The sequence below is a fragment of the Pedobacter sp. GQ55 genome, assembly GCF_059758925.1.
On the sequence record NZ_JCAXEI010000003.1, the window covers coordinates 807,401 to 865,071 of the forward strand.

Annotated in this window: 49 protein-coding genes and 1 pseudogene (2 of these 50 running past the window's edge); 20 read left to right on the top strand and 30 right to left on the bottom strand. The window is 39.4% G+C overall.

Features of this window, described 5'->3' with window-relative positions:
• Positions 1–183 carry the 5' end (the start) of a L,D-transpeptidase family protein gene (locus tag AC6CH7_RS12530; RefSeq protein ID WP_498263043.1) on the bottom strand. Its footprint begins 594 nt before the window's first position, so the window shows 183 of its 777 coding nt (coding positions 1–183); it begins with the start codon at positions 181–183; its stop codon lies beyond the left edge, outside the window.
• 150 nt (positions 184–333) lie between these two features.
• Positions 334–513: a PLDc N-terminal domain-containing protein gene (locus AC6CH7_RS12535; protein ID WP_498263044.1), complete on the bottom strand. Its 180-nt coding sequence runs from the start codon at positions 511–513 to the stop codon at positions 334–336.
• Positions 514–644: 131 nt separating this feature from the next.
• Here AC6CH7_RS12535 and AC6CH7_RS12540 point away from each other — a divergent pair, with 131 nt between their 5' ends.
• The gene (locus AC6CH7_RS12540) at positions 645–1,004 is read left to right on the top strand and encodes a hypothetical protein (RefSeq protein ID WP_498263045.1); all 360 of its coding nucleotides are present in this window, start codon (positions 645–647) and stop codon (positions 1,002–1,004) included.
• A gap of 26 nt (positions 1,005–1,030) precedes the next feature.
• Here the strand turns inward: AC6CH7_RS12540 and AC6CH7_RS12545 are convergent, their stop codons facing one another.
• From AC6CH7_RS12545 to AC6CH7_RS12575, 7 genes are all read right to left on the bottom strand, one after another.
• Complete coding sequence (locus AC6CH7_RS12545; RefSeq protein WP_498263046.1) at positions 1,031–1,633, bottom strand: dihydrofolate reductase family protein; 603 nt, start codon at positions 1,631–1,633, stop codon at positions 1,031–1,033.
• Positions 1,634–1,724: 91 nt separating this feature from the next.
• The gene (locus AC6CH7_RS12550) at positions 1,725–4,997 is read right to left on the bottom strand and encodes a glycosyl hydrolase (RefSeq protein ID WP_498263047.1); all 3,273 of its coding nucleotides are present in this window, start codon (positions 4,995–4,997) and stop codon (positions 1,725–1,727) included.
• 147 nt (positions 4,998–5,144) lie between these two features.
• Positions 5,145–7,148, bottom strand: coding sequence for an FAD-dependent oxidoreductase (locus AC6CH7_RS12555; RefSeq protein WP_498263048.1), 2,004 nt, complete (start codon positions 7,146–7,148; stop codon positions 5,145–5,147).
• Between the two features lie 2 nt (positions 7,149–7,150).
• Entirely contained in the window at positions 7,151–8,833 is a 1,683-nt protein-coding gene (locus AC6CH7_RS12560; RefSeq protein ID WP_498263049.1) for a RagB/SusD family nutrient uptake outer membrane protein, read from the bottom strand.
• Positions 8,834–8,844: 11 nt separating this feature from the next.
• Positions 8,845–12,192 (bottom strand): TonB-dependent receptor, encoded by a 3,348-nt coding sequence (locus tag AC6CH7_RS12565; protein WP_498263050.1) that lies wholly within the window; start codon positions 12,190–12,192, stop codon positions 8,845–8,847.
• A gap of 74 nt (positions 12,193–12,266) precedes the next feature.
• Complete coding sequence (locus tag AC6CH7_RS12570; RefSeq protein ID WP_498263051.1) at positions 12,267–13,391, bottom strand: FecR family protein; 1,125 nt, start codon at positions 13,389–13,391, stop codon at positions 12,267–12,269.
• A 43-nt stretch (positions 13,392–13,434) separates the two neighbouring features.
• The gene (locus tag AC6CH7_RS12575; RefSeq protein WP_498263052.1) at positions 13,435–13,977 is read right to left on the bottom strand and encodes an RNA polymerase sigma factor; all 543 of its coding nucleotides are present in this window, start codon (positions 13,975–13,977) and stop codon (positions 13,435–13,437) included.
• A gap of 305 nt (positions 13,978–14,282) precedes the next feature.
• Here AC6CH7_RS12575 and AC6CH7_RS12580 point away from each other — a divergent pair, with 305 nt between their 5' ends.
• Positions 14,283–15,890 carry a discoidin domain-containing protein gene (locus AC6CH7_RS12580; RefSeq protein ID WP_498263053.1) on the top strand — a complete coding sequence of 536 codons (1,608 nt, stop codon included), beginning with the start codon at positions 14,283–14,285 and terminating at the stop codon, positions 15,888–15,890.
• Between the two features lie 73 nt (positions 15,891–15,963).
• Here the strand turns inward: AC6CH7_RS12580 and AC6CH7_RS12585 are convergent, their stop codons facing one another.
• Positions 15,964–18,090 carry an outer membrane beta-barrel protein gene (locus AC6CH7_RS12585; protein ID WP_498263054.1) on the bottom strand — a complete coding sequence of 709 codons (2,127 nt, stop codon included), beginning with the start codon at positions 18,088–18,090 and terminating at the stop codon, positions 15,964–15,966.
• A 179-nt stretch (positions 18,091–18,269) separates the two neighbouring features.
• On the opposite strand from AC6CH7_RS12585, the gene AC6CH7_RS12590 reads away from it, so the two are divergent.
• Both AC6CH7_RS12590 and AC6CH7_RS12595 read left to right on the top strand, forming a co-directional pair.
• Positions 18,270–19,301, top strand: coding sequence for a sensor histidine kinase (locus AC6CH7_RS12590; protein ID WP_498263055.1), 1,032 nt, complete (start codon positions 18,270–18,272; stop codon positions 19,299–19,301).
• Positions 19,288–19,998 carry a LytR/AlgR family response regulator transcription factor gene (locus tag AC6CH7_RS12595; RefSeq protein ID WP_498263056.1) on the top strand — a complete coding sequence of 237 codons (711 nt, stop codon included), beginning with the start codon at positions 19,288–19,290 and terminating at the stop codon, positions 19,996–19,998. The genes AC6CH7_RS12590 and AC6CH7_RS12595 overlap by 14 nt, the downstream gene beginning before the upstream one ends.
• 7 nt (positions 19,999–20,005) lie before the next feature.
• Here the strand turns inward: AC6CH7_RS12595 and AC6CH7_RS12600 are convergent, their stop codons facing one another.
• Positions 20,006–24,493, bottom strand: coding sequence for a beta-L-arabinofuranosidase domain-containing protein (locus AC6CH7_RS12600; protein WP_498263057.1), 4,488 nt, complete (start codon positions 24,491–24,493; stop codon positions 20,006–20,008).
• A 126-nt stretch (positions 24,494–24,619) separates the two neighbouring features.
• On the opposite strand from AC6CH7_RS12600, the gene AC6CH7_RS12605 reads away from it, so the two are divergent.
• The 6 genes from AC6CH7_RS12605 to AC6CH7_RS12630 are packed head-to-tail and all read left to right on the top strand — an operon-like array spanning position 24,620 to position 28,781.
• Entirely contained in the window at positions 24,620–25,597 is a 978-nt protein-coding gene (locus tag AC6CH7_RS12605; RefSeq protein ID WP_498263058.1) for a GntR family transcriptional regulator, read from the top strand.
• Between the two features lie 59 nt (positions 25,598–25,656).
• Positions 25,657–26,010 carry a DUF6152 family protein gene (locus AC6CH7_RS12610; RefSeq protein WP_498263059.1) on the top strand — a complete coding sequence of 118 codons (354 nt, stop codon included), beginning with the start codon at positions 25,657–25,659 and terminating at the stop codon, positions 26,008–26,010.
• A 2-nt stretch (positions 26,011–26,012) separates the two neighbouring features.
• Positions 26,013–26,498 carry a DUF6644 family protein gene (locus AC6CH7_RS12615; protein WP_498263060.1) on the top strand — a complete coding sequence of 162 codons (486 nt, stop codon included), beginning with the start codon at positions 26,013–26,015 and terminating at the stop codon, positions 26,496–26,498.
• 30 nt (positions 26,499–26,528) lie between these two features.
• Entirely contained in the window at positions 26,529–27,209 is a 681-nt protein-coding gene (locus tag AC6CH7_RS12620; RefSeq protein ID WP_498263061.1) for a hypothetical protein, read from the top strand.
• Positions 27,210–27,245: 36 nt separating this feature from the next.
• Positions 27,246–28,220 (top strand): GlxA family transcriptional regulator, encoded by a 975-nt coding sequence (locus AC6CH7_RS12625; RefSeq protein WP_498263062.1) that lies wholly within the window; start codon positions 27,246–27,248, stop codon positions 28,218–28,220.
• A 33-nt stretch (positions 28,221–28,253) separates the two neighbouring features.
• Positions 28,254–28,781, top strand: a complete 528-nt coding sequence (locus AC6CH7_RS12630) for a hypothetical protein (protein ID WP_498263063.1) — start codon at positions 28,254–28,256, stop codon at positions 28,779–28,781.
• Here AC6CH7_RS12630 and AC6CH7_RS12635 read toward each other — a convergent pair.
• From AC6CH7_RS12635 to AC6CH7_RS12655, 5 genes and pseudogenes are all read right to left on the bottom strand, one after another.
• Positions 28,778–29,839, bottom strand: a pseudogene (locus AC6CH7_RS12635) (glycoside hydrolase family 5 protein). The gene AC6CH7_RS12630 and the pseudogene AC6CH7_RS12635 overlap by 4 nt on opposite strands.
• A gap of 69 nt (positions 29,840–29,908) precedes the next feature.
• Positions 29,909–30,664, bottom strand: a complete 756-nt coding sequence (locus AC6CH7_RS12640; protein ID WP_498263064.1) for a hypothetical protein — start codon at positions 30,662–30,664, stop codon at positions 29,909–29,911.
• A 106-nt stretch (positions 30,665–30,770) separates the two neighbouring features.
• Positions 30,771–31,112: a hypothetical protein gene (locus AC6CH7_RS12645; RefSeq protein ID WP_498263065.1), complete on the bottom strand. Its 342-nt coding sequence runs from the start codon at positions 31,110–31,112 to the stop codon at positions 30,771–30,773.
• A gap of 50 nt (positions 31,113–31,162) precedes the next feature.
• Positions 31,163–33,583 (bottom strand): DUF5916 domain-containing protein, encoded by a 2,421-nt coding sequence (locus tag AC6CH7_RS12650; RefSeq protein ID WP_498263066.1) that lies wholly within the window; start codon positions 33,581–33,583, stop codon positions 31,163–31,165.
• Between the two features lie 58 nt (positions 33,584–33,641).
• Positions 33,642–34,355 (bottom strand): hypothetical protein, encoded by a 714-nt coding sequence (locus AC6CH7_RS12655; protein ID WP_498263067.1) that lies wholly within the window; start codon positions 34,353–34,355, stop codon positions 33,642–33,644.
• A 135-nt stretch (positions 34,356–34,490) separates the two neighbouring features.
• Here AC6CH7_RS12655 and AC6CH7_RS12660 point away from each other — a divergent pair, with 135 nt between their 5' ends.
• Together AC6CH7_RS12660 and AC6CH7_RS12665 are read left to right on the top strand one after the other, a co-directional pair.
• Complete coding sequence (locus tag AC6CH7_RS12660; protein ID WP_498263068.1) at positions 34,491–35,252, top strand: alpha/beta hydrolase; 762 nt, start codon at positions 34,491–34,493, stop codon at positions 35,250–35,252.
• A gap of 253 nt (positions 35,253–35,505) precedes the next feature.
• Positions 35,506–36,279: a MerR family transcriptional regulator gene (locus AC6CH7_RS12665; RefSeq protein WP_498263069.1), complete on the top strand. Its 774-nt coding sequence runs from the start codon at positions 35,506–35,508 to the stop codon at positions 36,277–36,279.
• 7 nt (positions 36,280–36,286) lie between these two features.
• Here the strand turns inward: AC6CH7_RS12665 and AC6CH7_RS12670 are convergent, their stop codons facing one another.
• The 3 genes from AC6CH7_RS12670 to AC6CH7_RS12680 are packed head-to-tail and all read right to left on the bottom strand — an operon-like array spanning position 36,287 to position 40,369.
• Positions 36,287–37,315, bottom strand: coding sequence for a glycoside hydrolase family 18 protein (locus AC6CH7_RS12670; RefSeq protein ID WP_498263070.1), 1,029 nt, complete (start codon positions 37,313–37,315; stop codon positions 36,287–36,289).
• Between the two features lie 46 nt (positions 37,316–37,361).
• The gene (locus AC6CH7_RS12675; RefSeq protein ID WP_498263071.1) at positions 37,362–38,087 is read right to left on the bottom strand and encodes a tetratricopeptide repeat protein; all 726 of its coding nucleotides are present in this window, start codon (positions 38,085–38,087) and stop codon (positions 37,362–37,364) included.
• Entirely contained in the window at positions 38,084–40,369 is a 2,286-nt protein-coding gene (locus AC6CH7_RS12680) for a hypothetical protein (RefSeq protein WP_498263072.1), read from the bottom strand. Before AC6CH7_RS12680 ends, AC6CH7_RS12675 begins: the two co-directional genes overlap by 4 nt.
• A gap of 114 nt (positions 40,370–40,483) precedes the next feature.
• Between AC6CH7_RS12680 and AC6CH7_RS12685 the strand changes: the two genes are divergently transcribed.
• The 3 genes from AC6CH7_RS12685 to AC6CH7_RS12695 are packed head-to-tail and all read left to right on the top strand — an operon-like array spanning position 40,484 to position 43,404.
• Positions 40,484–42,394, top strand: coding sequence for an ATP-dependent DNA helicase (locus AC6CH7_RS12685; RefSeq protein ID WP_498263073.1), 1,911 nt, complete (start codon positions 40,484–40,486; stop codon positions 42,392–42,394).
• A 19-nt stretch (positions 42,395–42,413) separates the two neighbouring features.
• The gene (locus AC6CH7_RS12690) at positions 42,414–43,139 is read left to right on the top strand and encodes a DUF92 domain-containing protein (RefSeq protein WP_498263074.1); all 726 of its coding nucleotides are present in this window, start codon (positions 42,414–42,416) and stop codon (positions 43,137–43,139) included.
• Between the two features lie 25 nt (positions 43,140–43,164).
• Positions 43,165–43,404: a hypothetical protein gene (locus AC6CH7_RS12695; RefSeq protein ID WP_172662490.1), complete on the top strand. Its 240-nt coding sequence runs from the start codon at positions 43,165–43,167 to the stop codon at positions 43,402–43,404.
• Positions 43,405–43,419: 15 nt separating this feature from the next.
• On the opposite strand, the gene AC6CH7_RS12700 is transcribed toward AC6CH7_RS12695, so the two are convergent.
• From AC6CH7_RS12700 to AC6CH7_RS12710, 3 genes are read right to left on the bottom strand one after another with little or no spacing between them, the layout of a single operon-like run.
• Positions 43,420–44,787 carry a PhoPQ-activated pathogenicity-related family protein gene (locus AC6CH7_RS12700; RefSeq protein WP_498263075.1) on the bottom strand — a complete coding sequence of 456 codons (1,368 nt, stop codon included), beginning with the start codon at positions 44,785–44,787 and terminating at the stop codon, positions 43,420–43,422.
• A 43-nt stretch (positions 44,788–44,830) separates the two neighbouring features.
• Positions 44,831–45,298 carry a rhodanese-like domain-containing protein gene (locus tag AC6CH7_RS12705; RefSeq protein WP_498263076.1) on the bottom strand — a complete coding sequence of 156 codons (468 nt, stop codon included), beginning with the start codon at positions 45,296–45,298 and terminating at the stop codon, positions 44,831–44,833.
• A gap of 22 nt (positions 45,299–45,320) precedes the next feature.
• A complete protein-coding gene (locus AC6CH7_RS12710) occupies positions 45,321–46,307 on the bottom strand; it encodes a 2-hydroxyacid dehydrogenase (protein WP_498263077.1) in 987 nt (328 codons plus the stop codon).
• Between the two features lie 181 nt (positions 46,308–46,488).
• Between AC6CH7_RS12710 and AC6CH7_RS12715 the strand changes: the two genes are divergently transcribed.
• The 3 genes from AC6CH7_RS12715 to AC6CH7_RS12725 are packed head-to-tail and all read left to right on the top strand — an operon-like array spanning position 46,489 to position 48,254.
• Positions 46,489–47,166 (top strand): class I SAM-dependent methyltransferase, encoded by a 678-nt coding sequence (locus AC6CH7_RS12715; protein WP_498263078.1) that lies wholly within the window; start codon positions 46,489–46,491, stop codon positions 47,164–47,166.
• Positions 47,167–47,192: 26 nt separating this feature from the next.
• The gene (locus tag AC6CH7_RS12720; protein ID WP_498263079.1) at positions 47,193–47,816 is read left to right on the top strand and encodes a carboxypeptidase-like regulatory domain-containing protein; all 624 of its coding nucleotides are present in this window, start codon (positions 47,193–47,195) and stop codon (positions 47,814–47,816) included.
• Positions 47,817–47,858: 42 nt separating this feature from the next.
• Positions 47,859–48,254, top strand: a complete 396-nt coding sequence (locus tag AC6CH7_RS12725; protein ID WP_498263080.1) for a hypothetical protein — start codon at positions 47,859–47,861, stop codon at positions 48,252–48,254.
• Between the two features lie 10 nt (positions 48,255–48,264).
• On the opposite strand, the gene AC6CH7_RS12730 is transcribed toward AC6CH7_RS12725, so the two are convergent.
• A complete protein-coding gene (locus AC6CH7_RS12730; protein WP_498263081.1) occupies positions 48,265–48,978 on the bottom strand; it encodes a YqjF family protein in 714 nt (237 codons plus the stop codon).
• Between the two features lie 76 nt (positions 48,979–49,054).
• Here AC6CH7_RS12730 and AC6CH7_RS12735 point away from each other — a divergent pair, with 76 nt between their 5' ends.
• Complete coding sequence (locus tag AC6CH7_RS12735; RefSeq protein ID WP_214226099.1) at positions 49,055–49,270, top strand: hypothetical protein; 216 nt, start codon at positions 49,055–49,057, stop codon at positions 49,268–49,270.
• 104 nt (positions 49,271–49,374) lie between these two features.
• Positions 49,375–49,566, top strand: coding sequence for a cold-shock protein (locus AC6CH7_RS12740; RefSeq protein WP_012780707.1), 192 nt, complete (start codon positions 49,375–49,377; stop codon positions 49,564–49,566).
• A gap of 260 nt (positions 49,567–49,826) precedes the next feature.
• On the opposite strand, the gene AC6CH7_RS12745 is transcribed toward AC6CH7_RS12740, so the two are convergent.
• The 7 genes from AC6CH7_RS12745 to AC6CH7_RS12775 all read right to left on the bottom strand — a co-directional run.
• Positions 49,827–50,192, bottom strand: a complete 366-nt coding sequence (locus AC6CH7_RS12745) for a DUF2784 domain-containing protein (protein WP_498263082.1) — start codon at positions 50,190–50,192, stop codon at positions 49,827–49,829.
• Positions 50,193–50,230: 38 nt separating this feature from the next.
• Entirely contained in the window at positions 50,231–50,791 is a 561-nt protein-coding gene (locus tag AC6CH7_RS12750; RefSeq protein ID WP_498263083.1) for a hypothetical protein, read from the bottom strand.
• Between the two features lie 2 nt (positions 50,792–50,793).
• On the bottom strand, positions 50,794–51,270 hold the full coding sequence (locus AC6CH7_RS12755; protein WP_498263084.1) for an RNA polymerase sigma factor: 477 nt from the start codon (positions 51,268–51,270) through the stop codon (positions 50,794–50,796).
• A gap of 116 nt (positions 51,271–51,386) precedes the next feature.
• Positions 51,387–52,163 (bottom strand): hypothetical protein, encoded by a 777-nt coding sequence (locus AC6CH7_RS12760; protein WP_498263085.1) that lies wholly within the window; start codon positions 52,161–52,163, stop codon positions 51,387–51,389.
• 38 nt (positions 52,164–52,201) lie between these two features.
• Positions 52,202–53,392: an FG-GAP repeat domain-containing protein gene (locus AC6CH7_RS12765; protein ID WP_498263086.1), complete on the bottom strand. Its 1,191-nt coding sequence runs from the start codon at positions 53,390–53,392 to the stop codon at positions 52,202–52,204.
• A gap of 31 nt (positions 53,393–53,423) precedes the next feature.
• A complete protein-coding gene (locus AC6CH7_RS12770) occupies positions 53,424–56,909 on the bottom strand; it encodes a PVC-type heme-binding CxxCH protein (RefSeq protein WP_498263087.1) in 3,486 nt (1,161 codons plus the stop codon).
• Between the two features lie 175 nt (positions 56,910–57,084).
• Positions 57,085–57,671, bottom strand: the 3' portion of a protein-coding gene (locus tag AC6CH7_RS12775) for a hypothetical protein (protein WP_498263088.1). 508 nt of this gene lie beyond the right edge of the window; the window shows 587 of its 1,095 coding nt (coding positions 509–1,095); its start codon lies off the right edge, out of view; it ends in the stop codon at positions 57,085–57,087.

The window sequence follows — 57,671 nt, forward strand, 5'->3', positions numbered from 1 at the left end:
GTTAAAAACAGGAATGATGTATTGGCGAAAACTCATAGCGTTTCCTTTGCTATCTTTTACAGTGACAGTGGTATCTATTCCTTCTGGTAAATATTTAAACAGGGAGTCGTTCCATTTCACACCGGTTTCTTTTACGACAAATGTACCAGGAGTTTCTAAAACCGGTTCAGATGACTTTACCATACGCGGAAATTGCCAGACACAAAAGCCGATTATTACCACCCACATTAATAACAGACCGAGGCGTTTCATTGATTGAGATACGTATTATTTGATTTTGATATTCTGTTGGCTTAATATACAGTTTTTTAATGAAAGAAATTTGTGTTTGGCTCAATGTCGTGCCACAAAAGCACCCCTTAAATACATTGAAGCACCTAAAACAGGTAAGAAAACAATTACAATAATCCACACGGTTTTTTCAGCACGATTCAATTGTTTGTTCTTAATTACACTAACAGTACCATAAATCATGTAACCAATCAGGATTAAAAATAGTAGAGCGTATCCCATATCTCTAATAAACTAGTTTTAAAGTAATTTTCTAGCGACAGTAAGATTTGCGGCAACTAGCTTAGTCAATCACCGCGAATATGCGGCGAATATTTTTTTTAAGAAGATTAATAATTTGGTACATTAGTATTATGCCATTTAGAAAAACGCTCCTCTACTTTGCATTCTGCAGCATGTTTTTGGCAGGATGTATCAACCCCGTCCCTGTTTCTTTAGCAGGAAAACAATTCCGTTTGATTAGGCTTGCCTTCGGCAATGATGAATATATGGAAACGATTTGCCAGTTTAGTACGGATAAAGTAGAAATCTGGAGACATACTGATGCCGGGAATTGGTTTGCTAATCTTACTATTGGAGATTATTCAATTAATAATAAGCATCTGAAATTACCCTTTGGAGAATTTGAGACCATACGTGCTAAAGATGGGTATTATCTATATTCTGAAGGTGTGTTAAGATATAAATTGGCAGTTAACGGAGGTATATTGTAGCTTGCAAAGCTTCATAAATAACCTTTTTACATTGATCCCGTTTTTACATCCCCCTCAGGAAAATAGCTTGCCATGATGACACCTGTAGAAGACACAACAGCACCTGAAAGCTTCCATTGCTCTGGTTGTGTACCCTCTTCAAAAAGCCGCTCACCACTACCTAAGGTAACCGGAAATGCCCATGCATGTAATTCATCTACTAAATGGTGTTGAAATAAAGTCTGGCATAGCTTAGCACTTCCGTATACCAACAAATTAGGCCCATCTGATGCTTTGAGTTTTTCCAGTTCCTGTACCACATTATCGGTAATAAGAGAAGTGTTTACCCAAGAGGTATCCACTTTAGTGGTAGCTACTACATATTTCTCAACCTTGTTAAATATTTCGGAAGTAGGATCATTTTGTTGATGTGGCCAAAATGCAGCAAAAATTTCATAGGTACGTCTTCCCAATAGCAAATCATAAGGCTCAGCGGTGATTTTAGCCATTGACTGGTTCATAGTATCATCCCAATGAGGGAATGACCATCCTCCCCATTTAAAATTATTCTTAGGATCTTCATCCGGACCTCCGGGTGACTGGATCACCCCATCCATTGTTAAAAACAGACAAGCAATTATTTTTCTCATGGCTCCTATATTTGATTAAAACAAAGTTAATGCAAATTATCATTGCCAATAAGGGACGATCAGGACAAAATACAGGGGTGTTTGTGACAATTTACTTTTCCTTTTGAACATCAAGCTTTACAGGCCCCAGTAAACCCGATACACGTAAAGCCGAACCTTTGCCCGGTCCTGCTATAGTCCAGGTTTTACGCTTGTCTTCAGGTTGCCCTGCATCAAAAGCCAAACGATTGAACCAGGTGCTCGTTACCTGCACACTAAGCGCATTTTGCCCCTGCTTAATGAAATCCTTTAAATTGATGCGATACGGTGCAGCCCATAATTTACCTACTTCTTTACCGTTTACGCTAACAACCGCAGCCATATCAACTTTCCCTAAATCGAGGACATACTCCAGATCAGAAGCTGTTTTATCGATATTGAATGTAGTTGTATAGGTTGCTGTTCCCGAAAATGCTTTTCCTTCTGCTGAAATATCAAGATCCTTCCATGGCTTTAGTTCAGTTATTTCAAGAGCTTCCGGAGCACCCCATCCTGCAGGGAAAGCCAGCTTCCATGATCCTGAGATCGGCAGGGTAGCAACTGCTTTGGTTGCTTTAAATTTAGCCTCGACTCCTGTGCTTTCTTTTTTCCTGAAAACAACAAAACATGAACCTCCCTGTGCCAGATTAAGTTTAACAGTTGTGCGTTCAGCATTAAGTTGGCTTTCGGCAGGTTTGGAAGTGCCCGTAACAGGATCCCACAGTTCGACCTCTCCTTTTGCCCGGAAACTTAATTCGCCACTAAATCCCTTGCCTTTTGGTGCGGTCACAAAATACCAGTCTGCACCCTGGATACTCCGGTGTACCCATAAGGCATCCCCTCCGGTAACATCGGGTGCGATCTTTAATGTAATCAATGCCTGATCGATCGTCATGCGGGAAATGACATTTCCCTTACCTACCTTTCTTAAACCTTTACCAGCCCCGCCCCAAAGATCCTTTACCGCAGTATTAAAACGTTGTTTTGCAGCATTACCTCCGGTTAGTGTAGCAAGTCCTAGTGGTGGGTTACCCACAACGGTTGCGCCGTTACGTACAAGCAATCGTATTTTTTCTAGTGTTTGAGGCAACATACGTGGTACATCCGGCAACCACAATACACGGTAGCGAATGCCTTCTGGAGTTACTACCATCCCATTTTCCACTTTCAGTCGGTTCAACAACACATCGGGGTTACAATAGTCGTATTTATATCCTTCCGGAAAAGCGGCATTCTGATCCGGTTTATGATTGGTTTCATCGCCAAGATACCACAACACATCCGACACTGGCTTGCCTCTTTCGAGCATATATGTGCAGCGCGATAAATATTCTGTGAAATCGGGCATGTATTGCCACCAGGTTTGTCCCCTTAAGAATGGCGTACCAATTCCCGCTCCGAAAGAGCTGCCAGGGGACAGAAAAGGAGTTTGTGGGTTATGTGTATAGGTATGAAATACATAATGGCTAACGCCTTGGATACTGTTTATGTTGGCTACCTCTTTAAGCATGTCCAGATGTTCATCCCAGCCAAGTGATATGTTTGTAAATGACTCTGCCGCTACACGTGGTTTTCCATACATTCTTGCCGCTGAAGCCGTTGGCTTGATTGGCTTGAAGTTGATAGAACCAACATATCCATCGCTCATCGGTTGCCAGAACTCGCACATAGGTACATCTGCAAATTTGAAATACTCCATGATATCGGCAGGCACAACATCTCCAGGTCCGGTTTCGTAGGTTACCGATAGTCCGTTTTCTTTTGCAAGCGAGGCCATGCGACCATAATAATTATTGGTTAACAGGTCATTGAGGGTTTTGCGCCAGTCGGTCAAAAAGCGTGCAGTGGTTTCATGATCTTTGATCACATAGCCAAATAAAGCAGGCAGCCATTTACGAAGCTGATAGCTGGAAACACGCTTAAATTCGGGTTCCATATCCTGGGTCCAGCTCTGGGTGTGACATTCCCAGCTATCGATGAGCATACCATTTAGTAGCCCTCCCCCAAGTGGCCCATTTGCGCCCGAAAGTCGCCCGATGTAACCTGCAAAATGTGCATCAGCGCCTGATTTGGAAAACTTATTTGCCTCCCATCCCGTTCCTTCGGCAGGTGCCGGTCCATTTTTCTTTCCGGAATTAACATGACCCAAGCGCAGGATAGTCCAATTGCCTTTGGGTGCCCGCCAGTTTAGGCTTCCATCGACAGCCATCTTATCTGAAATATCAAGAATCTGATCGGGTTTAACGAATGCTTCTGGTGATTGTTTAGGGTTCTGACCAGCACGTTCCAAGCTCCTCAATGTCCAGGCGGCTTCCGATTCCCAACTGTTTTTGCGTGCAGCAGAAAACAGACGAAGGGAACTTAGCGCCATATCGTATTTATTGGAAATAGAAATGCGGTATTTTTTTATGCCAGCAAGTTCAGAACATGCAAAAGTAATCGGTCGATCGTCCTGCCAGTTTGCCTGCGGCATTTCCGCACGCAGGATGTCTTTTATTTTACCGTCGGCCAAAATTCCTTGTATGGCTATTGTTACGCCCGGCTCGTAAGACTGACCATGGTTAAAGGCCTGAATACAGGAAAATTCGACGCTACGAAGTGCAGTGGCATCTGGAAATTCGACCTCTATCCAATAAGGCTTATTAGGTGTTGCTGGTGCCAGGCGGATGGGCTCTTTGGCCTCTCCGGCAAAATAGGGTTCCCATTTAAAACTGGTATTGCTGTTAACAGATTGAGGTATAAGTGGCTTTCCTGTATCTCCAACAGGTGTTGGGAAAGCAAGTACGGTGATGTCTTTATAATCTCTCCACTCCTCTGTACTTGGCTCAGGTATTGGCAATACCTGATTAGTGGTTTTGCCACCGACTACATCAGTTCGGTTCCAGATCAGGTTCCGCATTGCATTGGCAGGTGTAATCCATGGGCCTCCGGAAGTTGCCCATCCCGGGCAGTTGTTCATAGAAAACCTGAGCCCCAAACGGCGACATTCCTGAGCGGTATGCTTTACAGCATCGTCCCAATGGGCACTAAGACTGGTAATTTGAGGGCTGACTCCTGGCCATGGTCCACCAAACTGCCCATGAAACAGCTGAATTCCTGAAATACCGGACTTTGCGATTGCTTCCAGATCTCTGGTAATGCCTTCTTTAGACACGTTACCGCCAATGTAGTGGAACCAGGTTTCGGGATGGTAAACTTTTGAGGGCTTAAGAAAAGAGACCTCATCTTGCTTGCCAAAAGGACGGTTGATTTCTTGTTGTGAAGGTACGAAGGGCACCTTTGCCAATTGAGCGGTTGCAGAAATTGAATAGGTAATGGAAAAAAAGATTCCTAGAAGATATTTCACGTTTTGTGTGTTCAGGATTGGTCTGTTATACATTTGGTTTAAATCAAAACCAAGTTAGAGAACATTTACCTGATAACCGTCATGCACTGTCGGTAAGAGTAACAAAGTAGGGTGTAGCCTAAAATAGGCTTCACCCTACTTTCTACTTTACTTTACAGGCACAAGCAGTAACGCATCTGCTACTACAGCGCCTTCTGATCCTTTTGCTGAGATCTCGACATAGGTCTTATTCCCAGTACTTAAGGAGTATGTACCTAAACTAACCCATTCACCTGAAGTTTGGCCAACTACTTTAACCTCTGCGTCTTTTATTAAAACCTCTTTGATACTAGTACCATCATGAACATTGATAACGGTAACCGCAGCGGCATTTTTTAATTTCGGATAATAAGTATACAGCGCGTACTTTCCTTTTGTGGAAATCTCTGGCTTGTATCTGATTGACTTTGGACTTGAAGAAGTTGAGTCTGCAAGAAAATAATCAGGCCCGTAACCACCATGCGTATTAACAGTCCAGTCTCCTTTTTTCTCGACTTTGCTTGCGTCACTGTTGTCTACCAGAATTTCAGGCGCACTGCCATCTTCCAGTGGATTTCTTTTTAACTGTGCCTGGATCTGGGAAACATCTATTTTCTGTACGGTCTGCTTATTGTCTATCGCTTTTGCCGCAGCTACCGCAGCAGATTGTCCAAGCACCATAAACACAGGCTCCATGCGGATAGAACCATAAGCAATATGACTGGCAGAAAGGCAAACCGGAACAAGAAGATTACCCACTTCGCTTTCTTTAGGGATAATTGCACGGTAAGAAATTGGATATGGCCCAAAGCCGTGTTCCTCTACATTGCCCTCGTTTTTTACCATGCCGTTGATTACCTGTCTGTCGCAATTGTGAGAGTCCATGCCATAAGCAGCCATTCCTACCCCATCTTTAACAATTTCCTTTCCCTGACAATGGTGCTGGGTCATGACCAATTCTCCGACCATCCTTCTAGCTTCTCTGATGTAAAGCTGGTGCGACCAGTTTCCCATATCCATATACTCATCTTTAGGATATCCCCATAGGTTAAGCTCAGTCCTGATGTGCTCAGGAACACGGGGATCATTACCTACAAAATATAGGAGGCCTTTAGTGTAATCAACATGTGCCTTCGATATTTCGGCCCTTTTCTGATAATCGGCATCTGGATATTCCCAGTTCATACCAATCATATCTGTAGAGAAACCGTTTCTATTGTTGATGTCGGTTTTTTCATTTGGCATGCCACTCCAGATAAAGCCATCTTGCAGGGATTTCCATGGTCGTTTTTCCATTTGCCTGATCAGCAGCTCGTATTTCTCTGGCTGATAGTTTTCCGGTTTGGTAATGGGGATCTGGTTGTCCTTATTTTTGGTTAAGCAGATTCTAAAGTTATAAGCCTGAACTTTTTTATCCCCTGTTCCATCTTTTTCAAGAACACCCGGATTAATTCCCCAAACCAATCCGCTTGAAGCATCACCGGGAGTTTTGTATGGATCTATCCCATCCAACATTTGATGTCCTTTCATGAACTGAACGCCATTAAAGGTTTCTTTGTACAAATCGTTTGCTTCTCTGCCAACAGTATAGGAGACACCTGCCTTTGCCATCAAATCGCCTTCATAAGAACAATCGATAAACATTTTGGCTTTAACCTTATTGTCTGGCGCTGTTTTGGTTGAACTCTCCAGCGTGATTTCGCTGATCAGGTTTCCATTCTTGGCAACTGCTGTCAGGCGGTTTTCATATAGTACTTCTACTTTAGCTCTTTTAATATAATCTTGAAACAGGTTTTCGGCAACATGAGGCTCAAACACCCATTGTTCAAATTTACCATAGTGCTGCCCTATTCTTCTATAAAAATCGAGTGCTAAGCCGCTGATGGCATATTTATTACCGATATCAGTAAGACCAAGGCCGCCTGAGCTCATCCCGCCAAGGTGTTTTCCAGGCTCTATTAAAAGTACAGTTTTACCAAGCTTTGCTGCTGTATAGGCCGCAATTACACCGGAGGAAGTTCCTCCATAGATACAGATGTCATAATCTGTCTTAACAGGTTGCTGCGCTAATGTAGGCTGCAGCGAGGTGAGGATCAAGACGGGTATCAGCAGGTAAAGAAAAAGATTTTTCATAACTAGTAATTAGGGTTTTGAATTAATTTAGGATTGGTAACCACCTCTATATTAGGGATTGGCCATAGGTAATCTCTATTTTTATTGAAGGTGCGTATTTCTATTACCCTCAAATCGGCACGGTTAGGTACATTTGTGTAATCTGCTAAACCATTTTCATCTATCTGTGGTGCCGCTGCAACCAGGCCTCTTTGCACCCTTCCGTAGAAGTTTCCGGTCATGGCTTTCTCAGCGATATTCCATCTGCGCAGGTCAGTTTGTCTGAACCCTTCCATTGCCAGTTCATAAAGGCGTTCTTTGTGCACCAGACTGCGGAACTCGGTTTGTGATTTACCCGATGCAATGGCTGGCATGTTTACGCTTGGGCGCTGTCTTACCAGATTAATGGCGTCGTAAGCAGATTGATCTAACTGATTGAGCTCGTTTTTAGCTTCGGCATAGATCAGCAGGATTTCGGCATAGCGTATCTGGATTACGTTGAGTTCTGAATTTGAACGATCTGGCTTATCGGCCAGGTCTACATATTTTCGCCAGCAATAGCCGGTAAAGGTTGCAAAGGCATTAATAGCTTCCTGGTTGTCGACACGTTTTGCCGGTGTGGTATCGTAATTCCAGCATTTAAGACTGTCTCTATGTGTTTCGAATTGGTAATTAAAATATATTGATCCAGGCAATGCGATGGTAAAACCAAGTCTGGGATCGCGGTTCTTGTATGGATCTTTAGGGTCAAAAAGTGGTGATTCATCTATATTCAATCCATCGGTACATGGATAAGCATCTACAAGCGATTGCGATGGTACTTTGTTTGAAAACCCTTGCCCGTTTCGCGATAAAAGTGCAGTAGGCGTAGCATGGGTTTTGGTTTTTGAGGCACGAAGGTATTGAAATGCCCAGATGATCTCGTTGGAATTTTGCCCCGCATAACTAAACAAAGCTCCAAAATCGTTGTGCAGTGTATAGGTTTTTAAGTCCATTACCGCTTTAGCTGCATCGACAGCATCCTGCCACTTGCCATTGTTTAGTGCGGTACGAGCCTTAATAGCTAGTGCAGCACCTTTTGTAGCACGACCAACATCACCTCCGGTGTAGCTATTTGGTAAATCCGGAGCTGCTTCGGTTAGCTCTTTCATGATAAAATCGGCCAGTTCAGCTTTTGGGGTTTTGGAAATCTGGGCTTCTTCCAACTTTAACATTTTAGTAACCAATGGCACACCGCCAAAATAATCGATAAGATACTGATAGGTATACGCACGGATAAAACGAGCTTCAGCTTTAGATCTGTTAAATATTGCAGGAGTAGCACTGTCTTTTACTTTATCAATATTATCCAGAATAAAATTACATTTTGCAATCACTATATACGCTTGTTTCCATATTTCTAACGCATAACCGTTGTTACTGTCCTGATTACCTTTTCCGATACTCTGTAAGGCACTATTGTTACGATCCCAACCAATATCTGTTCCATCATCAACACTAAGGTTGAGCGGCATGGCATCAAGCGGAGAATATGCAGCATAGCGGTACAGTCCATTAACAGCAAGAAGCAGTTCATCCTGGTTGGCAAAAAAAGTTTCATCTGAGGGACCTGATAATGGACTTTTATCGAGGTATCCTTTTTGGCATGCTGGTGCAACTGTTGCTAAAACAACAGCTAACATAATTAGGTATATATTTGTTTTCATCTGTTTTATTCTTAAAATGTAACATCTAAACCAAAAGTGTATAACTTAACCTGGGGATAGATATTTCCCGGGCCTACCGGTGCTTCTACATCATATCCATTAAGAAAACGATCGAATGAAGCTACGTTAGAACCATTTGCAAAAACTCTAAGTCGGTTAATACTTAGCCTCTTAATAATATTAGCAGGTAACGTGTAACCTATCTGGACATTTTTGATGCGTAAATATGATGCATCTCTTAACCAGAAGGTTGATGCCTGCTCATTATTCGACTCACCAAAAGCCAGACGCGGATATTTGGCATTAGGATTTTCCGGAGTCCAGCGATCTTTATTTTCTTCTCGAATTGTTCCTCCAAGCAGCCCACCAACATTGAATGGCAAAACACCCGGGCCGTTTACATAACCGTTGGCTTTGCCAACGCCTTGTAATAGTACTGAAAGATCGAAACCTTTATATGAGGCCCCTATGTTTGAAGCAAAAGTGAATCTGGGTATAACACTACCCATTATAATTTTGTCACTTTCATTGATCAGACCGTCGCCATTTTGATCTTTATATTTGATATCACCGGCTTTAACCGTACCAAACTGTTTTGCATGAGCAGCTGCTTCCTCATCGGATGCGAAAAAGCCTTGTGCCTGGTAACCAAAAAGTGAATTGATGGAATAACCTTCGCGGTTTACATTTACATTGGCGGTCTGGCTGATGCCTTTCATGTCTATTATGGTATTTTTCACATCAGATAGGTTGACACTCACGTTATAATTGAAGTCTTTGACGTTCCCTTTATAAACTATACCCAATTCCCAACCCTTGTTATCAACAGTCCCTGCATTTTGAAAGGGAGCGCCCAACCCAAGGCTTAATGGAATATCTAGCCGCAAAAGTATATCTCTGGTACGCCTTTGGTAATAATCGGCAGTAATGCTTAGATTATTCAAAAGTGTTAAATCAATACCAATATTTTTTTCTTCAGTAGTTTCCCATGAAATATTCTTATTGGCCATGGCTTTTAATGTTGCCGTGTTGGCGATCTGTTTACCCAAAGCCGTAGATTCAAACTCAAGAGCAGTAATTGAAGGATAGGTACCAATGAGCTGATTCCCTAGTCTACCCCAGGAAAGCCTCAATTTGGCTTCGTTTATGGTATTTTTTAATCCACTAAAAAAACCCTCTTCCGAGATCCTCCATCCTACTGATGCTGAGGGGAAAAATCCATACTTATTTCCTTCTGCAAAGCGGGAGGACCCATCATACCGTGCATTGAGTTCCAATAGGTATTTTCCCTTGTAGCTATAGTTTAATCTGCTGAACAGGGATTGCAATGCCCATTCTTCTGCACTTCCAGTGGCAGTTTGATTTAAAGCAGAGCCGCCATTTAGTATTGGATATTCCGGAAGGATATAGGTGTCTCTATACCCCTGTATCCATTCTGAATAGAAATCTTCTCTGGATCCTCCTACAAGAAATTTAAGGCTATGGTCATTAAAGGTTTTGCTGGCCGTAAGGGTAGCGCGCATGTTGTTAAAAAAAGACTGCGATTGGTTTTGAGTAAGCGATGTTAATGCAGGGGTAAGGAAGCTCGGACTACCATCTGGCAAATAAGACTGGATTGCCTCCTTGAACCTTTTATTAGATGACAATGCATATTTTGGAGAATAAGCTGCCTCTGCCTCCAGCCATTCAACTGGCTTATAGTTAACAATAGCATTAATACTTCCAAATGGACCCCTTACTCTGTTGGTGCCTCCGTCTCTACTTACGGAGATTGGATTAGTACCATTCCAACCCACTCCCCATTGTCCCCTTTCAGTAATGCCGATCTGATTTGCCGGAATTCCGTTCATCCACTGAAATATCTCACCTGAGCCAATATTAGCATCTGTAGAAGCTGAAGGTTCAGTAGAGATAGCATTCACGTACTGGAGATCGACCTTGGCCGTAAGTTTTTCAGAAAAAGTAATATCGGCATTATTACGTATGGTGTAACGCTTGAAACCTGAATTTTCAATGATGCCTTTCTGATCGAAAAGTCCGAATGACCCTAATAGTTTTACTTTTTGTGTTCCACCTTGAATGGTCAAAAAATGACTTTGTTGTAATCCAGAACCAGTTAAGGTTTCCTTTTGCCAATCGGTATTCGGATATAGATCAGAACTGACACCATTTTGTTCTCTATACTTTTGGATCAGCGCATCTGAATAGAGCGGTGTCCGGCCGGTATTAGCGTATGCTTCATTGATTAGCAACATGTAATCCAGCGCATCTACCAGTTTCGGCATGTTAGTTGGATCTTGCCAGCCAATATAGTTGTTATAAGAAATACTGACCTGATCATTATTTGCCCTTTTTGTAGTAATCAGAATTACGCCATTTGCAGCTCTGGAACCATAAATTGAAGAAGATGCCGCATCCTTAAGAATGGATATGGATTCTATTAAATTGGGATCTATATTATTCATAGAGCCTTCAATACCATCGATCATCACTAATGGGTTGGCACCCAAAACCGCATCAGCGCTGCTCAATGTTCCTACCCCACGAACCCTTATTGTAGCCCCGTCACTACCCGGTCTGCCTGAGTTTTGTTTTACGGTAACTCCTGGAGCCATGCCTTGTAAAGCGGCTGAGGTTTGCCCCATTGGCCGTGTAGCCAGATCTTTTCCTGAAACCACAGATACAGCCCCTGTTAAGTTCACTTTTTTCTGTGTTCCATAACCAACCACCACAACCTCTGTTAAATCCGTATCATCGGTCTGCAGTTTTACATTGATACTGGTTTGATTACCCACAAGAATTTCCTGTGAAGTATAACCAACATAGGAAAACAGTAAGGTGTTTCCGCTATTGGCTTCAATTGAATAACGCCCATTCTGATCAGTAACAGTTCCTGCATTGGTTTCTTTAACCTTTACGCCTACTCCTGGCATCGCCATTCCCGAAGCATCGGTTACCGTTCCTCCAATTTTTTGACGTGCATTGTTTACTTTGCCCTGGTCTGCTTTATTATCGACAGGAACAGCTGGTGCGGCTGCTTTTTGCAGTACAATGTACTTTTCTTTAACCACCCAGCTAAGCCCTTTGCTTTTAAGCGTGGAGTTTAATACTTCTGCCAGTTCGGTCTGATTAAAGTCAACAGTGATTTTTTCGGTATCGTCCAGCAGTTTATTACTGTAGAATACGGTTAAACCCGTTTGTTTTTTAATGGTTTTAAATAATGTGGCAATGGTAATGTTCTTGCCTTTGAGGCTGATCTTGCTGATGCCTTGCGTGTTTGCGCGAACTGGCAATAAAATAAACAAGATCAAAATAACCGGCAAAGATAACCGGCCTAATCGGGTAAGTTTTTTAAGCATACATTTAAAGTTTATAAAAGGTTTGCTCTAAGACGCAGCTTTTACCCGAATGGGTGAATGGTATTAAAAAAATATTACCTGAAGGTCAATATTCCATTTTTAAGCTCGGCTTGCATACCTGAGGTAAGTTTCAAATTACTGATTACTACATCCAGGGGCAGGTTTTTGTCAATCTCGCCAGTAAAGGTTTGCTGGGAAACTGCTGGTGTTTGCCAGGCAATTTTTACATCAAACCAGCGATTTAAGACCTGCGAGATCTGGGATAGTGGTTGGTTGTGGAAGGAATAAGTACCGTTTCGCCAGGAAAGTACTTCTTGCGCATCAAACGTTTTGATCTCCAGATTCTCTTTTCCGATTACAGCTTCCTCTCCAGGTTTTAATTTAATAACCTGATTATCTTTTTTGGCCGACACAGACCCCTCCACTAGCGCTGCAGTGAAATTCTGAGCGGTATACGCATTTACATTAAAAGAAGTTCCATGCACATGTACATCGGCATAAGAAGTATGTACAATAAATTCTTGTTGTGGGTTCTTTGCTACTTCAAAATAGGCCTCTCCGGTTAAATAAACCTCCCTTGTTTGTTTTCCGAACTGGAAAGGAAAACGAAGACTGGATGCTGCATTCATCCACACTGTGGTACCATCTGACAGTTTAATTTTATAGTCTTTGGTAACCGGAACAAATAGGGTTGCCCACTGCTTGCTATCAGCATTATCGGCAGTATAGCTTAGCTCCTTCTGTTTGGTATTGATTTGCGTTTGTCCTAATTTAATCTGCTTATTATTGGAAAGATCGACCGCTTTTCCCTGATCCGTTTTAAGGTATACTTCTTTAAATGCCTGATCCTGAAGTGATGTTTGGGTTTGATTGGTGGAGCTGAAATACCATGCAAATGGAAGAGCAATGGCCAGCATTGCAGCAATACCACTTAAGGCCCATCTGTTTCTGCTGAAAAATGAACCAGGCTGCTGGTGCAGGCTTACGCTTGTTTTCTCCCAGGCCTGATCAGGATTTAGTCCGGACAGGAATACTGCTGCTTTGGGGCTTCCCATTTTTGCTTTCAATACCTCCCAGAACTTTCGCACTTCGGCGTGGCTTGAAATGGCATGCTCGGCAACAAGGTTATCCTGTTCACTGATCGTTCCTGCTATCTTTTCAAATAAAAGACCTTGTATATATTCCTCGTTATACTCCATTACTACACATTAGACGCAATTAAGCGATTATCAGGTGAATATTTCATTTAAAATTAATGAGTTTTTTCTGCAAGGCCTTTACAGCCAGCTTTAAATGGGTTTTTATGGAGTTTACAGAGAGGCCCATTTCCTCTGCTGCTTCCTTATATTTTTTATCTTCCAGGTACACCAGCTTAAATGCCTTTTGGCGCTGAGTTGGCAATTGTTCAAATATGAGATCAAACTTTCCCTGGTAATCGTTTTCCTGATTTGTTTCCTGATCCTGGTCTCCCTGCCAGCTTTGTTCTTCTGTATACGCGTTAAGCTTACGCTCAGATACCTTCTTATCTCTGAGAACTGTTAAGCAACGATTGTGAACTGAGCGTAGCAAATAAGCCTTTATTGAGGTATTGATGGATAGGAAAAGCTTTTTCTGCCAGATAGCAATAAAAAGGTTCTGAACCAGGTCCTCGGCCTCCATATCATCCTCCAGCATAAAATACGCTTTGGTGGAAAGAACCTTATAATATTTCTTAAAAATCAACTCATAAGCGGTGTAATCTCCGTCTTTAAGTTGTTCCAGTAATATTTGGTCTTCATCTTCCATTATGAACTCAGGTAAACTAAAGATATAAGTTCAAATGAATAATATCAAAATTTTACACAAACGTTTGCATAAATTTTCGGCAAGCAGAAGCGTTTTTAGTTAATTCTTTGCAAAAAAAATTCAAATGGGGAAATGTTATTTGGAAATCTACTGGCGTAATTTTAAGCAAAGCAGGGACATTCTGTTGAGACATGGGGCTTTAAAGCCTTTATCAAACGCTTGCGCAGCAGTTGTAACACCTTGACTTACAACATTGCTGGATACTTTATTACTTTTTCACATCAATTCATCCTAAACCAAATTTTATGAAAAAAAGTAATCTTTTATTAGCGTGCGTTTTTTGCAGTATTCTTTTCACATTTTCATGTAAGAAGGCAGAACACATCCAATCAGAAGAAAAAGCTTTGTCGGTTCACGACTCCACTGCTGAAATTATTACCCAAACCCGAAATGTAAACATTGTTTACTTTGTGCCCAGTGACCTGGATACATTGGCGGGCTACCAAAAGAGATTGAGCGACCTGTTATTGTGGACCCAGGAATGGTACAAACAGGAAATGAACCGCAATGGTTATGGCTATAAAACTTTCGGTCTTGCAAACGACGGTTCAAATGGTGTAAAAATCATTACGATAAGAGGTAGCTTGCCTAAAAGCGGCTATCCATACTCAGGCGGTTCGGGAGCTGTAGCAAGTGAAGTGAATGCTTACTTTGCTGCTCACCCGGCTGACAATACCAGCGACCATACGCTGATCATTATACCAAGATATTCCATTGGCGCCAATGGCACGCCTAGCGGTGGCCCTTTTTATGGTACCGGCAGGTGGTGTTATGCGTTGGACTATGAAGAAATGGACATCCAGAACCTTGGCAAAACGGACGCTATTGGTAATCGATTCAGCGTATGGTTTGGCGGCATGGTTCATGAACTAGGCCATGGACTGAACTTGCCGCATAACAGGCAAAAGGTTTCGGAAGATGCTACGCTAGGTATGGCTTTAATGTGGGCGGGCAATGGTACACTAGGTAAAAGCCCTACTTTCTTGACTGCAGTAGACGCGGCAGTTTTAAACACCAATCAGGTATTTAACAACAATAGCAATACCTACTATGGTCCGGTAACATCGGGCATCAATAAAATATATGCAAGCTATTCAAGCGCGCAGGCTTCGATTGTGGTATCGGGTAAATTTACGTCGACCGGCAATGTAACGAGCATACTCTATTTTAATGATCCTAACGTGAACAACGAGGGTACGGGTGTAAATCACGACTACAATGCCATCGGCTGGGAATCGAAAAAAATAGGTACTGACAGCTTTAGGGTGGTAATACCTATTGCCGATCTGGTAGAAAAGGCAGACGGGATTCCATATGAATTAAAGGTTAAACTGGTGCATGACAATGGTACTGTTAGCCAGCAGATCTATAGCTATACATTTGCAGGTGGGATTCCTGTTTTAAATTTCAGTACCAGAAACGAGCTTAGTAAAACAGGTTGGAGCATTGCTTCATTCAGTTCTGAAGAAACAAGCGGTGAAGGTGCCGTAAATGGCAGGGCCAGCACATTGATTGATGGAAGTGGAAGCACTTACTGGCATTCGCGCTGGTCAAGTTCAGCAACCTCCTACCCTCATAATGTGGTGATAGATCTGGGATCTTCTAAAACAGCGAATGGTCTTAGCTTAACTCAACGAAGTGGTTTGAGCCGTGCCGTTAAGAATTTCGAGGTGCTGACCAGCACAGATGGCATCAATTTTACTTCAGTAAACAACTATGTTGCAGCAAATGCAGACGGACCTCAATACTTTGATTTTGGAAGTGCAAAAACTTTCAGGTATTTAAAGGTTATCGCCAACTCTGCACATGATGGATTACAGTTTGCGGCTTTAGCCGAACTGGGATTGTACTAATTAGGAGGAGTTAGTTAATAGTAACATCCTCCTGGCCGGTTGGTCAGGAGGATTGTTATTTTAGACCGTAGACTTACAAGCCTTTAATCCTGTTCTGTTCATCCCGAGCGCCATTCCGGTCTCTGAGCCTCTTGTTGTTCTTGGCATTTTTGCTGATCCTGTAACTGAAAGAAAGCATAACCGTTCTGCTGTCCTGCCTGTTTCTAAATGTAGCACTGGAACCAACTACATTATGGATACTGCCTTTACGTATGGCTGAATAGAATAAATCGCTGCCATTAACCCCTATAGAACCATTACCTGAAAACAGTTGCTTTTTAACTCCTGCTCTAATGCCCCCTATCCCAAAAGTTGTTACCTGATTTGAATAATTGCGCCCCCCCCAGTCAAAAGCGAGGTCAGCACTCCAGGTTTTGCTTAAAGAAAAGCGGTTATACCAGTTAAATGACTGCATAACTACGGCTGTATCTACAGTAATCCCGTTGAACTCAGATTGTAAATGTACCCGCTCCGGATTGACCGTAAAATCGGCATTCCACCATTTGAAAATATCCTGATTATACGAAAGCAGCAGCCCTGTTATGATAACAGACCCCACATTTTCAGGTCTCTTGATATATACATCATTAATGGCTTTGATAACAGGGCTGCTGGTATTGGACATAAACGAATAATAAACGTTGGTGGTCAGTTTATCTTTAAATACATGAGTGAGCTGAATATTATTGGTAAACTCGGGGCTAAGAAATGGATTGCCGGACTCTTGATTATACATTTGCACGACCATAAGAAAAGGATTCAGCTGATCATATGCCGGTCTGTTGATGCGTTTTCCGTAGCTTAAAAAGAACTGATTCTGATTAGTAGAATCGGGCTTATAGGAAAGGAAGAATGACGGAAAAGCATTGAAGTAATTCCTTACAAAGGATGAATCGGATTTTTGTATGTTCCCCAGCTGATGCCCTTTGGAACTGGTATGTTCCACCCTAAGCCCCACCTTAATACCAAGCTTACCAAATTCACGGTACCCTTCGATATACAAGGCATTTATGTTTTCGCGATATAAGAATGCGTTTGTTCTGTTATAATCTGGTTGTTCCAACTCGGCAGCACCAGAAAAGTAGTTGGCCTGATTATCTGTTTTTATAAAGCTTGATTTTAGACCCGCACTGAGTTTGTAATGATTTTTTAAAGAGAATGAATAATCGGCCCGGGCCGAAAAGATATCTATTGTTCTTGGAAGATTCCCCCTGATGCGTTCTAAACCCAATGCCTGGCCAGAGGCAGTGTAACTATTGTTGCCAAAAAGCTGGTTGTTGGCGGAATTGTAATGTGTATAATCGACATCCATACTGAGCTCAGTTCCTGTACTATCGAACTGGTGCAACATATTTAAATTCATTGTACCGTTTTTGAACAAGCTGTTTACGCTATGACTTGAGTTTACAATAGCGTCCAAGTCTCGATTGCCCTTCATCATTAAGTTTCGGGTACCTCCATCTTCGTTAACACGATTCCTTAACCCGTTGAAAATAAAACCAATGGTAGTTCTTTTGTTCAGGTAATAATCGACTCCTACTTTTACATTGCTGTTGTGCCTGCTGTAAAGTATTTCGCCTTGCTGTTCCAGTATTGAAGCTAAGCCCCCTGTTTCATTTTTAAAGCTTCGGGTTGCCGAGGAATTCTGGAAATCTTTAGGGCTACCGGCCCCCACATTTGTGAAAAGGTTTAGTTTGTTTATCCGATAGTTAAAATTAAAGGAGCCATTTATTTTTCTGTAAATCCCCTTTCCACCATTTAAGGTTATACCGGTATTGAAACCCTCCTGCCTACTTTTTTTCGTTAAGATATTGATAACGCCACCACTGCCTGCTGCATCGTACCTGGCCGGAGGATTAGGGATCAGCTCGACCTTATCTAATTGATCTGTTCCCATCGTTTTTAAATACGACACCAGATCGGCACCGGACAAATAGGTTAACTTGCCATCGATATAAACCGTGGCTCCCTTACCCATCAGGTTAATTGCACCTTCTTCGGTAACCCTTAGGCCAGGCAAGCGGCCCAGGAGCTCAAACGCGTTGGTGCCAGCAACGTTAATAAGGCCTTCAACATTTACGATAGTGCGGTCAATTTTACGCTCTATGGCCTTTTTACGGGTGGTAATTTTTACTTCTTTAAGGTCTGTTGTTTGAGCCATGGAAGAAGTTGCGATTAGACAGAGTATTATAAAAATTTTCATCATAATTAGCATTAAGTTTCAACCAAATTAGCTCCGCGGGGCTTTCAGGAAAAGACTAATCGGTGAACAACGCGATGTCCTCGACAAACGCTTAGAAAGGGGCATATAGCCATCCGTTAAATAATGTAATTTTGAGTATGAAGAAAAACCTCTGGCTTCTGCTGGTTACCTTTATTGTTTTTTACCTGTTAATTCATGCGAGTGGGCACCTGCCAGGCTTACTCCGCGGGAAATGGACGCTGGTAGATGAACGCAGCATCGCCGTGCAATTGCTAAATTTAGTGACTGATATCAGTATCTCGTTCCTGTTCGTGTTGTCAACCTATCTGGTAATGCATAAGTACTATCCAACAAGGAGGTATATGCATTTAGCGATTACTATAGGGTTGATTATAAGCGTTTGTTTTGCGATTTGTCTTTTCACCAGTTACGTAGTAACTATAGCACTATCGCTTGATCCTATAAGATTAAGCCTCTTTTTTAGAAATAACATACTCATCTATGTATTAAACACCATTTTTGCAATGGTATTCTATTTAATAAGGTACACCCAGCAAAAAGAACTAGAGCAAAAGGAAAGAGAACTTCAGAACCGCTCTTCAGAACTTTCTTTCCTTCGATCGCAGGTAAACCCTCATTTCCTGTTCAACAACCTCAATAACATTTATTCTCTGGCTTATCACAAATCGGAACAAACACTTCCTGCAATAGCGGGACTTTCGGAGTTGCTGAGGTATATGCTTTACGACAGCAGTGAACGGGTAGTGCTTAAACAAGAAATCAGTTATATAGAAAAATACATTTCGCTGCAGCAATTGCGCTTTGAAGATCCAGTGAACGTTAAAATAAACATAACCGGAAACATAGAAGAAATGAGCTTGCCCCCGTTGCTTTTAATACCCTTTGTAGAGAATGCTTTTAAACATGGCAGGGTGATGGCAGATGCGGAATGGTTATGGATAGATATCGATGTACTGAGTGCAGACAGGCTGCTGTTTTCTTGTACCAATACCAAAATGGATAAGCGTAAAGACCTTACCGGGGGCATTGGAATAGACAATGTAACAAAGAGACTTGAACTGCTTTTTAAAGGACGTTACGAATTGGATATCAGAGATAATGAGCATCAATTTACAGTTAAACTTGACCTGAATAATGAAGAATGGTAACGGCCTGCGCTGTATAATACTCGATGATGAGATCCATGCCGTTAAGTTACTGGCAGACTATGTATTGCGCACAAATGAACTTGAGCTGGTATTAAAAACTACTGACCCTGCTGCTGCTATAGCTCATATTAACAGTGGTAATGCTGATCTGATTTTTCTGGATATACAAATGCCTGAGCTTACTGGTATTGAGGTGATGAACATTATTAGGGAAACGCAAACAAAGGTGATCCTTACCACAGCCTTTTCGGATTATGCCTTAAGTGGTTTTGAGTACGATGTAATTGATTACTTAATGAAGCCCGTCACTTTTGAAAGATTTTTGATTGCAGTAAACAAGGCTAAGAAACGAATGAATTTAAGCGCTCCGGAGGCGATGGAACCCGACCATATTTTCATTAAGGTAGAGCACAGGCTGCAGAAAATCTTATTTTCATCAATCCACTACATCGAAGGCCTGGGCGATTACATCAGTTTTCATACCTCAGGAGGCAGATTGCTCTCATTAGAGCGCATGAAACACATTGAATTGATCCTACCCCAACATCTTTTTTTAAGGATACACAAATCGTATATCATTAACACCAGCCACATAGATTTTGTAGAGCGAGGGAGGATTGTGATCGATAAGAACTACCTGCCAATTGGCGAAACCTATAAGGGTATGGTAAATAAGAAGTTGGGGCTTAAAAGTTAAAGTCTGCTTATCTCTTAAATTTTAAAATGGTATAAGAATTTGCCGGGAAGCTATATTTAGGTACATCTCCAGTTAGATTTACCTTTGAGCTTACTGTTTTATACCGTTCAGGTTCTGAAGGGGTATTCTTTGAAGTAAGTTCACCCGACAGCACATAAACATCGGTCTCTGGATTTCTACCTTCAAATCCGTTAAGCTCAATTGCAGTAGTAATGGCATCGGTACTGGTATTTACAATGTGTAATGCCAAGGTCTTCTCATCTTCGCTACGCGCTGCTGTTACATCCAGAGCGCCTTCTACTTTACTTAAAACACATAAGGGTAAAAAGTTCTCAGCCTGCATCTTCTGTGAATAAAATGGCGGCATCCCCCATGCCTTGCCTGCAGTGAAGAAGATCTGACCCTGATCCCAGTCGTTGTCATTCTGCTGATAAGGTTGCAGTGCGTTGGCAGGGCTTGAAGTGAGTACAAATTCATTATGTCTGCGGATTGCATTCAGATTAGTAGCATGCCCCAATGCGCGCTGAATATCATGCTTACTGCCATTCTCTTCAAAAACGGCAACTTTCATTTGGGTTGCCGGATCCCATTGCTTAAACATACGTTGCATATCAGCAAGTTGCTTATCCGTATCCAGACCTGCCTTTGGATCATCACCACCTACATGGAGGTCCCAATAATCGGCTTTTCCGTTAAGTTCCCTGAATACGTACTCCATATGAGGAGATTCAGGACGCCACCAGGCTGCATGCACGAATTTTAAAGAGCTATCTTTCTTTTTCATGGCTGCATACAAGAGATTAAAACGTGCTACATATTCCTCATATGCTTTTTTGTTATCGCCGTTAAAAATAACCTCCTCATTCCCGATCTCTATATATTTTACTCCGTAAGGTTTAGGATGCCCGTTTTTGGCGCGCTTTGCCCCCCATTCTGTATCCACATTTCCATTAAGGTATTCTACCATATCAGCTACATCCTCTGGTGTTTCATAGATATTTATGGCAAAACAAGGTGTTATTGTCGTTGTTTCACAAAACTTAAGAAACTCTTCTATACCAAAACCATTGGTGGTATACCAATTCCAGTGGCCACGATATGGAGGTCGTTTGTCGGGATCACCGATCATTTTTTTGAATCTGTATTCCGGGGAATTCACCATAGTTCCTGCATAACGCAAAAATGTTAGCCCTTGCGACACCAAGATATTGCCAATGTCGGCCCGAATTGGCAAGCCTCTAAACTGATCTTTACCAGTGCCCATGAGTACTGCCTGATCTACCCACAGTTTGCCCTTTGAAGAAATATAGATAGCCAGTCTCGCATTGTTGTCTGCGGTATTAGAAGTTAGTGTAAATGGATACTTCTTCCAGTTGGCACCGACACCGTTTAGTTTTTTGATTGCATATGTTTTGCTGCCATCAGCGCTTTCAAGCGCGATGCTTACAGGGCCGGTTAGCTTTTCTGCCTTCAAGTATACCCTTCCCTGAAAAGTTTGCCCCTTATGCAACGCAATCCCCCAACGGTTCAAACTCCTGTTGGCTACTCCTACTTTTCCTGCACCAGCAGCAAAGGTTATTACCTGTGATTTTTTTCCATTATAGGCGACATTGCTGTCGAGCTCAAAACTGGCCTTTACCTGTCCAGAGCTAATAATATCCCAGTTATAACTCAGCTGTTCACCAGCAGCGTTGACAAGTCTGAGTCGCTCAGTTTTTCCGTTTTCCTGTATGGTGACATTCCTGAACTCCATCGCTGATCTCCAGGTGCGCAATCCTAGCTTTCCTTTAAGCAAGGGGTTACGCTCATCCTTAAAGGAAAGCATCTGTTGCCCATTAAGGAAAACTTCAATCTCGGTTCCTTTTAGAACCACCTTTACTTTATTCCAGCTTTCGGGATCAAAACTAGCAGCAGCTTCTTTAAGCGATTCAAAGTTTTGCACGTGCTTTCCAAGGGCTATCTTTTTACCGTCTCTGCTCAGGCTGACCTCATATCCATCAAAAGCATCATCACCCACACCCGCATTGGCTACCCGAACCAGCAGTGCGCCACTTTCTCCTTTTCCGGTAAATCTGATCTCGGCTTGAACAGTACCATTAGTTAGTTCTTTTGGCTCATAGATCAATTTCGCACTGTGATCTGGCTCTACACCTATTTGATGCGAACTGGTCATGAATACTTCACTATTTGTGTTTCTGCCAGGGATAATGGCAACAGCACCGTCTTTTGCCGTCCAATAGCCCGTAAATCTTTTCCATTGGTTATGATTTACACCAGTAGAAGGTTCTTCAAAGCTCTCGCCGAATATGCGCTGGTCATAAAAGCCTCCGTAGATTTCGTGGTTCACATCTTCAATATTTGAACCGTAGATCAGCGGGCTTAATTTATTTTGGATTTGACCGACATCTACCTTAATGCGTGCAGTTTGAGGAAGCGGCAGCCAAACTTTATAGCCTTTTGCAGCTCTGTTTCCAACAGCATAGTAAGGAATAGCGGTAAAAGTTTTACCGTCAGCTGTTTTGCCGGTAACCACATTCACACCCTTTAGCAGGGTGCCTTTGTATTGCGATTGCAATGCTGCAGTAGTGTCTATCTGCAACTGTTCAACATTAGTGTTATCTGCTGCCTCGAGGCTGTAAACGATAGGCCCTGACGCTATTGCAACGCTATTCCTTAAATCTTTCACTTGACTATTTGCAGTAACAAAACGCGGCGTCATAGGCAACTGGAGTTCCACCTGGTCACCTTTCTTCCATTTGCGGCTGATTACAGCATAGCCATTGTTCATTGTGGTTTTGGCAGGGCTGCCGTTTACAAGTAGCGCATACGATGATGGCAGATCGGAACGGTAGAGGTCGTAAGGATTTTCTTTTCCCCTTGCCCATCCCGGAATGCGAAGGCTTAAACTAAAGGCCGATTCCTTTTCTGGATCTACATTTAGGCTAATCTTTCCCTCCCAGGGGTAATTGGTTTTCTGCGAAATGGCGATCAGGGTTTTGTTGGACAGGCGGATATTGGCATCACTGCCGATAAACATGTTGACAAACACGCGATCGCCCGAAGATGCGTAGATGTAGTTTGGCAATTCAGAAACCATTTTTAAGAACATGGGTGGGCAGCATGGGCAGGAATGCCATGCCCATCTTGAATGATCATGTGCGTTGAGTGGGTTTTGGTAAGTATACTGGTCACCCGAAAGAGAGACGCCAGTAAGTACATTGTTGTACAGGACGCGTTCAAACTCGTCCATATACTTTCCATCTCCGGTGAGTTCATTCATGCGCTGACTGAAAAATCCTGCACCTACAGCGGCACAAGTTTCCAGATAGGCATCAGTTGGAAGGTAATAATCGGGTCCGAATTTCTCGTCGTGCGCAATGGCGCCAACACCACCCGTAACGAACATACGGCGGCCAACCATATTGTCCCACAGCTGATCTGCTGCTTGTGTGTACCGAGAATCATGACTCTCAAGCGCTACGGCTGTAATACCTGTAGCCAGTAAAGTAGCACGCACCGCATGACCTTCTATGGTTTTCTGTTTGAAAACAGATATGGAATCCTGCGCGTAATCGCCCCAGGTAGGGCGAGTGGCACTTGTTACCCTTCCTTCCTTATATTTTTGATCCTTGATCCACTTTTCTGATTTGTCGTTACCCCAGGTTTGCCAAAGCGGGTAGTTGATGTGGTTACCGCGATTTCCGATCCAGAATCTTACCAGTTCGTAATAAGCCTTTTCATTTACCGGAACCCCCATTTTCTTTTTAAGGCCAGGGTTGTCTTTATATAGCCAGTACAATTTCATAACGGCTTCTTCTGGGCCCGAGTGGGCTGGCACTATGTTTCTTTTGGGAATAGGCCCCATCAGGTTACTCATGTAATTTGCAAACCGGGTAGCAACTTCGAGCAATTTGGTTTTACCTGTGGCATTATAATAGTGAACGCCTGCCTCTATGAGCATACCTGCATTATAAACATCGTGCTGGTAACGTAAAAGACCACCGTTATCTCCCCAGTGATGGGTGGGTTCCATTAGATCGGTATAGGTGTTGAGATATCCGTTAGGATCGGCCTTTTGAGCTGCATAGATGCGATCTATATACCCATCAAGTCGTGCCTGTAATAGTGGATCGGGATGCTGGATGGTGAGGTCACCTATTCCGCGAATGCTTTCATAGATCAAACCATCAAACCAAGGCAAGCCTGCATGTCCGCCTGTTCCTTTTTTTCCCTGGGCAATCTTATCGAAATTCTTAAACACATTATTATTTTCCTGCTCTTTTACAGGAAGGTGTTGTCCTTCAAACTTATTCAGCACATCGTTGGCGGTTGTGGTTCTCCAAAGCTCGAATTTAGGACTCCAGAAAGCGTCGTTTATGTTTGCTTTAAGGCTTTGAGTAAGCTGGACATTCTGGTTAACACCAGAGGTTTGTGCCATGCTATCGGTAAAAAGAGCAGTGGTAATGCCGATGCTTAATAAGAAATGGTATTTCATTGTGTGTGTGGTTAGGTCTGTAAATATATAAATATTTTATAACTGGTACGAACTGGTACGATTTTTTATTTTTTATTTATGATGTTTGACTGGTGAGTAACTATATTTGCCAGCAATACATCAAGCGTGAAAGAAAATAAATCAAAATATAAACTTGTAGTAAGCCATGTCATTGACAGAATAAGCACAGAGGAATACAAGAATGGAGACAGAATACCCTCTATTAATGATTTCAGAACTGAGTACGGCCTATCGCGCGATACGGTGTTTGCGGGCTTACGCGAACTGATGTCAAAAGGCATTATTGCATCGAACCATGGGGTTGGTTATTTTGTAAAGAGCACCAAGATTCAGACAGGACACCATATATTCCTGCTTTTCAATGAATTCAATGAATTTAAAGAAGACCTGTTCAACTCTTTTATGGAATCGGCCGGGAACAGCGCAACAGTTGATCTGTATTTTCATAATTACAACAGAAAGGTTTTTGAGACACTGGTAAATGATGCCAACAACAAGTATACAGATTACATCATCATGTCGGGAAAGTTTCAGGGTATTGAACCGCTGCTGGAATCTTTATCGGGTAGGGTGTTTTTACTGGATCATTTCCATGCTGATTTACAAGGAAAATATTCATCGGTGGCACAGAATTTTGAGACAGATACCTATGAGGCTTTGGAATCAGCCGTAGAATTGATTCGCAAATACAAGCACATTTATATGGTTCAAAAGGAAGAAAAGGAGCCTTTGGAGCGTTATGATGGTCTTAAAGTGTTTTGCAGTAAGTATGGGTTCGGTCACGACTATCTTTCTGTGATAACCAAAAGAACAATAGAAAAAGGTGATTTATTTATTGTGGTGAATGACAGAGACCTGGTGGATCTGCTAAAGCAGGCTGCTGCTCAACAGCTAACCGTAGGTACTGATTTTGGCATCATATCTTACAATGACACGCCCCTTAAAGAACTTCTTTCCGGCGGGATCACGACACTTTCTACTGACTTTAAGCTGATGGGAAAGACAATGGCAAAGCTGATCAAAACAAAAGGAATTACCACAGTTGAAAATCCGTGGAAGCTGGAAGTTAGAAATTCCCTGTAAGATCTATTTGATCAAAGGATTTTTTTTAGTATATTCAACTATCATTAAATCTGCGGGTTATGAATTATTTAAAAAGCATTTCGCTGGCAATTTTTTGTTTGCTCTGCGTTTCCTTCACAGCATTCCACCATGGTTGGGCTGATTATGATCAAAAAAAGGTATTGGATTTTAAAACCACAATTGAGGAATCAGTATATGAAAATCCGCATGCCTTGGCTAAAGTGAAATACAAAAAACAATTGTGGACAGTTTATTTAGCTCCTACCAGCCGCATGACCGATCGTGGGCTAACCGCTGATATGATAAAAAAAGGAACAGAAGTAAGGTTAGTTGCTTACCCTCATAAAACTAAAAAAGCAGAAATGCGGGCTGAAAGGATATTTGTAGACAGTGTAAAATACGAACTGCGATAGCTGTGCCTTCGTTTATATCTGATTTGCTCAGCTGGCTAGAAAATACAGCCTTAGCGGCCACTATTCGTCAATCCCTATGGTTGTACCCGGCTTTAGAAATTGTACACATCACTGGAATTGTAATTTTAGTGGGTGCTGCATTTATGTTCGACCTGCGGTTGCTGGGTTTTTCAAAAAGTCTTCCCATAATCGGCTTATCCCGCCATTTGCTTCCCTGGTCTAAAAGAGCATTGCTGTTGGTTATCCCTTCTGGAATATTATTATTCATGACCAATTCAAACACCCTGGGCATAGACCCAACCTTCTGGCTAAAAATGGCTCTGCTGGTAATTGCAGCCCTTAATGTATTGGTATTTCACAAGCTCTTATTCAAACCTAATTTTGGCAGTCAAACCCAGAAACTTCCGTTTTCAACAAAAATATCAGCTCTTGTTTCGATAACAGTGTGGGTGGCGATTATTGCCTGCGGTCGTTTGCTGGCGTATTAACAGCTAAATCTAATTAATTTACATTAACTCATGAAGCTTCCCTTTCTCGTATCGCTTTGTATGTTCTCCACGTCTACTTTTGCTCAGAAGCAAGATACAACCTTTCTAAAACCCAGAAATCAAGAGGGACACGCTATATATATTGATCCTTCTTCGGACTCAAAGTATTATGAAAAAATAGCAGATCTAAGCTATGCCATGAGCAACAAAGATTACAAAGAAAGTATGGAAAGGCTAAACATTCATAAAAAGCCTTTTAAGCAGATTGACTTAACCGGAATCCCGCGTAATTGGTGCGCACTTAAATTATACAAAGGTAAATATTATGTGTATGCTCCATCCGAGTGGAGCTATACGAGAGTGTCACTTAATGATAGTACTGTAATCCAACAAGGTATGGAAAGAGGTATTTCTTTTTTGGATGCCGTCAACAAAACAGGCAAAAACTCTTATAAGTTTTTTAAAATAGAAGATTATACCAGTCAAAGAAAATCTTTCACTATTCACTTAGTTGATCTAGAGCGCGGCATTGCAGTATTTGAGAATCTTTTTAGCAATCCCTCCGGCAAACTCTTTCCCTTTACATTGATGGTCGATATAAACAAAATAAAAGAATTTCCTATTGTGGTAAACTATTCGCCGCAGCATAGAGAGCTTGAGTTTGTTTTCGACAAGCCTGATTTTAAAGAATTATTAAAGCATTTAAATTAAGATCTGAATCTGGTATCTTTAATAAAAACTTTTACCATGAAGCTAGTGACTATAGTTGTCCCTGAAGGAGACATTAACCTGAGTAGCATAACCGGTTCATTTGAAATACTAACGCGTGCAAATGACATTTGGCAAAAAATGGGTAATAAGCCCATGATGGAAGTAAGGATAGCCAGTTTTGTGCCAGAGTTAAAGGTAGATGCCGGTTTCTTTTCTATCAAACCTATAAATATTAATGATATAGAAAAAACCGATCTGCTGATCATCCCCTCTGTTTCTTATGATATTGATCTGCTAGAAAACAATGATTCTCTAATTGCGTGGATAAAACAGCAGTATATGGGCGGTACGGAAGTCGCCTCGATGTGTTCCGGAGCATTTTTGCTCGCAGCCACAGGCTTACTGGATGGCAAGAGTTGCTGCACGCATTGGAATTTGGCACCTGATTTTAGACGGTTGTTTCCAAATATTAATCTTCAAATAGATAAGCTGATTACCGCTGATCGAGGAATATATACCAACGGTGGCGGATATTCATTTTTGAACTTGATACTTTTTCTGGTTGGTGAGTATTTTAACAGAGAGGTAGCTATTATCTGCTCAAAGATTTTTCAAATTGACATTGAAAGATCATCACAGTCGCCTTTTCACATTTTCAGAACCCAAAAAAACCATGGCGATGAACTGATTAGTAAAGCACAAAGTTATATAGAAGAAAATTTAAGTGAGAAAATTTCCTTTGAGGAACTTGCATCAAAGCTTGCCATCAGCCGAAGAAATTTTGACAGACGATTCATTAAAGCTGTAGGTAATACTCCTGTGGAATATTTGCAGCGGGTAAAAGTGGAGGTTGCGAAAAGCACACTGGAAAAAGGAAAAAAGACGGTTTATGAGGTTATGAATGAAGTTGGTTATTCAGATGACAAGGCATTTAGAGGAGTTTTCAAAAAAATAACTGGCTTATCTCCATTGGATTATAAAGCCAGGTATATTAAGGAATCTGTTTTATAATCGTGTACATTTAGTGCAAAATAAAATCAACCGATGTATACGTATAAGATCACATATGACGATTTGCTTAAGTTAATGACTTATGATTATACTACTAATCCAAAAAAGGCACGAAGCTTAATCCCCTATGTACCTTTCATCTTTCTTATAATTTTCGGTGTATTAGCTTATTATGAAAAAGCATTAACACTTCTCGGGTTTTTGATTTTTGTTGGTGTAACGTATTTTATAAGGGTCTTTGTTTTACAGAAATCTTATTACAAACGAATTTTCTCAAAAAGTATAACTAATAACTACGCACGAAGAATTAATAATACTGTACAATTTGAGATCAAAGATGATCACTTGCATTTCGAGGACAAAGCCGGAGACTCCAACTTCATGTTCGCTGCAATAGTATTAATCACTGAACTTCAAACACATTTTCTTATCAGATTTAACAATGAGCATGTTGTATTTATTCCAAAAATCAGTAAGAAATTGGAACAGGATATCAAAGACATGATAGCAGGTCATAAGTTACCTTACAAGGCTCATCTGGACTGGAAATATCAGCCTTAATACTGCTGAAGCAGTTTAAGCATTTTACGATCTAGTTTATGGCCATTATAATCTTCATATTCTACATCCTGCCGCTCGCTGTCAAGAATACCAAAACTACCACGCAAATTCCATAGCGACCAGCCCCAACCGTTTTCCTTCCAAATTTCCAGGTTGTCTTTCATCCATGCAAGCGAAACATCATGAGGTGTATGTTGGTATGCCCCCCATTCACCAACATGCACTCCTACGCCCTGATCCATTAGTTTTTTCCAGGGATCAAATATTTCCAGTTTTAACCGATCTTTATCCCACTTGTCGTTGCCCTCTGGATTTAAAGGCCAGGTTGGAACAGCCCAATCAGCTTTAACCCAGGATGCTTTATAATGACTTACCTGCATAGGTCCGTATCCCCTGGTACTTTGTCCAACACTTAAGTCGGCTGCCCCAAATACGGGTTTAGTTCCATAATGGAGTCCATCGATAACAATTAGTCTATCAGGATCTTCTTGCCGTATGCCATTAACAATTCGTGTAACTACCCTCACATAATCCGGCTCATCAACATTTGAGGGTTCATTGATCAGATCGAAGCTCAATTTCTTACTATTGATTCCTTTGTATCGTTTAGCCAGGGTTTGCCAATGGAAGGCCGCAGCTTCTAAAGCCTTTTCATCTTTCCATAAATTAAGTGGTTCTGCCGGCGGATTAACACATTAACCCGGGACGCGATGCAGGTTAAGGTTAACATGAATCTTGTATTTAATTCCATATGCAATTGCCTTGTCTATTTCTTTCAAAACATTTTCGTCCATTTGCAGCCAATTATCAGGTTTTGACCAGCAGTGATAGGACATAGGTAAACGGGCAAAGTTAAAGCCCCATTTGGCCATCATTTGAAAATCTTCTTTCTTAAAAGGCTGGTTATGGTCTGCGTTAAATTTCTCTAACAGGTTAAAGCCACGCCAGAGTGGTAACTTGTTTGTTATGATTAAAGGGTTGGATTTAACAAATGCAGGTGTAAAAAGGCTTGCAGCTGTTAAACCCACCCCCAGTTGAAGGAACTTTCTTCTTTCCATTTAGTTTTGAGATAGTTGAGGTTCGGTTTATTTCCTTAAATATACCAACATTCATGGATAAGTAGAAGACTATCTATTATAAACATCCACAGCGCTTTCAAGATGCCTGGATCCAGATGTCTGTACAACAAACCCTCCTACTCCAAGACCGGTAGCAAGCCCCCAGAACAGTAAAGTACCTGTAACACTGGGACTTTTGGTGTTCATACTGCTCTGACCAAATCCAGTATGTGATCGTCTTTGCATATCGTTACCCTTTACCAAAAAAGAAACAATACCAGCCACAAATGATGCTCCGGCAGCAGCATATAATATTTTGCTGGTATTCATACTTCTTCTGTAGCCGGCCAACATATCTATACTTTCCGCATTATCAGCCATGTCGTTTTTCAGATTTTGATAATTTACTTTTTTCAAATTGTTGAATCCTTTGTTGTAATACATTCTAAGGTTAACAACAGGCTCAGGCCTGCCTCCATATCTGTATGCTCTATCGTATAGAAATTCATCATAAGGTATTTCTTGAAAAATGTTGATTTTTCCCTCTGCAATACGCTCGGCAAATTCAGCAGTTCGTCCGAAAGTGATTCTCCTGGTATTGGCGAAGAAACCATTTTCGTTACTAAAGAATTTCACTTTTTCGGGCGAAATTCTTCGGGAATCGGCCCGTAGCTGCCAAAATCCAGAAAAATCGGGCCGAAACATGATCCTTTTGGCATAGATTACGGAGTCGGAATTGAGGTAAAGAAAGTTTTGGGATTCGTGCACCTGGGCACGGGCTGTGATGGCATAGCTAGCCAGTACAACCATGAGAAGCTTTTTCATAGTGGTTACATTTGTGTGTATCTAATAATACACAAATAATAGCCCAAAACTTCCTTTGTAAACAACAAAATACATTTGATCTCCAGGTCAATTCTATTCGGGATTTTTAAAAGGTTGACACCTTTTCATTTCTTTCGTGACGCAAATTCCCTAAAACAAAAATGCAATGAAAGCCAAAAGCACGAAAGCCTTCATTTTTCACGAACACCTTCATTCTTGGTTTAATAGCCAAAAACAAAGAAGTACAATACAATTCGAAATTATTCAGTATAAATTTCTTTTGGTAATCCTGAGAGAGCCCATTAAAATCAAAATTCAGGGCTGAACCATCCAATACAATCAGGCTATCAAAACGAACCAAGGCCTTAGTTAAGTGTATGTTCTCTGCAACCCAGCCGGACATTAACCGGTTAAAGGAAAAAATTTGTTCTTCAGATAGGTTCACCATAGGATCAAAATTAGCAAAACAATAACCTCTAGCTAGCTTTTGACACCAATTTATTTCCCTTTCTTTCGAAGATTTAAATAATCAATGTAATATAAAACCTTTACAGACAAACTTGTATTTTGCGGCGCAGAGAGAATATCCTCAAGATTTCTGTTATAGCGTTTAGTATAAAAATCATCATTGGTTTCGGCAGCTTGCTTATATGATAAGGTCAGTTCACTGCCGGGTGCGAACTGCCAAACATAGATTAAATCGACATTAAAAACATTGTAATTCCTATCCATGGCAGTAAGTGGAGCACCCTGATAAGCAGCCAGCGTCCCCTTACTCTTTAACAGATAAAATTCCTTATTTCTCCTGTCACTCCAATAGTGCCTCAGTACAACAGACACTCCCATCTTATTGCTGAAAGAATATTTTGCATCAAATGAATTTTCTACTGTGTTCCGGTTATATCGGGAAAAAATTGCCTGATCGCCTTGCGCTTTTATCCAGCTGACATAATTGTAGTTTGGATTAAAATTCAAATCAAGGCCAAAAGCGATCCTGTCATTTAATCTCAAGTTCTGGAAAAAATAGAAATTGTACTCCCTTCCATTGAAAAGCTCTTTTTTGAAATACTTTACATTTCCTCCAAAGTTATAGGCCTTTGCATTATTTGGATTTATGTAAACAGATGCCCCAAACCTGGCAGGTGTTCTGTATAATTGACCGTTTCGGGCTTCATAAAAATCGTTTCCCTCTGGCCCATAGTCTAAATCCACTTCAACCGACCAGATGCTTTTAAATTGTACCCAAGCTCCCGTAACAATACCAAAACGCTGATAATCGCCAGGATTAACACGCCGTGAATATTCAAAATTTAACCAGCTTTCTAATTGATTGTACCATGAGGTTGGCTTATAGTTGTTATATCCAAACCTTACAAACTGGTCCAAAAAATTATTATTGGTAAAAAAACCCATATCGGATTTATCAAACTTATCATCAGCATATACCTGATTATAACTCCATCTAAAATTTCCGCTTTGCTTACCACCTTTAAATTCGTAATTAAAACCTGTTCTGCTGGTGGTCCCTTTTAGATAGCTCATTTTACCTGCCCCATTGAAGAAGTAAACATTCTTTTTATCATTGAGGTTAAACAATAAAGCACTAACATTAGCATCGTAGGCAGAGCCTTGCCTTAAAACATTGGTATTGATAAAAGTTGCCGAACTGTTGTTTTTTAAAGACTGATCCAGTACCAGAATGTTATAATTGGTTAGTGGTTGAGTTTCAATTTCTCTTATGTTCCCTTGCTGGTCTTCAACCTCGGTTTGCATAGCTTTAGTTATAGCATTAAAAACACCTATACCAAGACCCTTTGCTGTTCTACCAGAAACCTTTGTGGCATTTAGCACTTTGGCTTCACTTTGATCTTTAATGATCGTTTGGGAGCTGGTTATATCAGCGCGATTATAGTATTTTGGAATAGAGCCAATGCGCTTTGAATAAAACAGATCACCCTTATTAAACAGTTCAGTTCCTTCTGTAAAAAATTGTCGGTTTTCATTAAACTTAACTTCAAATGGTGTTAGGTTCAGAATTCGGTTATCGGACTGCACCTGACCAAAATCCGGTACTAACGTCATATCTAAGGTAAAGCTGTTGTTAATGCCATACTTAACATCCATACCGCCATTGAAACGGGCGGTTGTATTTTTTATACCTGGAATATTAGCAGGATAATGGTTTACATACGCAGACAAGTAAGGTGAAAATGATAAACGTAGTGGTGGTTTTATGTCCTTAACTCCCATCCAAAGACCCTCCTGGTTGATAAAACCGTTTACATTGGGATTAACATAATTCCAAAAGGTTTGAACGTTTGTGCGCTGGATTCGGCGACTGAAGTTTAATCCCCAGTTTTGAATGTCTTTGGCAGAAAAACGCAAGGCAGAATAAGGAATTTTCATCTCGGCAGTCCAGCCTTTGTCGTCGATTTTAACTGCACTTTCCCAAACGGCATTCCAGTTCTCATCTTCATCTCCAATTTGCGAGTATTTGGCATCAAACTGAACTCCCGCAGCGGTAACAAAAAAACCGTTGCCATTCATCTTGTCGTAAAAAGGATCGAAAATTATGGAGATAAAATCGGCATTGCCAATATTATCTCTGGAAACCAGTTCATGAGAAACACTATCAGGATGATCGTACATCCGCGCATAAACATAGACTGCAGCATCATCATACAATACCTTCATTTCTGTACGCTTCTCCTTTCCTTCTACTCTGCCTGGTACAGGTCTGATTTCAAAAAAATCAGTAGCGATAGGAACATCTATCCAACAGTGATCATCGAGAATACCATCTATTTTTGGGATTTCGGTAGTTCTTACGGCCTGCAATTTCTTTTGCACTGAAGGATCTTGAGCCTGAGACGACAGGGTATATAAAAGTAAGAAAAACAGAAATATGGAATGTTTCATTTAAAGCGGTTAATGCCTATAAGACACTACCATATTACAAATGTTGCATGGCGTTACATTAATATTCAGGCAAAATCTTGCCGTCCTTAAATGTGATGGATATTGAATGAAAATAACCCAAATCCTTTTTCTTCCATTTAGGAGCGGCTTTTAATAGCCTTTCAACCTCTGCGCGAGCGCTTTTATCTAATTGTTCGCTGATTGCGATGTTGGTGAACCGTCCATCCGCGGTTAATTTAAATGACGCGATTAAACGACCATTGGTTGAAACCGGGACATTACAATTTTTAATAAGATATTTGTAAAGAGATCTCATTTCTTCATGATCCAAAGGAGGTATAATCATGCCAAGCGTGAAAGAATTGCTATCGCAACTTGGTTCTGTAGTTTTTGGAAGTGTTTTATCTTGAACAGCTTCCTGTGCATTTGTTTTTTGGGCTGTAGTACCGAAGCCAAGAAATACCATAGCAGTAATTGTCCATTTTTTCCAATATGAATTATTTACGGGCGTAGATTTAGACATTTGGTCCTTTGTAAATCGACCGCAAACACTGTTATTGTTTTCATGCAGGATCTGCATGAAATAAGCTACGTTTTTATCAGTTAGATCGTAGACTTTCTTTTCGCAAGTATCGCAAAAACGTCCTTCTCCATTCGGTTTCATTGTATCCCAATTCTGGTGACAAGTAAAACTTAACCTCGCATCTTTGATTCTATTGTTCATAATGGTATGCTCTTTAAAAATCAGATGCATAATGAATATAGTTTCCATACTTTTAATGCATAATCTGTTTTTTAATTCGCTAAGATTAGAAGTCACTTAATTAAAAATAAGTATTGCTATATTTAAACCGATACAGCGTACAGAGCACGTTCTATACTTTAACAATAAACCAATACCCATATTATGATCTTATTCTTAAAAAATCCAGTCCTAATAATTGCTTGTTTTTTATGTGTATTAATAACAAGTAATACCACTGCTCAAGAAAAACCTGTATATGTAATCGTTCACGGAGCATGGGGAGGTAGCTGGGCTTTTAAAAATGTTGATGAAATAATGTCCAATCACGGCAACATTGTTTACAGGCCAAGTTTAACCGGTCAGGGTGAACGTGTCCACTTGAGTTCTCCTGACATTGATCTGAATACCCACATCAAGGATGTGGTTAATCTCATTCTTTATGAAAACATACACAATGTTATTTTAGTTGGTCACAGTTATGGGGGTATGGTAATTACCGGAGTTGCAGATAGTATTCCGGACCGAATTAAAAAGCTGGTTTTTCTCGATGCAATTTTGCCCGATGATGGAGAAAGTTTAGCTACTTCCAAAAAAAATGGCACTAGCGATATTGGGTTGGCATCAACAAATGGTTTTATGGTTCCCCAATGGGTTAAGCCAAATCAGGCACTTCCAAAAGATGTACCCCAGTCTGTCAAAACCTTTACTCAACCTGTTTCAAGAAAAAACCCTATGGCTTTAAAATTGCCTGCGACATACATATTAACTGTGGAAGAAGGTACAAAACCTGAAAAAGACGGCTTTTATGCATATGGTGAACGGGCCAAAGAAAGAGGTTATAAATACCTGATATTTAAAGCAGATCACAACCCACAGTTTAACAAATCCACAGAACTTGCCGGTCTTCTGGAAAAAGAGAAGTAATAGGCAACTATGGTGTGCAGGAATCTTCATGATCCCTCAGCATTCTAATCCAGGTATCTTTTCATAAAACCTACTTGCTTCGGCCACTTACTGTGTATCGATATTTGCTGCAATCCGGTTGAATTCATATGTTGTTTTTCTTATTACTAAACAGGTAAATCCAATATGGTGCAAAAAAAGTGAAAATAGTTCTTGACTCTTACCTTGGGTCATAGCCTACATTTGTAATATTATTTTAAATAGCATCAGTAATATGAGCACAACATACACTGTAAATCAACTTGCTAGCCTGACAGGTGTCAGTATAAAAACACTTCATCTTTATGATAAACTGGGGCTATTAAAACCAGCCATCAGAACAGATTCAAGGTACCGACTATACCAGGAAAAAGAACTATTGAGATTGCAACAGATATTGTTTTACAAAGAACTGGATTTCCCGTTAAAGGAGATCATCCACATTTTGGACGATCCGGATTTTAACCTGATCAGGGCATTGGAAGGCCACAAGAAGTTATTGCAATTAAAGAAAACAAGGATTCACAAGCTATTAAAAACTGTTGACAATACTATTTACTCACTAAAAAACAACATCATGTTAAACACGGACGAACTTTATGATGGCCTGTCTGCTGAGGAGGCAATGGAATACAGGACACAAGCAATTAAAGCATATGGAAACGAGGCAGTAGCCAAAGCTGAAGATCATCTTAAAACTTTAAGCAAAGATGAAATGAAGGGACTGGTTAATAGGCAAAAAGAGCTGGCAAAGGAACTTTCTCTGCTTAAAGATCAGAATCATACTGCTCCAAATGTGCAGCAATTAATTCATGAGCATTATTTAAATACGCGCAAGCTGTGGGGGACATACAATGCCACCGATAAGCAAGCAGAAGCATATAAGGGGCTTGGTAAATTGTATTTAACTGACGAAAGATTTACCGCTGTTAACGAAAAAACTGACGCTGAATTTACTGCTTTTATATGCAAAGCTATGGTGCACTACGCTGATCATGAATTGAACTGATTGTTTACTATTTGCTATAAACGCCGGAGTACACCGCTTTTCGCAACTCCCCGTCTTCTGTATCTGCGGTGTAGTCCCAATACATCGCACCAAGCATTCCCTTTTTAAGCAAATAAGTGCATTTTATAGCGATGGACTGCGGCGTTTCATAGGTTAATACAAATTCTCCTGCATCATTTACTAAATAAGGAGCTTTAGCCACATCATCCCATTTTTTTGTATAGCCATTTAGTTTTACGATGTCTTTATAGTCGATATACCAGGCAATATCCCCTTTACCATGCCCATAAAACGGAATTCCAAGAACCAACTTATTGGCAGGTATGCCTGCATTTAAATGTGCAGTCACTCCTTCATCCACACTGATATCTTTGGTATATTCTGAATGGTAGAGGCCCGCATGATGATTTGGAGGGGTCCCCATGTCATACGTCATCACATTCACGAAATCTACAATTGGTGCAATCGCCTTAAAATCGATATATTTTGCATTTGATACAGACGCCAATGTCAGTAATTTTTTCTGACCAATTTTATTTCTGATCTGAGACATCAGTAAAGTATAGTTTTTGGTATCATCTGGGGAGGAAGATATCCCAGCTTCGGAACTTGTCGGATATTCCCAGTCTATATCTATTCCATCTAAGTTAAAAGTGTTTACTACTCGTTGGCAATCATCAACAAATTTACTTCTGTTTTCCTCAGATGCAGCCATTTCACTAAATCTACCACTTTTCCATCCACCAATAGACAGCAATACTTTAAGCTTTGGGTATTTAGATTTTAATTCAACAATATCTTTCAAACGATCTTCATTCTCGATAGTAACGCCATCAAATGTTTTATTTACATGGCCAAAAGCATAATTGATATGTGTGACAAGTTTAGGATCGGGTAAAGCCTTCCCCCAAGACGTAACATAAGCTACAATTACCTTGTTCTTGGCATTCTTATTGGGGGTTTCTTTTTGCTGTGCCTGAGCTGTACTTAACATAGCAGTAAGCAAAACACCCATAATGGAGTAAATAAATTTCATGGTTAAATTGGTTTAGGTGTCTAAATTTAGAAAAAATGACCAGATATTACGGACATTGCTTTTGAATTGCTTCAGTAAATTCTTTGGTGATTGGCCTTCCCCCGAGTGCCTTACATTCATTATAATACCTAAGTGCATTCTTACAATCCTGCTTCATAAAATAGACTACTGATAACTTAAATAAAGTATTTTGATTTTTAGCATCTATCTTATACGACTGATTTAATAAATCAATAGCGGCAGACAGATCCTTTTGATCCTTACTTACAGGAAATTTGGCGTAATAGATTGTGGCCTTATCGGTAAGTAAGTTTGAGCTACTCGGATTCAAAACAAGTCCCTCATTCAATTGTTCCATCGCCTTTTGATGATCTCCTAGTGTAAAATAAACAGCAGAAAATCCCCAGAATACATTTTCATTTTTAGGTTCCAGTAACCATGCCTGATTAAACCTGTACATTGCTGTTTTGGTATCCCCTTTATAAAGATAATCAAAGCCTAATTTTATGATTACCTCTGATGCTTTATGGTGGTTGCCCTGTTGCTTCAGGTAATCATCTATAAGCTGTTGATCTGCTTCTTTTTGAGACTCCGTTTTAATAGCATTCCCAAACTTGGGATTTAACCTGATATTAGTTTGCGCTTCTTTTTTCCAGTCCTCATAACTGTCAATTTTATCCGGAAATTCTGAATCAGCATTTGCAGGCTGCTGTGCGTAATTACATGAAGTAATTGATATTGAAATTAGTGCTATTAATAGAAATTGTTTCATTTAATTTTATTTAATTCTGCTATCAGTTCTTTTGATTGTGATTGCCAATCTTCCTTTTTAGGTTCATAGTTTGTAAAGCTGTTATAACTTTCAAACTTTAGTTCATCAACTTGATTATCAAAGGGACCAACAACCCCAACATACTCTTTTTTAACTCCTTCTTCTGTATAAGAAAAATCAAGAACATAATAAGTTCCACTGGTTTCTTTTGTGGATCCTATAAGTTGGATAGATTCCGGATAGTCGTAATCCTCAGCAACATAATTGTATAATAGCAATTTGGCGAATTCTTCATGTTTCTTATACTTCGGAGGTACAGCTTTAAGATTACCCACTTCATTAAAAGCTTTCATAATATCATAACGAGAATAAAGACTATCCAGTTGCGAATTAAGTTTTTCTTTATCTAACACCAAACCAGTCTTAATCCGCGCAATCATACAAAGACGATGAACATATGAAATTGAGTCCACTGAGAGTAATTTATTTGTGAACTCGTCGGTTAATTTGGGCAAATCTAAAGCAGGCAGGATATTTAAATAGCTATACAATTTTGAAGGAATTTCTTTTTGATTGTCTGTACCATACTCCTTCAAAAACAAATCCAAATCTTCCAAAGCTTTAGCACTTATTGGTTGCTTATGACCTTGAATTAAGGTTGTATATCTGGTTTTATCTTCAGCATAGGTCATGTTCGAAAGAACACTAAGAACATCATCTCTATACACGTTAACATCAAGCAAACCAACTAATTTATCTATATGTTCAGCACTGTAAGATAAAGAATCTCTTAAAGGAGAAAACACCGGCCAATAATTTTCAAGCTGGAGTGGCTTATTAGTTAATAGAGAATTAAAATACCAATCGTAACTATTCTTATCTATGTCGGTGATATATGACAGTACACTAGCTCTAATCAAATCGGCATTGCTTTTATCGCCAAACACTCCTTTTAGATTAGCAACAGTATATTCGTCGTTAGTAGAAATTAAGCTTCTGATTAACAAAGCTCTGATTCCGTTTCGCGCAGTATCATTAGTGTATTTATTTTTTAATGCCGAGTAAATAAGCGGTAACTCATTTTTTTCGAATTCGTAGGTTGTTAAGGCATTGTAAGCTGCGTTAGAAACTAAGGTATCTTTGCTCTTCAGATCTCCCACAATTAATGCGGCTTTAGACGCTTTGAGATCAAACAACTTACCTCCCGGTTTAATTTTAACTGAGTTGAAAAAATCATTCACCTCGCTACTTGAAATCTCTTCATTAACTGCATTTGCAGTCTGAAAATAAAATTGATCATTGTTAATCCAGATTCTATTTCTTTTCTCTGTTCCGGCAATTTTATTTACACTATAATATTCCTTGCCCTTAATATTGCCAATTTGGAAGTCTGTAAATTTATAAACACTATCTCCTCTTGATTTTACGCTGGCCAGAACTTTAGTATATATACTATCCAACTCTTTGATTCTTGCATATTTGGACAACTCCCCCGCTTCTATTGCATACACGCCTCCAGAATTCTTATTGGTGGCATAATAAATACTATCTTCTTTTAAAAATGAGTTGTCTTCATCCTTAACATCAATTGATTTAAACGGTTTTTCTGGCATTATCAAATCAATATTCCCTACGGAGAAGTTGACTCCTTTGTTGAGAGCGTACTTTTCAAAATGGAATGAATCGAAAAATTGATCCTCGACTGCTGCCTGAACACTATTTACATTCTGTTTCATTAACAGATAAATGCGATTACCCCTTGCATAAACCTGAATTTGCATATAGGTTTCGGCTATAGATAAATCTACTTTTCGGCCTTCATAACCATCCTTGAAAACCACACTTGGCTCTTTGATAATTTTGCCTTTACTTTCTAACTCTTTTATCACAGAATTTAAAGCCAACGATTTATCTGCAAGGTATAGACCAGCAGGATAATCATTGTACCTTACCAGATAACTGACAAGGTTTACACTATCAACAGCTACATAAAGATTAATTAAATATGGTGGATAGCCAGGGTGGGTATTATTTGCAATTTCTTTCTTTACCTCTTGTGGTTGCAAGGGCATTTTCACAGTAAATGCGCCATCAATATGTTTGAAATCTATCCAGGTGTCTGTTTGATCCGATCCAGTCTTGTTTAAACTTGTTATCCCGTTCAAAACCTTCATTTTTGAAGGTCCTGTTTCCTGAGCATAGCCAGAATGAACAAATAAAAAAACAAACAATACAGGCATCCCGAACCTGAGAAATGAATCACTTGAATGTGGAAAATTCATATGAAAAAATTAAGGCGTTAAAATCAACGGAAAGATAATATTTTTTGAAGATGGATTAAGCAATACATTTCAACAATTCTCGGAACAGGAGAAAATTTCAGTTAAATTTGCTGCATGAGTAATGGCGGTTCTTCTAATTCAATTTTCGACAGGGTTTTATCTTTTATTGACTATACCAATCAGAATATTTTTCTGACAGGAAAGGCTGGAACGGGAAAAACAACCCTGCTTAAGCGGATTAAGGAGATGAGCTCAAAAAAAATGGCCGTGGTTGCTCCTACCGGGGTTGCAGCAATGAATGCAAAAGGAACGACAATCAATTCCTTTTTTCAATTACCTCCTGGCTCGTTTTTCCCGGGTGATATTAGTTTGGAGAACCTACAATCGGGAATACTTTCTATTCAATCTATGCTGTCTGATTTAAGCTATACCAGAGACAAAACAAATCTGTTTAATGAACTGGAACTGCTTGTTATTGATGAGGTTTCGATGGTACGTTGCGACTTACTTGATGTGATTGATGCGATACTAAGATCGGTTAGAAAAAATACCATGCCTTTTGGTGGTGTTCAACTCCTGCTAATTGGAGATTTGTATCAACTACCACCAGTTACCAAAAGAGAAGATTGGGCATTTCTAAGCAGAGCATACCCGTCGCCTTATTTCTTTGATGCACTTGTAGTACGCAGAAACCCACTTTTACAAATAGAGCTTACGACGGTATTCCGACAAACTGAACCTGAATTCATTAATATCCTGAATGACATCAGAAACAATCAGATTAGCGAAAGTAGTTTGAATCTGTTAAACAAAAGATACGACCCTCAATTCAGTTCTACGGATGACTTAAATCCCATTATCATTACCTCTCATAATGCTGAGGCAAATACAATTAACAAAGAAAAGCTAGATGAGTTAACCGGTGAGGAGTATACTTTTGAGGGAGAGGTAAGCGGGGAGTTCAGAGATCTGGGCTTACAGGCAGAACAGACACTAAAACTTAAAGAAGGTGCCCAGATCATGTTTATAAAAAATGACACCGGCGATAATCGGAAATTCTATAACGGAAAGATCGGGAAGGTAAAATCTGTTAAAGATGGTGAGATCTACATCTGTTTTCCGCAGGAAGTTGATTTGTTGCTGGAAAAATCGTCGTGGCAATCTTTTGAATACAAAGCTGACCCCGAACAAGCCATTGTACAACAGCAAGTTGGCGAGTTTTCTCAATATCCAATTAAATTGGCCTGGGCTGTTACAATTCATAAAAGTCAGGGATTAACATTCGACAATGCAATAATTGACGCAGGAAAATCATTTGTTGCCGGTCAGGTTTATGTTGCTCTGAGCCGTGTTAGAACGCTAAACGGACTTATTTTAAAATCGAAGATTAGTACTGAAAGTTTAAGGTCAAATACTGAGGTGATCAATTACATGAAGCCCACTGATGAAGATGACTTAGCGCACATTTTAATTGCGGAGCAGGAAAGGTTTATTCTTCAGGTAGTATTAAACCATTTTTCGCTGAACCGCGTGCTTAGCGGATTGGAAATGATCAGTTCGAACTCCGAGATCGTTAAATCGCACCTACCTGAATTTAAATCTTTGCTGGCACAATTGAATAAATCAGTTAAAGACCTTATGGCCTTGTCTGACAAGTTTCAAACCCAGGTAAAGCAGTTACACAAGCAAGCAGGTTTTAAAGATCAACAAGTATTGCAGGATAGAATTGAATCTGCATTGGCCTATTTCAGTAAAGAGATAACTATTCAGCTCTTAAACCCTGTAAACAAAAACATCCGGATCAAACCGAAAAACAAAATCCAACAGCAAATACAACACCTACTACAAAAATACAGGCAAATAATTGAAGCAAGAGTTTCGCAAATGCAATTCGGTTCTGGATTATTAAAGGAACCAATTAAACCCGAAGATTATATTCCCTGGATTGATAAATATAAGACCAAGCCCAATACCAAACCTGGCTCATCCTCGGTAGAGCCCACCGTTACATTACAACTATTTTAAACTTCGGTTTAGCCTAAATATGTCTATATCATCCCTCCCCACTTTATTGGTTACTGTTATACTGCTTATTGCAATGATGGCGATATGTGTTTGGGCAAAAAAATTAACACGCTCTGCAGCACTTACTGCGGGGCTAATTGGCTTCTTTGTATTTGCAGGTATAGGAGAAACCGGGATGTTAATGCTTGTTACCTTTTTTATTCTTGGGGTATTGGCTACAGCTCACAAAAAGCAACTTAAGGCAAAATACCATCCAGAAATTCTGGATAATAATGGGAGAAATGCCGGACAAGTATTTGCAAATGGAGGAGTTGCCGGGTTAACAGGTATTTTGGCAATTGTTGACCCTCATCATTCAGATCTATATATTTTAATGGCAGCTGCCAGTCTTGCATCTGCCCTTGCCGACACCCTGTCTTCTGAACTGGGAATGGTGTACGGGCGTAGATTTTATAACATCCTAACCTTTAAAAGAGAGCCTAATGGTTTGGATGGGGTTGTAAGTTTAGAAGGAACGTTAATAGGTGCATGCGGCGCGTCTATAATAGCCTTGATTTATGCGGGGTTTGATAAAAAAAGTCTTTTTGTGATCGGTGCCGGAATACTTGGCAATCTGACAGATTCGATACTTGGAGCTACCTTTGAACGTAAAAACTACATGGGTAATGATATGGTAAATTTCCTTAATACGCTTGTAGCCTCCTTATTGGCGATTATGGGCTATTACATATTTAATTTTCCATAACTTAGCGGCCTTAATTAAAATCATCATGGCAGTATTACATAGAAAAGAAGAGAAAATTGAAGCAGTATTGAGTAAACTTCCTAAAGATTACACAGACAAAGATTTTGTAGATATGTTCATTAAGCTCTACTCTAAAGATTGGGGTAAAATTAAAGCCAATTATATCAAACAAAATCAAGACAAGGAACCTGGCACTGTAGTTAAAATGCCTAAACCAGAACTTTATTTAAAGAATTTACTGACTACATTTCTAGAAAACAACTAATTGAAAGTTGGCGATTTATAAAAGTTTATTGTTATCCGTCATAAACACTCTTGTACTTTCAATATACTCGCCACCTTTAGAATCTTTGTACTTTAGATTAATATAAAAAGCCCTATAACCTGAATCAGGAAACACCTCTAATGTGTTTATTTCTGATTTAGGTTTAACATTCAGTTTTATAGCCTCCCATTTATCATTTCTAAAATCCAGATCGGGCGAATCAGCATGCCATAATGTAACATCAATTAACTTATCTGCTGTAGTTTTGATGCTAACTTTTACTCCCTGATCAGTTTGAGAAGATTTCCATATACAAACCGGATAAGGCGATTTTGACATGGTTAGTCCAAAGAACGAGCTTAGGGTAGTCATAGCCTCTTTACCATCGCCAAGCCCATGACCTACATTTGGCACATAATGAATTAAGTTTTGTCCGGGAATACTGTCGTAATAATTTTTGATATTGTCTATTGGCCAGTATTCATCATTGGTACCCATTACGATCATTTTAGGCATTGTTAGTGATTTTCGGTACGAATAAGGATCAATCATAGTGGCCAGATCATTGCTGCTCCCGGTACCGAGGTCCTGTACAAGGCCTAGTTTAACATAATCTTCTATCTGGATGCTATAACCTTTCCAAACCTTGATTTGATAGTTCATACTTACCGGCATGTTCAGCATATCGATTACCATTGGTGCAATTGCAGTTACCCTCTTATCAGAAGCTCCGGTAAGCCAGGTTGTCCAACCACGTTTTGATGCCCCGGATACAACAAAACGATTAATACTATGATGTAGCTTTTGTTTAGAAAATTCCTGAACAGCATCCATTGCTCTTTTTGCAGATTTAACCATTGGGAATAACAATGGCCAACTGTAATCACCGTCTTTTTTGTAGTTATGAAGTGTATATGATATTAAAGCATCTTCCGTTAGATTATTATAAAGAGGTTGATTGGGTGCCTGTTTGAGTATGGCAACCACGGCTTTGTTTTCTTTTGCTATTGAACTAAAACTTTTAACCAGGCCATCACCTTTGTCGCTCCAATTTGGCATACCTTCTTTATTTATGCTTCCACCTGTAATAAACAACAAGGCTCCGTCGTACTTATTTTCCTTTGGAACAATTATGCTAAGCTGATGGGTCCAGGTATATTCTCGCCACTTTTGCGAAGTGAGCAGAATACTGTATACTTTCACATCCTCAAGATCATAAGCGTCCTTTACCTCCCACTTGTAGGTGTTATCACCATTATTCAGGTAATGCGATAAAGCGTTGACAGGAGTGATAGCAACTGGTGATGTTGCTGTTTGGGCTTGAACAAGCAAAGTTATCAAGCACAAGAAGAGCGTAGAAGCCGTACCTAATTTTCGAGACATTTTCTTTTTTTAAGAACTAATATAGCAAATATTTGGAGGGTTTTTATTTACCGGCTTGGGCTAGCGGATAGCCTTTATTGATCCATTCCGTTTTTAAGTTAACTGTTAAGTTTAACAAGTATGCTTTTGTGAATTTTTGGTCAATTAACGCTTTAAAAGCAGGCCTGATATTAGGGCATTTATCCATTGGACAGCAGCCACAATACACCACTATCATTTCATTTTTTGGAAGCCCTTTCAATACTTTACTTAGCTTTTCTACATGTTGTTTCTCACTGGCAGCCCCAAGATGTGTAGCACCCTTTATATCCTCAACAACACCGATGTTATAAATACGGATTTTTTGTCCCTTTTCAATCATATTTGCTAAAACAGAAGGCTCCATAAGTTGACTTTTAGTCCAGGGGTTACTCTGTAACTGGCCAGAGGGGATTTGTTGTGCTTTAGAAATAGTTGAATTAGCAACAAAGATTAACAAAACAGCTATCGTTTTTAAAAGTAAGTTTCTCATGAATTTTGAATTATGTGGCAATTTAATGATTACTGTTGTAAACTTCGTGATTAATGATCTGTGGCATTACTTTGTTACTCAATGCTGCAATTAGGTTTTCTGCAGCCATTACGGCCATTTTGTCCCTGGTTTCTTCCGTTGCAGAACCAATATGCGGCAGCACACAAACATTCGGTAAATTAAGCAAGGGATTATCCTTATCCATAGGTTCGGGGTTGGTAACATCCAATCCTGCTCCCCATATGGTTTTATTTTGAATTGCGTTAATCAGATCCGCTTCATTGTGTAAGCCTCCCCTGGCTGTATTGATAAACAAAGCACTGTGCTTCATCTTTTCGAATGCAGATTTATTGAATAAATTCTTGGTTTCGTTTGAGAGATTGGCATGAACTGATAATACATCACTTTCGGCTAATAGCTGATCAAAGGAAACATATTTTGCATCCAATATCCCCTCTGCTTCAGTATTGCGGTTTCTATTGTGATAAATGACATTCATCTCGTATGCTGCCTTAGCCTTTTTAGCAAGCTCTACCCCTATCCTTCCCAAACCAAAAACACCAAGTGTTTTGCCTTTTAATTCTATTCCTAAATTTGCCGTAGGCTCGAAAAACGACCAACCACCACGTTCAATCCTTTTGTGCATCTGAAAGGCATTTCGGGATACTGCTAGCATCAAGAGAAAGGCAACATCTGAGGTAGCATTACTAAGTACATCAGGAGTATTGCTAACAGGTATTTTATAAAAGATTGCTGCTTCAACATCTACGTTATCATACCCAACACTCATCAATGCTACAGCTTGCAGGTGACTACATTGTTCAAAAAAATGGGCATTTAATTTGTTAGATCCTGCACTAAGCAGAGCATCGTTTTTTTTGCAGAGCTCAATTAGCTCTTTCTGTGGCAAGGATCTTTTTTCAGTATAAATAGTTAATGTATAACCCGCTTCTTCAAGTAATTGAATTCCCCGCTGAGGTATTTTTCTTGTTATTAAAACTTTAATCATGTATTTCGCAAAATTTAAACTGGAATTATAAATACGCTCCAATATAACAAACGATTAATAGTTTTGATTTATTTGTTCAATTACAAAATACTTGCTTGGTAAGCTGACCTTATATCTCTACTTTTAGAAATAGATAATCTTATTTGAATAGTCACACCCCTTAAGCCAATACAATACACCAATGAGCACAACCTGGAATGATGATGATTTAATAGAAATGGCTAGCCAACTAAGCTCACCAAAGGGTGATAATGGAATAAAAACTGGCGAAAGGATGGCTAGTTCAAATAAAAATATGATTGCCTTAACCATACAGCAACTGGACATCAAGGCTAATGAGCATGTTTTAGAAATCGGCCAGGGCAATGGAAGCCATATAAATTCTATAATCGCTAATTCAACCGGAGTCCATTATTTTGGTATTGACATCTCTGAAACAATGATTGAGGAGGCAACAAGAATAAATCAAGAGTTCATTGATAAGAATGTTGTTTCCTTTGAATTATCTAATGGCCATGACATTGATTTCCAAAGCAGTTCATTTGATAAAATTTTCACGGTAAACACCATTTATTTTTGGGAAACACCTGATCTTTACGCTAAAGAAATTTACAGGGTACTAAAACCCGACGGTAATTTTAGCGTCGGATTTGCCGATAAAGACTTCATGAAAAAACTTCCTTTTACAAAATGGAAGTTTCAGCTATATGACAAGGAAACAGTGTCGGAAATACTAATTAAAGCTGGCTTTTCTATTACTAAAATCGTTCAGGAAAAAGAGAATATTAAAGGCAATCTTGGCGAATTTATAGAACGTGACATTGTGATCATAACGGCAAAAAAAGAATCTCAAATATAATAACACGCAAATTAACTGCTCTGCTCATGAAAAAAACAATCATTTTTATGCTATTCACCATGCTTTGTATTGGTGTAAATGCTCAGGAAACTTTCACCATATCAGGCACAGTGACAAATGCTAAAGCTGAGCAAATTGAGGCTGCGACCATATTCATTGACGGATCTCAAAAATCAACTATGACTAATACGAGCGGGGAATTTAAATTTTCCGGCATTAGTCCCGGCACTTATCAGGTTGTAGTTAATATGCTCGGTTATGGCTCGATCAAACAAAATGCAGTTGTCTTAGAAAAATCGGTTGTACTCAATTTCACATTAGAGGAAAAACAGATCATTTTAGATGAAGTGGTTATTGGCGATAACAATCAGCGAAAGAATTTTCTAAAAACATTTACTAAATATTTCATGGGAGAATCTGAAAACGCAAAACAATGCAGAATATTGAATACAGACATCATTGACTTCTCTACAGAAAAGGTTGTCTTAAAAGCTAATTCATCTGATTTTCTCATCATAGAAAACCGAAAACTTGGATATCGCATTAAATATTTACTGAGGAAATTTCAATACAATAAAACAGCAGAAGTAACCATTTATGATGGAGAATCTATTTTTGAAGATATTAAGGGTTCTGATGAAGAACAATAGACCTGGAAAGCAAATAGAAAAATAGCATATGAAGGGTCGCTCATGCACTATTTAAGGGCGCTTTATAAAAACAAAACCCAGGAGGAGGGCTTCCTTACACATATTATAAAAAACTTCGATTTCCCATTAATGATCGATCCAAATCCAGTATACACGGAACAGCTTATTGAACATGTAGACAGTAATCTTATCACTTTTAAATATAAAAAGCGACTTTATACAGTGTATGACAAAAAGAGGGTTTCATCTCTTGAACCTTCAAAAAGAAGCGTTGAAACCAGAGAGATGGACAAAACAGGATCTGTGTTACAACTTGATGCCCAGATTGATGGTAAAGGTAGCTACGCAGGATACAAAAACATATTGATACAGGGCTTTTGGGGGCGTAAACGTATAGCAGATCAGCTTCCACTGGAATATGATCCGCAAGTGCAATAATAATAAGTACTTAAATGCGTATGGTATTGTTTCGTTCAACAGAAATATCAGATCCCTCGGCGAGCATTACCGATACAGGTTGCTGCTGGGTAAGAAAGCTAAAATTTTGTCCGTATACCAATCCAAAATCAACAGCGATATTAAAGTTTTTCACCTTGTATTGGGCCCATTTAGGATGTTTCACCTCGTATTCGTTAGTTTTTTCTGTACTATATCTTGCGTATCCCCAGTAGTGCCCTGTAATAAACTCAGTTTCGCTTTCCGGCTGGATTTCTGAAAGGGCCTTGTTTGCCGTTATACTGAAACTTTGCCATTGATTGTTATACCGCCACTTATATTCTACATAGCGATCTTCTTCATTTTCCTTTAAACTATGGCTCATTGGCATTGCCTCATAGTTTTCATTATAAATGGCATTAGCTACTATAGATAATGCAAACTTTGGTACGATCTCCTTAATAAATACTACACCTCTTTTTACCACTCCCTTATCGTTATACTTGACATAGAACCGAAGGTTTACCTCTTCGAAGTTTGCATGAAAGGGAATACTGAAACCCAACAGCTTTGTGTTTTTAAACAGAAAACCAATTAAGCTGACATAACAGGTATCGTTCCATAAATCCAGCTCTGTGCCAGCCGGCAAATAAGGAATAAGTAAATTCTTATCAATAGCATAATTAGCTATTGCCAGCTTTCGCCACTCAGCAGTTAAAAAACTCATTATGCAAAATACAAAATATTATAATCAAACATTTAATATATCAGGCTGTTATATAAAATAAATTAAAGATATAGCCATGAACAAAACAATAGCATTAGTAATGATAATTCTTGGTGTTGTTATGCTGATTTGGACAGGATTTACCTACACAAAAAAGGAAAAGGTGATTGATGCCGGCCCTATTCAGATTTCAGCAGACAGAGAAAAAAGTGTAAACTGGCCTCCATACATCGGAGGTATCGTTTTGATTGCAGGGGTGGTTATTTTGATAACGTCAAAAAGATCAAAATAGGTAGGTCGTAAGTCTCAATTAAAGAATAAATGAATATATTTTTAATAAATTGCTGTTTTTCAATAAATTAAATGTACATTTGGAAATAATTAAATTACAATATAATGCAACAAGGAACAGTAAAGTTTTTCAATGAGACAAAAGGTTTTGGATTTATCGTGCCAGCTAATGGTGATAGCGAAATCTTTGTACACTCTTCAGGCTTAATCGATAGCATTCGTGAGAATGATTCAGTAAGCTATGACGTTGAGCAAGGTAAAAAAGGCTTAAACGCAATTAATGTTAAGATCAGTTAATCAACTCATTTTATAAATTAAAAAAAAGCATCCCCTTAAAAGGATGCTTTTTTTGTTTCTAATCATTTTGTTCTGAGTCATTTTTAATCTCTAAGCTAACACCATAACATGTTAGACTTACCTCAGACGCTGCAGACTTTTGTCTGTCGAGACTTTCTAGTAAATCATGATACACTCTGTTATTAGTATGGCTTTAAGGGAGTCTCTAATCCATGATATCTTGCTAAGATTTTCTAAGTCTTCCCTATTCAAATACTGGGCTAATGTTTCTTTTTAATGAAATTTAAATAAACAGATAAGAATACTGCTATGATAAAGCATGAAGCAGTAGCGATATCAACAAATGTAGAAGATATATCTCCCCCGGTTACTTTATCGACAAAGTACTTTATGAAGGAGTTTGGTAAATTGGTTTCGCCCAGTTTTTCCTTTATTAGCCACTGCCAATCAGTTATTGGGCAATAACCGAGTCCAAACCAAATACCTAATATCAGCCATGAACTTCCTGTTAATAGTACAAAAACAAAATGAAGCATTCTTGTCTTTCTCCAAATCCAACCAAATAGGTTAAATCCGATAATGATTAAGTGTAATGCTGTAAAAAACCAATCCAGAAACACATACATACGATATATTGATATATTAAAGTCAAAACAAATGTGCGCTACAGATTATCTTTTTCCAAACTAAATTCCTTAATTGTATTGTTGAGCACTTTAAGTCGCTTTGTCCATAAAAGGAATAACCAACGTAATTGCACTATAGACACAACAATAACTCCAGCCAACAAAACGTACTTACTTGTTGTAAAGTTTATATTATAAGTAAAAAAGACTAGAAAACCTGTGATGAGGAAGGCCCTGGAAGAAATTGATACGGCTGCATAAACTTTAATTTTTGACAGGTATCTTTCTAAAGATGACTTAATTGTACCTCCATTAATAAGGTATTTCGAAAAATTATAGCCCAAAATATTATGAATAAGCGCAAAGAGCACAGATACAACGAGTAATATATTGATTGCAATGGGCTTTTGATCGCCGTCAAACATGGTATAATAGCAAAGCAAAAATACCGACCATCCGATTATCTCTATTGTAAATTGCTTTCTAATCTCCTTAAGCACCGGGTGTTTGCTTTCGATAAGCATTGAGCTTAGTTCTTTACTGGTTCTAACTGGCGTTTGTATAGCATTCCATGCTAATTTAAGTTGATCAGTTTCCATAACTATCTGATTAAAAGTTTTTGAATTTTTAGTTTTATTCGATTGAGTTTAACCCCTACATTGTTTTCATTAATACCAATTATTTCAGCAATTTGCCTATAACTAAGGTCGTCAAGGTAAAGGGCAACAATAGCCCTTTCACTTTCATTAAGTTGTTTTAATGTAGCAAACAAGCTTTCTTGTCGAATGGCATAATCTTCATCTACCTGGTCATCAGGCAAATCCGGCAAAAACGGATGATATTCAACATCAAGTCTTTTTTTTCGAAATGAGGCAATCGCTGTATTAAGCGCAATGCGATACATCCATGTACTTACCTTTGCTTCACCTTTAAATGAAGAGAAGGACTTCCATAGTTGATAGGTGATTTCCTGAAAAAGATCTTCCCGATCTTCCTTACTATCACGGTATAATCTGCAAATCTTATGGATAATACCCTGATGATCCTGAATCAGTACTAAAAAGGGCTGCTCATCCATAGATTAATAATTAAATACATATTTCTTCAATTTCTCAATAGGTTGCCGAAACCAAGGAAAACTTACAAAACATTATGGCATCCATTAGTTTCCTAAAGCAATGATCATGCATAGAATTAATACATTTTATACTCAAAAGTATATCTATAGGTTCCTGCACTTTCGCCGGATTCAAATGTATACTCCGTTAATAAAGTTACAGGAAAGCCATCATCATCGTAAGTAAAGGTGTTTTTTTGGCGAAGTTCCGCGCCGTTTGGATACTTTATAACTGAAGTTAGCAAATCATTAGCTGAAAACCTGTCAAAGTTCTCGGCCGCATTAATGTATTTTAATCGTGAATTAAAATACATGCTTTTTTTAGTTCCAAAAGTGGATTCCTTTGTCGTAAATATATCAGTTTGACTATCGTACCCGACAATATTATCTCCAGAATACCGATAAAATCGCTTTTGCGCAACAGTTCCAGATTCATTTAAGTGAACTTCGGTAACCTTATCTCCTGTATAAATATTACCGAGAGTGACCTGTTTTTGTAACTCTCCATCAGCATAAAATTTCCTGACTATTTGTTTTGGCCTTCCATCAGCATACGAAAATTCCGCAAGATTCCTGCTATTACCGAACTTTGTATCTATGCTAAATAGCTCGTCACCATGATAGCTATAGGTAGTAGTAGTTGTACCGCCAGTTTTTATTGTACTTATCCTCTTTTTTTCATCATAAGTATATATCGTAAATGTTGTAGTTGGCTTTGGAAACCCACTTACCTCTATTATTCTGGACAATAACTTAACAGGAGTTGACTCCGGCTGTTCAGATCCTGATTTTTTTTTACATGCTACGAGCGATAGAAATGCAGCAACAATTAGGAGCGTTAATTGCTTTTTCATTCATTAAATATTTGGTTATCATAAATATACAAAAAATACTACTTCTTTACCTGCTCAAAATAAAACACACCTTTCTTATTTCCGATAACAATATCTATGAGTTTATCCTTATTCATATCTTGAGTTAGTACTTGCAAGCCTATCCCAGAATTGTCGTCAATCTGATGAGGAGTCCAAGAGGGAATTTTTCCCGGTTTATATTCAAACCAATATAAAACAGCAGGTTCTTCTTCACCAGGATCGTGTCCATTATGTGCGTAAAAACGTTTTCCCGTTACCAGATCAGGATGACCATCCCGATTCATATCTATCAGTGCAAGGCCATGGGTTTGTGAAAATGATTTAGAAATTTCATGAGGTTTCCAAGTTGTATTCCCTTGATCATCTTTCAGCTGTTCATGCCACCAAATTCCATAATTATGAGCAGAAGCACTAATGACATCCATATCACCATCGCCATCCAAATCAATTGCATACATTTGAGAGCAGTCATCACCAAAATTTGCCGGATGCCATGTCCAATTAGAGGCTTCAGGGTCAACCGGGGCCTCCCACCATCCATCTTTAATAAAAACATCAGCCCTGCCATCTTTATTGATATCAGCAAAGCCCAAACCGTGAGTAAACTGATGAGTTCCCCTGTCTTTTACATCGCTTATTACATGTACTGCCCATGTAGTATCGCCCTTTAAAACAGGCGCCTTTAACCAAACCACTTTATTCCCCTTGGAATCTGCGCATAACAGATCTGTTCTTCCATCCCCATCAACATCTACAAAGCGCGGCGACTCATTTCCTACAGATGAATACAGTGTTCTCATTTTCCAGTGTCCTTCTTTATTCTTTGGATTCTCATACCAAACTGCGGGTTCTCCCGGAAAATCGACTCGAATAATATCTAACCAACCATCCTGATTTACATCCATTGCATGGTTTAGAAATGAATTACTATAGGCATTTTTCCAATCAAACTTCTTAGGTTCATCAAACTCGTGTTGTTTCCAATCTGGAGCCTCGAACCAGTATGCTCCGGCAATGATGTCCATTTTACCATCTTTATTTAAATCACCAACGGCTGATCCTTCTGAGATAAATTCATTGGTTAGCGTATGCTTTTTAAAATGTATTTCTTTTACATTTTTATTTTTCACCTGCGCTGACCCAGCATTGCCAAGCAGTGAAATACCGGCAACTAAACATGCAATTAGTAGTCTGTTTATTTTCTTCATTTTTATCTTTCTATTATGGATAACTCAATATCTATTCTTTTACACTTAACAAATACTTAAGCAATGCATCAAAATCCTTTTTGGCAATGGTTTTACTAAATTGATCGGGCATTAGTGTGTATTTGGAAGGTTTTCTTTCTTTAATTTCATTTTTAGGAACAGAAAATTCCTGTCCGCCCGGATTCGCAAACACCAATACTTCACCCTCTTCTCTGCGGTACAAACCGGTTAGCACTTTTCCATTGGTTAAAACAATATTATATGTTCTAAAAGCTTGTGAAATGTTACGATTTGGATCTAATACCTTTTCTGTCAAGGCCTTTTGGCCCCAGTTTCCAATACCATCGAGCTGTGGACCTATCATGCCGCCATTTCCTTTAATCTGGTGGCACATGCTACAATTCTGTATAAACATTGCTTTACCAGATTCAACAGTTACAGCGGAAGGATCAAAATCTAACAATCGGGATGTTATCAGCTGTTTCCGTGCTGCGCTCTCTGAGGCCTGGCCTAAGCTCATCTGATCTAATTGTTTTTGTTGTTTTGAGCTAATATTTGCAGCAAGCCCCTCTTTTATTGGCAATTCAGATAAAAGATCAAATTTTACATGACCTTGTTTAACGGATGCCAAAACGTAATCAATACCTTTTTCAGAGTTGACTAGTATAGTTGCAATTGTAAGCTGTAAGCTGCGTTGACTTCCCTCAAAACCTTTTTGTAATAGGGCATATCGACTCTTAGAATTATCCTGGCCAATTACCTGAGCAATCTTTTCTTTCAACAGCTGACTCTCATCAAAACTTAAAAATATCTCGGAGATTAGTGCTTGATGCTTAGCAGGATTTAAGCTCATCAAAGCCATTGCAGCAGCAGCCCGTGTCTTATAATCGGCCCAGCCTGCTTTTGCTAACGTTTCCATTTCTGGTTCCAGCTCCCTTACCTTGTAATCGCTTACAATTTCAGCAGCCAAAGTATAGCGTGCGGCTGTTTCCGCCACTCCTTTATCCGGGATATTTAAAACAGCAGGTATTATTCCTCCAATCCCAACAGATCCGGTCTTGGTGCTATCAACAACTTCGAGAAATGCCAGTTGCCCTTTATAAGGCTCTAAATTGAACTTAACCGATTTCATAAGTTCTTTAGCTTCCATTTTATCATCAAACACTGCGCGATAAGAGGCAATTACTTTTTTAGATTTGGCCAAACGAATTCGAACAGCATTTTTTGAAACACCTATTTTAGATTCAGTGTTATGTACATCGTTGTCAAATACACTTAACGCTAAAGATGAGGGTAAAACAAAATCAGGAGAAACCAATATACCAGTTGGAGGATAACCATTAATTTCACTCCAGATTACTTTAAGAGCAGGTAATTCTGCAATAATTGCATGATTTATTGTTGACCATGGATTTATCGGATCGCCTGTTTGTTCAAGTGGCTTATTACTCCAGAGATTAGAGGTAGCTGAGCTATTTTTTAATGACTTTTGGGCCAGAGTGATTCCCCAGCTTTTCATTGAAGGTGTCAATTTACCTCCCCGTTGCCGTAAACCCTGCTGCATGGTATTAAACAATGTATACTGCACACCAAGATCATCAGAAAACTTTTTCTGGATAAACTCAATAGGTTGCTTCAAATTTTCGGCACCCATATAACGACCAATATATTCTAAATTAGAAACCAGTTCTTGATGTGATAAATTATGGTTTTGCAGATACCTCATTGCAAATAGTGCAGCTTCTTTGGATGGCACATCCAGAATAACTTTGATCAATACTTTTAATTGCTCCTCATTCCAATTCCGAGCAAGAACGCTTTTCATTACTTCAGTATCCTTTAAGTTATCTCGTATAGCTAATAGAACAGTGTATTTTAAATGACTATCCCGTTCGCCAGAGCCAGAGTAAACCGGCAGTAAAGCCTCAATCGCCTCAGCTTTTGGATATTTACCCAACACCTCTGATGCAACACGTTGTACATGTGTACTTGTATCCTTTAATGCGTTTAATGCTTTAGCATGATATTTTGATGACATAGCTGTTTTCTCGGCAAGTATTCTAAATGCATGCACTCTAATCACTGCATCGTTATGATCAAGTGCTTTATCTAGAACCCCGTCCTGCAAAGCCCTTAAACGAAACAAAATCCACAAAGCCTGAACGTAAGACCTTGAATCGGTTTTGGATGATTTAAGTTTGCTGGTTAACTGATCAACTGACTTTTCACCATAACCTTCAACAATTTGATTGGCAATCATCATCCTTAGATTAAGCTGAGGATGATTTAGGTTTTTAATCAGTTCAGCAAGGTTTGCTTTTGACCAATCTTTAAGCTTATTATCTTTATGTTTCTTATCGCCTTTATAAGTAATTTTCCAGATCCTTCCACTTTGACGGTCTCTCAGTGGATGATCCAGAGGTACTTCATAATGCCCAATAATACGATTATAGAAATCAGCAATATATAAAGCACCATCAGGTCCAGTTTTAATGTTAACGGGCCTGAACCATGGATCGGAACTGATTAAGAAATCTTCCTGACGCTTAGCTTCTGGTGATGAACCGGTAAAAGACATTGTATTTCTATTGATCCGGCAGGTAACCACATCTCCTGAATAAAAACTGTTTCGGTATTCTTCAGGAAACTGTTCTCCAGAATAATATACTAAGCCAGATAGCGCTGTTGACCCAAGCTCGTAACTCATCATTTCAGGAGCAAAACCCATGGCTGGCGACTTCTTACCAAAATGGGGATATTCAGCGCCTCTGATCAATTGATAAATTGGTTTAGAATGGCAATCAACTGAATACAAATAACCCCATTCATCGAATGTATAGCCAAATGGATTAACACGACCATATGAGGTTTGCTCTACCCTACTTCCATCAGGCTGAAAACGAAATGTATTTCCAGAAACCATGGTAATGGAATCGCCATCCGTACCTGCAATTGTCGAAGTATTGGTAAACCCGTGGCAAGCGTAGATCCACCCGTCGAACCCTCTTATAAAGTTATTGACCATCCCATGCGTATCCTGGTGACCAAATTCACCTAGAATTACTTTTTTCTCATCTGATTTCCAATCTCCATTTGTATCAGTAAACTGGTAAATATTTGGGATACTAAATGCAATAGCGCCTTCCTGAGCCGGCATTATACCAATTGGTATATTTAGATTTTCTGCAAATGGTATAAATTTATCTGCTTTCCCATCGCCATCTGAGTCTTCAAGTATGGTTATTTTATCATGACCTTTTGCTGGAGCTGCCGCCATTGGATATTCAGATGATTGTGTGACCCATAGCCGACCTTTTTCATCAAACTCCATGTTTATTGGTTTTCCTATGTCGGGTTCAGATGCATAAAGTGTAATTTCGAACCCTGGAGGTAATTTAAATCCCGCACGCTCCTGTTCAGGTGTCTGAAATTCAGTGGTACGGATATGCTCTGCAAACTGCTTTAGGTCAGGGTCGGTTATTCCCTTCACATTCCCCTGACTTGTCTTTTTTGACATGTTGCACCCAGAGGAAGCAAGCAGAAGACAGAGCATTAAAATGCTCTGTTTCAGTCTCATTGGTGTTTAGTTTCCTTCAAATTACAATTATATATTCATTTACCAAAGGCATAGAAACAAAAAAACTGTCCATAATGCACGATTGTGCTTTATGGACAGCTATCTATTCAAATTATTACAGTCTTAAAGAAATTCCTAAATTGACAGAATAATCAGCAAATGCAGCATCTCCATTTACAAATGTTGTAGCAGTTGAACGCGCTCTGTCTGTAACACTTTGAGTTCTTTTTCTGTATACTGCAGCAGGTACTGATGCATATATATTTATCTTGCTTAGTTGATAAGTAAGGCTTGGCTCAACTGAAATTACATATCCTGGTCTGCGGAAATCTCCACTTCCACCAATAACATCATGAATTGGAATACCTTCAATTCGTCCGCCTGCCGAAACCACTAATTTATTTAAAGCATAGTTGGCTCCTAACCTTGCCATAAACTGGTCGGGAACACTACTAATTGCCTCGTTTGCTAATGAAGGGCTTACCAATTCGCGATAAGTTCTTACCCCATTATTTTGGCGTGGATTACTTAAATAAAAAGCATTAGCATACAAACCAAGGTTATTTTTTATGTTAGCAAATGAATTGATTTCAAAAGTTAAGCCTGTTCCCCCATCACCCAATTGAATTGACTGATCAACGGTACGTAATTCTGGCTTTTTACCAGGGCCCACATTTTGCCAGTAATCCTGATAATCATAAA

Bases quoted from the DNA above. Each gene is read 5' to 3' on its own strand.
- AC6CH7_RS12535 (WP_498263044.1), bottom strand. From the start codon at position 513: ATGGGATACGCTCTACTATTTTTAATCCTGATTGGTTACATGATTTAT.
- AC6CH7_RS12540 (WP_498263045.1), top strand. From the start codon at position 645: ATGCCATTTAGAAAAACGCTCCTCTACTTTGCATTCTGCAGCATGTTT.
- AC6CH7_RS12545 (WP_498263046.1), bottom strand. From the start codon at position 1,633: ATGAGAAAAATAATTGCTTGTCTGTTTTTAACAATGGATGGGGTGATC.
- AC6CH7_RS12555 (WP_498263048.1), bottom strand. From the start codon at position 7,148: ATGAAAAATCTTTTTCTTTACCTGCTGATACCCGTCTTGATCCTCACC.
- AC6CH7_RS12560 (WP_498263049.1), bottom strand. From the start codon at position 8,833: ATGAAAACAAATATATACCTAATTATGTTAGCTGTTGTTTTAGCAACA.
- AC6CH7_RS12565 (WP_498263050.1), bottom strand. From the start codon at position 12,192: ATGCTTAAAAAACTTACCCGATTAGGCCGGTTATCTTTGCCGGTTATT.
- AC6CH7_RS12570 (WP_498263051.1), bottom strand. From the start codon at position 13,391: ATGGAGTATAACGAGGAATATATACAAGGTCTTTTATTTGAAAAGATA.
- AC6CH7_RS12575 (WP_498263052.1), bottom strand. From the start codon at position 13,977: ATGGAAGATGAAGACCAAATATTACTGGAACAACTTAAAGACGGAGAT.
- AC6CH7_RS12580 (WP_498263053.1), top strand. From the start codon at position 14,283: ATGAAAAAAAGTAATCTTTTATTAGCGTGCGTTTTTTGCAGTATTCTT.
- AC6CH7_RS12585 (WP_498263054.1), bottom strand. From the start codon at position 18,090: ATGGCTCAAACAACAGACCTTAAAGAAGTAAAAATTACCACCCGTAAA.
- AC6CH7_RS12590 (WP_498263055.1), top strand. From the start codon at position 18,270: ATGAAGAAAAACCTCTGGCTTCTGCTGGTTACCTTTATTGTTTTTTAC.
- AC6CH7_RS12595 (WP_498263056.1), top strand. From the start codon at position 19,288: ATGAAGAATGGTAACGGCCTGCGCTGTATAATACTCGATGATGAGATC.
- AC6CH7_RS12600 (WP_498263057.1), bottom strand. From the start codon at position 24,493: ATGAAATACCATTTCTTATTAAGCATCGGCATTACCACTGCTCTTTTT.
- AC6CH7_RS12610 (WP_498263059.1), top strand. From the start codon at position 25,657: ATGAATTATTTAAAAAGCATTTCGCTGGCAATTTTTTGTTTGCTCTGC.
- AC6CH7_RS12620 (WP_498263061.1), top strand. From the start codon at position 26,529: ATGAAGCTTCCCTTTCTCGTATCGCTTTGTATGTTCTCCACGTCTACT.
- AC6CH7_RS12625 (WP_498263062.1), top strand. From the start codon at position 27,246: ATGAAGCTAGTGACTATAGTTGTCCCTGAAGGAGACATTAACCTGAGT.
- AC6CH7_RS12630 (WP_498263063.1), top strand. From the start codon at position 28,254: ATGTATACGTATAAGATCACATATGACGATTTGCTTAAGTTAATGACT.
- AC6CH7_RS12640 (WP_498263064.1), bottom strand. From the start codon at position 30,664: ATGAAAAAGCTTCTCATGGTTGTACTGGCTAGCTATGCCATCACAGCC.
- AC6CH7_RS12645 (WP_498263065.1), bottom strand. From the start codon at position 31,112: ATGGTGAACCTATCTGAAGAACAAATTTTTTCCTTTAACCGGTTAATG.
- AC6CH7_RS12650 (WP_498263066.1), bottom strand. From the start codon at position 33,583: ATGAAACATTCCATATTTCTGTTTTTCTTACTTTTATATACCCTGTCG.
- AC6CH7_RS12655 (WP_498263067.1), bottom strand. From the start codon at position 34,355: ATGGAAACTATATTCATTATGCATCTGATTTTTAAAGAGCATACCATT.
- AC6CH7_RS12660 (WP_498263068.1), top strand. From the start codon at position 34,491: ATGATCTTATTCTTAAAAAATCCAGTCCTAATAATTGCTTGTTTTTTA.
- AC6CH7_RS12665 (WP_498263069.1), top strand. From the start codon at position 35,506: ATGAGCACAACATACACTGTAAATCAACTTGCTAGCCTGACAGGTGTC.
- AC6CH7_RS12670 (WP_498263070.1), bottom strand. From the start codon at position 37,315: ATGAAATTTATTTACTCCATTATGGGTGTTTTGCTTACTGCTATGTTA.
- AC6CH7_RS12675 (WP_498263071.1), bottom strand. From the start codon at position 38,087: ATGAAACAATTTCTATTAATAGCACTAATTTCAATATCAATTACTTCA.
- AC6CH7_RS12680 (WP_498263072.1), bottom strand. From the start codon at position 40,369: ATGAATTTTCCACATTCAAGTGATTCATTTCTCAGGTTCGGGATGCCT.
- AC6CH7_RS12685 (WP_498263073.1), top strand. From the start codon at position 40,484: ATGAGTAATGGCGGTTCTTCTAATTCAATTTTCGACAGGGTTTTATCT.
- AC6CH7_RS12690 (WP_498263074.1), top strand. From the start codon at position 42,414: ATGTCTATATCATCCCTCCCCACTTTATTGGTTACTGTTATACTGCTT.
- AC6CH7_RS12695 (WP_172662490.1), top strand. From the start codon at position 43,165: ATGGCAGTATTACATAGAAAAGAAGAGAAAATTGAAGCAGTATTGAGT.
- AC6CH7_RS12700 (WP_498263075.1), bottom strand. From the start codon at position 44,787: ATGTCTCGAAAATTAGGTACGGCTTCTACGCTCTTCTTGTGCTTGATA.
- AC6CH7_RS12705 (WP_498263076.1), bottom strand. From the start codon at position 45,298: ATGAGAAACTTACTTTTAAAAACGATAGCTGTTTTGTTAATCTTTGTT.
- AC6CH7_RS12710 (WP_498263077.1), bottom strand. From the start codon at position 46,307: ATGATTAAAGTTTTAATAACAAGAAAAATACCTCAGCGGGGAATTCAA.
- AC6CH7_RS12715 (WP_498263078.1), top strand. From the start codon at position 46,489: ATGAGCACAACCTGGAATGATGATGATTTAATAGAAATGGCTAGCCAA.
- AC6CH7_RS12720 (WP_498263079.1), top strand. From the start codon at position 47,193: ATGAAAAAAACAATCATTTTTATGCTATTCACCATGCTTTGTATTGGT.
- AC6CH7_RS12725 (WP_498263080.1), top strand. From the start codon at position 47,859: ATGCACTATTTAAGGGCGCTTTATAAAAACAAAACCCAGGAGGAGGGC.
- AC6CH7_RS12730 (WP_498263081.1), bottom strand. From the start codon at position 48,978: ATGAGTTTTTTAACTGCTGAGTGGCGAAAGCTGGCAATAGCTAATTAT.
- AC6CH7_RS12735 (WP_214226099.1), top strand. From the start codon at position 49,055: ATGAACAAAACAATAGCATTAGTAATGATAATTCTTGGTGTTGTTATG.
- AC6CH7_RS12740 (WP_012780707.1), top strand. From the start codon at position 49,375: ATGCAACAAGGAACAGTAAAGTTTTTCAATGAGACAAAAGGTTTTGGA.
- AC6CH7_RS12745 (WP_498263082.1), bottom strand. From the start codon at position 50,192: ATGTATGTGTTTCTGGATTGGTTTTTTACAGCATTACACTTAATCATT.
- AC6CH7_RS12750 (WP_498263083.1), bottom strand. From the start codon at position 50,791: ATGGAAACTGATCAACTTAAATTAGCATGGAATGCTATACAAACGCCA.
- AC6CH7_RS12755 (WP_498263084.1), bottom strand. From the start codon at position 51,270: ATGGATGAGCAGCCCTTTTTAGTACTGATTCAGGATCATCAGGGTATT.
- AC6CH7_RS12760 (WP_498263085.1), bottom strand. From the start codon at position 52,163: ATGAAAAAGCAATTAACGCTCCTAATTGTTGCTGCATTTCTATCGCTC.
- AC6CH7_RS12765 (WP_498263086.1), bottom strand. From the start codon at position 53,392: ATGAAGAAAATAAACAGACTACTAATTGCATGTTTAGTTGCCGGTATT.
- AC6CH7_RS12770 (WP_498263087.1), bottom strand. From the start codon at position 56,909: ATGTCAAAAAAGACAAGTCAGGGGAATGTGAAGGGAATAACCGACCCT.